Here is a 57,330-nt window from a genome sequence, read left to right as displayed (position 1 = left end):
TCGTCGAGCGCGCGGTCCCGCTCCTCGTTCCGCTCGTCGTCGCGCCGGGCGAACCAGGCGAAGGTGCACATGGGAATGACGTTCGCGGCGATGACGGCGCCGTAGGTGACCAGGCCGGCGACCGTGGTCTTGTCGATGCCGTACGCCTGCGCCGTGCCCGCCACCGCGCCCGCCGCGGCGATGCCGACCGGCTGCCACGGCCACGGCAGGACGTGGAAGCCGTAGATGTAGACGGCGGGGGTGAAGAAGCCGAACCACGGCGACCTCACTACGAGGACCGCCCAGAGCACGACCAGCACGGCGAAGAAGACCGCCATCACCCGCACCCGCTGGCGCCAGGCCGGGCGGAGCGTGTAGACCCCCAGCATCCACGCCGCCAGCAGCGCGGGCAGGACGAGGTCGGTGAGCCTGGACGCGTCGGACGCCGGCCGGCCGGCCACGGTGACCGCGGTCAGGAACGCCAGCAGCGCGTACGGCCCGACGGCCGTCAGCACGGGCCACCGTGCCACGGGGTCGTTCATCCGCCTCCTCCTCCCGCGCGGCTCGCTCCCAGCCGACAATCTAGCTCCAGCACCTCTTCAACCGGTCACCCGGCCCGGGGAGGCTCGACGGCCAGGGCGTGCCTGAAGACGTTGCGCGGGTCCCACCTGGCCTTCACCCGCTGCAGGCGCGGGTAGTTGTCCTTGTAGTAGAGCGTCTGCGCGGGCACGCCCGAGGTGTTCCACTTCGGGTCGGCCAGGTCGGCGTCGGCGTAGTTGATGTAGGAGCCGTCGTTGACCGCGCCGGGCACGGGCACGCCGCCGGTGCCGGCGTACACGTCGCGGTAGAAGCGGCGCACCCAGGCGAGGTTGGCCGCGTCGTCCTTCTCGTCGCTCCAGATGGTCTGGTAGACCGCCTTCATGACCACGTCGCGCTGGGCGATGGCCGTGTCCCCTGGCGCGACCGTGCCGACCTCGCCGCCGTAACCGATGAGCAGAATGCCGGACTCCGGCCCGCCGGTGGTGTTCGCCAGGTTGCGGTGCACGGCTGCGAGCTGGGCCTCGGTGAATCGGCGTCGCAGATATCCGGCCTTGATCTTGTACCGGCGGGTGAGCAGGTCGCCGGCCTCGCCGGTGCCCGGCCAGGTCATCGGGTGCAACCACGGCAGCGTACGCCGGAGGTCGAGCACCGGCGTCAGCCCGACGCCCGCGGTCACCGCGGACACGAACTCGCTCACCAGGTCGTCGGCCTCGGGGAGGTCCGCGTCGATCTGAACGTTCAGCATGGCGGTGCCACCGGCGCGGTGCGAGACATGGAGGATGCCGTACAACCCGGCGTGCGGGGAGCCGGGTGCGCTGTTGCGCTCATGCCAGGCCCCGAAGTTGCGCAGCAGACCGGTGAGCGCCCGTTCCGTCATGTGCTCCCAGGACCAGATGACCGTCTGCTGCAGCATCCGCTGCGGCGACGGCGGCAGCAGTTTCGCCGGATCGGCACCGGTCGCGCCGGGCGAGCGCAGCCAGTAACGGGTGACCACGCCGAAGTTGCCGCCGCCACCGCCGGTGTGCGCCCACCACAGGTCACGGTTCGGGTCGCCGGGCTCGCGGGTGGCGACCACGGCGCGGGCGGTGCCGTCGCGGTCGGCCACCACGACCTCCACGCCGTATAGGTGATCCACCACCGAGCCGTACCGCCGGGACAAGGCGCCGTAGCCGCCGCCCGAGAAGTGCCCGCCGGCACCCACCCCCGGGCAGCTGCCCGCGGGGATCGTCACGCCCCAGCCCTTGAACAGCGTCCGGTACACGTGGCCGAGCGTCGCTCCAGGCTGCACGGCGAACGCCCGCCGTCGGGCGTCGTAGGCGACCTCGTCCATCGGTGCCAGGTCCAGCAGCATGCGCACCGCCGGGTCGCCGGTGAGGTTCTCGAAGCAGTGCCCACCGCTGCGCACCGCGACCCGCCTGCCGGACCGCACCGCGTCCGACACGGCACGCACCACCTGGTCGGTCGAGCCGCACACGCGGATCTCGTCCGGCCGGCCCGCGAACCGGAAGTTGTTACCCCGCAACAAGGTGTCGTAACGGGGGTCACCAGGACGTATCGTCACCGGCCCGAACGCCGCCGCGCCCGTTTCCGCCGACGCGACCTCGGCACCCCACGTGCCGGCCACCCCCGCGACCGCGCCGGCACCCGCGCCGGCGAGCAGTCCACGACGACTCATCGCCCTGCGGCCGGGCGCATTCGTGTTCCCACCGCTCGTCTGCGACATGTGTCTCGTTCCTTCCGACCTGCTGGAGTTGAGGTCGTCAGCCTCCCAATCCGGCAGCGAGGCGCACATCCACCCATGCCATGAACCGGCGGCTGAACCCGCCGCCCCACCGGACGGCTGACCCGCTCCACCGGACGGCTGACCCGCTCCACCGGACGGCTGACCGGTCCGTGTTGAGCGGGCTCCCGCGAGTGGCGATGATCGAGTGCCGGATTCGACGAAAGGACCGTCATGGGGCATGTGCTGGTGACCGGGGCCACCGGGGGGATCGGCAGGGCGGTGGTCGGCGCGCTGGCGGAGGCGGGGCATCGGGTGACCGCCGTGGGGCGCGACGTCGGGCGGCTCGACGTCCCCGGGGTGGAGGCGGACCTGGCCGATCCCACAACGCTGGCCGCCGCCGTCGGCGCGCTGGAGGGCGGGCTGGATGACGTGCGGGCGCTGGTGCACTGCGCCGGGATCTCTCCCGTGGAGGCCGTCGCGGACGCGGATCCCGAGACCTGGCGGCGGACGCTGGCGGTGAACGTGGCCTCGGCGGCCGAGCTGGTACGCCTGACGTTGCCCGCCCTACGGCGGTCGAGAGGTCATGTGATCTTCGTCAACGCCTCACCGGGGTTGACCGGCGTTCCCCGCTGGTCGGGGTTCGCCGGCAGCAAGGCGGCGCTGCGGGAACTGGCCGACTCCTTGCGCGAGGAGGAGGCCGCCCATGGGGTGCGCGTCACCACGGTCTATCCCGCGGCGACGGCGACCGACCTGCTGGGGGAGGTCAGGCGGGCCTTCGGGCGCGCGTATGATCCGGCGTCGTGCATCCGGCCGCAGACGCTGGCAACGATGATCGTCTGGGTGCTCAGCGCGCCGGCGGACGCCTATCCCAGCGAGCTGTCCGTCCTGCCGTCGCCGCGCTGAGCAGGGCCGGCCCCTTGAGTTCACGGGCCGCGAGGCGGCGAAACACCCGACCGGGACGATGCTCGGCCGGATGCCTCTGAATCCGATGGTCAGCTCACCGGCGGCGCCGACGGCGCCGGCGCGCACTCGCGCCGGAGCGGTCCGGATAGAGATCCGGAGGGGGCGCTGGCTGACGTGCAATCCCGAAGTAGTGCAGAAGAGACATGGCATCCTCCGTCGTGCTCGTGCCGTCCACGGGACAGTGATGTGCCCGCTCCACAGCGACAACACCCCCCGTGTCCCGGGTCTGCCCTTTCGGACAGCTTCTGACCTGGTTTTTACCCCTGAGCTGGGCACGAACACCGCCACGCCTCTCACCCTTGATCGGCTGAGGATCCCCGCATACCCTGCCCGTGCGGATCACCCCCTGCCCGGCCCTCCACGGACGGAGTCGCACGTGATGCTGATCAGGACGAAGGCTGCGTTCGTGACCTCGCTGGCCTCGATCGCCGTGGCGGTCACGCCGCCCGTGGCGCACTCCCAGGCGACGACGGCCCGCGCGGCCTCGTGCCCGCTCGTCTTCGGGCACGGCGGCTATCCTTCAGGGCCGAACCCCTGGGAACGCGACCAGATCCGCCAGCCCAACAACGTCCGCGGCGTGAACGACCAGAAAGCCTGGGGCGCCGACGGGGTCGAAGGCGACCTCCAGCTCACCCGGCACGGCACCAAGGCCGTCATGTGGCACAACACCTCCACCAACGGGCTGACGGGCACGAGGAAGAACATCACCGACCTCTGGTGGGCGGCAGGAAGCGACAACCTGCGCGACCGCCGCGTCGCACGCGGCCCGTACGCGGGAGAGCAGGTCTACACGCTGCGGCAGTGGCTCGACCACGTGCGCGGAACCGGCCTGATCGCTCTGCTGGAGGTCAAGCCCGAGGCCAGAGCCGTCCTGTCCGACCCCGCCTACGCCGCGACCGCCTGGAAGGAGATCTCCGACCCGATCAACGAACGCCAGGCCTCTCAACGCATCCTGGTCTACTCCCAGGACTCCTGGGTCCAGGCCGAGCTCGCCAAGCGCCACCCCGGCCTCCTCAAGGGCTCCGAGGCCCGCTGGACCGACAGCGTGAGCTGGACGGAGCCGCCACCCGCCTGGAACGGCAACGTGAGCCGCTGGCAGGAGGTGCTGGCCCAGGCGCCGAAGAGTGTGATGACGAACTTCACCAGGGAATATCGCGCCTGGCTCACCGGCGCCTGCGGGTAGGCCGGCCGCCCTCGCGTCCGGTGGCCGCGCCCGGATCTCTCAGTCGTAGAGACGCCAGGGCATTCCGTTCGTGGCGTGCACCAGTTCGAGCATCCCCCGCGCGGAGCATTTCGGTGGACCCTCCTCGAACAACTCCACCCCGCTCACGATTTTGTCGAAATGGTCGTGCTGGGTGAAGCCCCACAGGTAGAGCCTCTTCTTCCGTGTGTCAAGATAGAGCAACGCCGCCCTGTTCCGATCGGCTCGGATATCCTGGACATGCACCAGGGCCGGGTTTTCGGCCGTGAGCTCGTCGACGAAGTCGGGGTCCGATTTCATGCCATGGACAAGCGCCAGGGAGAGCGCGCCGCCGTCCGCGAAGTGCTTTTTCGCCAGGTCGAGTGCGCCCTGGGTGGCCTCGATCAGATAGTTCTTCTTTCTCGCCTGCCGCTTGTCCTCATTATCCGCGGCTCCCCGCCCGATCCTGTGTCCGAGCTGGGAGACGTGAGAGACCAGGGCCCCTCTGCCCTCCTTCGAGGTGATGATCACACCGGTGCATCCCGCGAATCCTGTGGTGTAGATATCTATGGCGCCGGTCCGGGAGACGCCGACTCCGCCCTGACCGACGGTGAAAACCTTCACGTCGTCACGCTGAAAATCATCGTTTTCAACCGGATATCGGATCTCCATGATCGCATGGTAGGGCGCGCCCCGAACACGGTCAACCCCTGCAATCGCGCCCGAACAATGACGCACACTTACTTGACGTGTGCCATGACGAGCCCATCACCCGTACAACGATAGAATTCAGCACGCCGCACCGTGCCGAAATGGCGCGGAAATGTTGAAATGAACGACCGGTTTCCGAACGTGGTCAGACCTGTGCCTGCCAATCCGGGCGGCATTCCGCACATCGGCATTTCACGCATGCGCGCGTCAGGCGCCTTGGGCGCCCGCGTGCGGCTGGAGTATCGCTGGAGCGGGCCGGCGGACCCGGTCCAGCGACGCTCGACGGGCCGTCGTCCGGCCGGCGCGAGCGTCAGGCCATGGGTACTTTCAACGAAGGTTCTGTGACCGGACGCGTGGCGGTGCTGGGCGCGAGCGGCTGCGTGGGGCGGCAGGTGTGCGCCGCCCTCGCCCGCCGGGGACGGCCGCCGGTGGCGGTGGCCCGCCGCCGCGCCGCCCACCTGGGCGCGTACCGGTTCCTGCCGCTGGACGTCGCCGCGCTCTCCGGCGGGGAGCTGGCCAAGGTGCTGGCCGATGAGGGCGTGGAGGCGGTCGTCAACGCCACAGGCGGCTGGGTCGCGGGCGACGAGGAGATGCACCGCACCTACGTCCGGCTCGTCGACCAGCTCATCGAGGCCATGACGATGCTGCCGGGCCCGGCCCGTCTGGTGCACGTGGGCAGCGTGCACGAGTACGGCCCGACTCCGCACGGGCTGACCATCACGGAGCAGCTGCGCCCCGCGCCGCAGAGCGTCTACGCGCGCACGAAGCTGGCCGGCTCGCGCCGCATCCTCGACGCGGTCCGCGCCGGGGAGCTCGACGCCGTGGTGCTGCGGGTGGCCAACGTCTACGGCCCGCACCCAGCCGAGGCCAGCTTCCTCGGCGGCCTCGTCGGCAAGCTGCGCGACGGCGCGGAGCTCGACCTGACGATCGTGGACGCATGGCGCGACTTCGTCGACGTCAGGGACGTCGCCGACCTCGTGGTGGCGGTGACGGCCGACCGCGCCGCCGACCCGCTCGTCAACGTCGGCAGCGGCCAGGCGATCAACATCCGCACCGTCGTCGAGGACCTCCTGGCCGCGGCGGGACGGTCACCGGAGTCGGTACGCGAGCGCGCGGGCGCCGTCCAGGCCAGGGGAGGCGACTGGACCCAGGTGGACATCACGCATGCGACACGCCTGCTCGGCTGGCGGCCACGCCGCACCCACCTGGAGTCGGTACGGGCCATGTGGGAGGCCGCGGGCGCGCCCGCCGGCGTGCTGTCGTCGCACTCGACCGCCTGAGCACCGGGCCCCACGGGCTCTCCTCGCGGCACCCACGGGCTTCACGGGTTCCCCACGGGTGCTCGATCGGTTCTCCACCGGGCCTCCACCGCGTCTCCATCGGGCCTCCACCGGCCCTGCGCACGGTCGCTCCCATGCGCATACTCTTCACCACCATCGCAGCGGCGGCCCACTTCCACCCGACCGTCCCCCTCGCCTGGGCGCTCCGCGCCGCGGGACACGAGGTACGGGTGGCCTGCGAGCCCGGTTTCACCGCCACCGTGACCCAGTCGGGGCTGCCGGCGCTCGCCGTGGGACAGGACGTCGACCTGCGTACCTTCTGGCAGGGCCACGACCTCGGCCCGCGGGAGGACATGACCGCCGAGGAGCACCAGCGGCTGCGCCTGACCCGCGCCATCGGGATGTTCTCCGGCATCGCGGCCGCGGCCGCCGACGACGTCATCGCCTTCGCCGCGAGCTGGCGTCCGGACCTGGTCGTCTTCGAGGCACGCGCCTACGCGGGGCTCATCGCCGCCCGGCGCCTGGGCGTGCCCGCCGTACGGCACCTGTGGGGTCTGGACACCACCTACGGGCGCCGCGACTTCGACGCGCCGGCCCTGGAGGAGCTGTGGTCGCGGTACGGCCTGGAGGGCGTGGACCCGCTCGGCGACCTCACGGTGGCCCCGTGCCCGCCCAGCCTGGCGGAGCCCGGCGAGCTCCCCAGGAAACACATCCGGTACGTGCCCTACAACGGGCCGGGCGTCATGCCGTCGTGGCTGCTCCGGCCCGTCGAGCGTCCCCGGGTGTGCGTCACGTGGGGGCACATGTTCGCCCAGCGCACCGGCACCCTGCACGGCCTGGAGCTGGCCGTCGCGGCCCTGCGGCACCTGCCCGTCGAGGTGGTGGCCGCGATCACGCCCGGCCAGCGGGCCCTGCTGGGCGAGGTCCCGCCCGAGGTGCGGATCGTCGAGTCGATGCCGCTGAACCTGCTCCTGCCCACCTGCGACGCCGTGGTCAACGGAGGTGGCGCGGGCACGATGATGACGGCGCTGGCGTCGTCCGTACCCATGATCATGGTGCCGTCGCACGCCGACGAGTACCACTACGCCGAACGGCTGGGCGGCGCGGGCGCCGCGGTGAGCGTGGACTACCGCCAGGCCGACGCGGCCGCCATCGAGCGCGCCGCCGCCACCGTGCTCGGCGACCCCGCGTACGGCACGGCCGCCACCCGGCTCCGCGACGAGAACGCCCTGCTGCCCACACCCGGCGACCTCGTCGCCGACCTGGAGAAGCTGGCCGTCGCCTAGCCGGACGAGCCCGCTCGACCTGCTGGTCGGGAACGGGTCCTGGGACGCCTGAGCGCGTTGCGCCGCGACGAGTTGCGGCGCATGGACGCCGCCCGCGCCCCGGCGACGCCCGGGGGCCGGGCTCACTTCTGCGGGCTGATCCCCCGCACGGCCAGGTCGAGCAGCCGATCCGCCTCGGCGGGGGGATCCGGCCGGCGCTCCGTGGCCAGGACGATGCCGGTGACCAGCGCGAGGAGGTCGGCGACGGTCACGCCGGGACTGACCGCACCGGCGCGTACCGCGCGTCGCAGCAGCGGCTCGCCCGCCTCGGTGAGTGTCACCGCGCAGGCGTTCACCTGCCCGGGTCCCATCAGCCCGTCCTCCACCAGCGCGGCGGCCATCCCCTGCGCGCCGGCGGCGTACGCGGTGACCGCGCCCAGCCACTCCAGCAGCGCGGCCCGCGCGTCCGCCGATCCGGCCAGCTCGTGGGCGCGGGCGCTCAGGGCGTCGATGCGCTCGCGGAAGACCGCCTCCAGCAGCGCGCGCCGGCTGGGGAAGTGCCGCCGCACGGTGGCCGAGCCGACGCCCGCCGTGCGGGCGATCTGCTCCAGGGAGGCGTCGGCGCCGTGCGCGGCGACCTCCGCCTCCGCCACGGCGAGGATGCGCGCGTAGTTGCGCCGGGCGTCCGCACGCAGGCCGGACATGGGCGTCACCTCCGGGAACGTCAAGTGGCGGGGCCCTCCGTACCGTAGCGGAAACACACGGCGCCCGCGGGGACGCGGCAACCGCGGGCCGTCAGAGACGGCCCGCGGTACCCGTGTCAGGCGCAGGCGATGGAGCCGGTGAACGGGCAGGGGTCGCCGGGGGCGGTGTAGGCGACCCGGTCCACCTGGAACGTGAGCGTCCTGCCCGGGTCCTCGAACGGCCCCATGTGCTCGGTCAGCGTGTCGCTCCCCCACACGTTGAGGAACAGGTTGGCGTCGAGCTCGGGCAGCCGCGCGGCGTCCGTGATGGAGTGGACCTTCGTGCCGTTGACGTAGTAGTCGATCTTGCTCTCCGACCACACCATGCCCACGTCCACGAACCCCTCGGGGATCGGCACCAGCGTCTCGCCCAGCGGCGTCCTGTCGTCCCAGGCCACGAGCTTGACCTTGCCGGGGTCGCGGCCCATGACCTTGATGTCGATGGCCTCGCCGGTGACGTAGGTGAACATCGCCGACATCAGACCGGACCCGGCGACGCCTTTCAGCCGGGCCTCGTAGGTGCCGTGCCCCAGCCGCTGGCGGGTCTGGACCTCGGCGCAGGCGTACTGCCGGTCGCCGGCCGCCTTCTTGGTGAACGACAGGTTGAGCATGCCTCCGGCGGCGGAGACCTGGTCGCGGGCCCAGGTGCAGTTCTGCTGGGCGCCGTTGTTCCAGCCGTCGGAGACGTACCAGCGGGAGGTGTCGAGGGTGTCGAAGTCGTCCACGAACGACGTGGTGACCGAGCAGGCGACCGAGCCGGTGAACTGGCACGGGTCACCGAGCTTGGTGTAGGCGATGTGGTCGTAGGACGCCTCGACGGGGTGGCCGGGGTAGGTGAAGGGGCCCATCCAGCCGGTCAGGGTGTCGCTGCCCCAGATCTGGGCGAACAGGATCTGCTCGTGGGTGGGCACCTGGCCACCGGTCAGGGTCTTGACCAGCGTGCCGTTGACGAAGAAGCGCAGCCGGCCGGGCTCCCACACGTACGCGAAGTCGACGTAGGTGGACGCCGAGTCGGCGGGCAGCGCGACGGGGAATCCGCCGGAGGACGTGCCGTTGACCCAGGAGTTCACCTCGACCTTGGTGGTGTCCTTGCCGAGCACCTCGAAGTCGATCTCGTCCCACGGCTGGTCGTGCACCGGGCCGATGTAGGAGAAGAAGGCGGAGTTCAGGCCGCTGCCCTTGCCCGCCTTCATCCGGGTCTCGAACGTGCCGTAGCCGAGCCGGGCCCGCGACTGCACCTCGGCGCAGGAGTAGTCGCGCTCCCCGTACGCCTTGTCGTCGAAGGTGATGGTGAGCGCTCCGCCCTCCACCCGTACGTTGTTCCTGTTGAACTGGCAGTTCTGGTGGTCGCCGTTGTTCCAGCCGTCGGAGACGTACCAGCGGCCGGTGTCGAGGGCGCCGTCGAAGCGGTCGATGAACGACTCCCCCGCGGCGGCGGTGGCGGGCTGGACGGGGATCAGGGCCAGCAGGCCGAGGATGAGGGCGGTCACGGTGGCGCTCAAGCGGGACATGGGCTCCTACTCTCGATGGGTGCGGATCTCTTCCGGCCAGGCGAGCGTGATGCCGAGCGTGTCGCTCAGCAGGTGCTGGTAGTCCGACAGTTGCGCGGCGTCGGAGCGGACCTTGCGCGGCGGCAGGTCGCGGTCCAGGCAGAAGGCCGCGAGCGCGCCCACGGCCTCGCCGATGGCCCACTCGACGGGATGCAGCCGGTAGCAGCCGTTGGTGATGTGGGTGGTGCCGATGTTCTTGTTGGCGGGCAGCAGGTTGTCCACGCGCACGGGGACGAGCGCCCCGAGCGGGATCTGGAAGGGGTACGCCTCGATGTCGACGTAGGTGCGTCCCGCGGTGCTGGGATGCAGGTCGATGCGGTAGCGGCCGAGGCCCACGCTGTCGTGGAAGACCTCGCTGCCCGCGCCGTCCGGCCTGGCCTGCACGCCGACGTGCTGCTCCAGGACGGTGAACTCGGCGACGATGCGGCGCGACTCGCGGATGTAGGGGGTCTTGGCCAGCCCGTCGCGGGTGCCGGTCACGTCGGGCCGCAGCCGCAGGCCGGGGTAGCCGCCCTCGGTCTGCATCCAGTACAGGAACGACAACGACAACTCCCGGCTGCCCGCCAGGGTGACGGCGGGGTCGGCGCCGAGCAGCGGGCTCTCCCAGTAGTCGATCTGCGGCCAGTTCACCATGGTCAGGTCGGGCAGGCCGGTGAACTGCTCGCCGGCCAGGATGCGGCGGAACTGCCACAGGTCGAAGTGCCCGGTCCCGTCGCCGAACAGCCGCCACTCGCGCCGCTCCAGCGTGATGGGCACGACGTCCGTCCACGACAGCTGCGGCCCCGGCCAGAACGGCGCGACGGTGTCGCGCCAGTGCTCGTAGCCGGCGGGCCGGTCGATGACGTGCTCCTCCCCCGGCCGGTGCTCCAGGGCGAAGCACCACGAGATGGCCTGCTGGTCGAGGGGGTCGGCGGTGTCGGGGGCGTGCGGCTCGCCGGTCGTGTCGCGCCCTTCCGCCCCGACGACGTGCTCGACGTCCGCGAGCTCCAGCAGGTCGCCCAGCTCGGTGGCGTCGATCACGTACGGCGCCGCGACGGTCAGCTCCCCGCCCGTCTCCAGGTCGCGCAGCGTGACGGCGTCGACCCTGTCGCCGCTCGTCCACGCGGCGACCGGCTCGTGGCGGAGCAGGACGGTGATCAAACCCGACGCCCGCCAGGGGGCGAGCATCTCGTCGAGGACGGCGACGGCCACGCGCGGCTCGTGGTTCATCCTGCTGACGATGCCGAGCCCGGGGTCCGTCAGCGGGCCGGCGCCCGGGCGCACCGGGTAGTTGCGCCGGTAGTAGCCGCGCACCCGGCGCCGCAGGTCGGCGTAGCCCGGCGGGGCGAACTCCCGCTCGATCCAGGGGTGCTCGTCCGGCGGCACGGCCTGCGCGGTCAGCTGGCCGCCCAGCCAGTCGGTGTGCTCGGTGACGATCACTTTCCGGCCGAGTTTCGCGGCCGTGAGCGCGGCCGCGACGCCGCCCAGGCCGCCGCCGACGATGAGCACGTCAGTTCGGAGTTCCGTCATTCCCCGTGGGCTCCTTCGTGTGTGTAGAGGGCCGCGTCGATGAGGACAGGGGCCATCGCCGGGTCGCGGCGCGGCCCGGGGTGAGCTGGTCGCCAGGGCCTAGAGCCGCTCGTCGCGGGCGGTGGCGATGGTGGTGCCGGGGACGATCGGGCAGGGGACGAGCAGGCTCTCGGGTGGCCGGTCGGGGTGGTCGAGCATGTCGATGACCCGGTCGACGGCGATGCGGCCGATGGCGACGCGCGGGATCTCCAGGGAGTCCCACCGGGCGGAGGTGCCCTCCCAGGTGGCTTCGAGCACGGCGACGGAGACGTCCTCGGGCACGCGTACGCCACGTTCCCTGAGCCCGCCCAGCAGCTGCTCGGCCAGCCGGACGCTCTCGGCGACCACGGCCGTCTCGCCGCCGCGGACCAGCTCGTCGATCCAGTCGCCGGTCAGTCCGCTCTCGCCGCGGAAGCCGGGCGACCTGTCGGTCAGGCCGAGCCGCTCCACCGCCTCGCGGTAGCCGTCGCGCCGGTCGGCGTACGGCTCCATCTCCATGGGCTCGCGCAGGTAGGCGAAGCGGCGGTGGCCGTGCCCGGCCAGCTTGTCGACGATGCCGATGGCGGCGCCGCGGTAGTCGGGGATCACGCACGGGATCTCCGCGCCGGGCACCTCCCTGCGGCCGATGTGCACGAACGGGTAGCCGTCGGCCCACAGCCTGGCCAGCTCCGCCCGGTCGGTGGAGACGCCCAGCAACACGCTGCCGTCGGCCAGGTTGAGCCGGTTGGTGCCGTCGCGGTAGACCCTGCGCCGCCCGTCGCCCGCTCCCGTCGAGGTGAACATCACCAGGTCGAAGCCGGTCTGCTCGGCCCGCTCCTCGATGCCGAGCAGGAACTCGAAGTAGAAGTCGTCGCGGGCGTGCGGGAAGACCGCCTCGAAGGTGTGCACGCCGATCAGGCGGTTGCGCTTGTTGCGCAGGTTGCGCGCGGACGCGTTGGGGACGTACCCGAGCTCCTTGATCGCCGCGAGCACCCGCTGGCGGGTCTCCTCGGGGATGCGCGCGGAGTCCACGTCCCCGCTGATCACGCGGGACACGGCCGACTGGGACACCCCGGCCAGCCGGGCCACGTCGGACTGGCGCGGGGCCTGCCCGCGGCGCTTGGGCGTCATGGCCCTTCCTCCTCTCCCGAGCCGCCGGCGCCGGCGGCTCGCAGGGCCAGAGCGGCCGCGTGGGTGGTGGCATCGAGCTCGCCGGCCCGGCCCTTCTGGTGCAGCCAGCAGTGCGCCCAGTGCCCGCCGCCGAGGTCGGTGCGCGGCGGCGCGCTCTGCCCGCACTCGGGCATCGCGAACGGGCAGCGCGGGTGGAAGCGGCACCCGGCGGGCGGGTTCAGCAGGCTCGGCGGCTCCCCCAGCTCGTCGGCGCCGTCGAACAGCGCGGCGCGGTCGTCCTCGCCGCGGCCGGGGTCGGGCGAGGACTCGACGAGCAGCTTGGTGTACGGGTGCCGGGGCCGGGCGATCACGTCTTCCTTGGGGCCGCCCTCGATCATGCGCCCGGCGTACATGACGACGATGTCGTCGCAGAGGTAGCGGGCGCTGGCGATGTCGTGCGTGATGTAGAGCAGCGCCAGCCCGTCCTCGTCGCGCAGCCGGGCGAGCAGGTTGAGCATGTCGAGCCGGATGGACACGTCCAGCATCGAGATGGGCTCGTCGCCGAGCAGCACCTTCGGCCGTACGGCGAGCGCGCGGGCGATGACGACCCGCTGGCGCTGGCCGCCGGACAGCTCGTGGGGGAACTTGTCGACGAAGTCGGCCGCGGGGCGGAGGCTGACCCGTTCGAGCAGCTCCAGCACCTGCCGCTCCAGCTCCCGCCGGTCGCGGGTGCGGTGGTGCAGGCGCAGGGCGCGTTCGAGGTTGTAGCGGACGCGGTGCAGCGGGTTGAGCGACCCGAACGGGTCCTGGAAGATCAGCTGCACGTCGCCGTGGTAGCCGCGGCGGCCGGTGTCCGCGCGGCCGTGCAGCAGCACCTCGCCGCTGGTGGGCGGGTAGAAGCGGGCGAGCACGCGGGCCAGCGTGGTCTTGCCGCTGCCGCTCTCCCCCACCAGGGCCACGATCCGGCCGGGCAGCAGCGCCAGGGTGGCGTCCTCCACGGCCCGCACGACGCCGCGCCTGCCGGCGGGGAAGTGCTTGGCGACCTCACGCGCCTCGAGCACGGGCTCGCTCATCAGTGATCACCTCCAGCAGGGTAGAGCAGGCAGGCGACCTCGTGCCCGGCGGCCGGGACGAGCGCGGGCAGGGTGGCGTCGCAGCCGTCGAAGCGCTCGGGGCAGCGGGGGTGGAACGCGCACCCTGGCGGTGGCCTGCGCAGGTCGGGCGGGCTGCCGGGGATGCCGGTCAGCGGCCGCAGCGGGGCGTGCAGCGGCGGGAACGAGTCGCGCAGGCCCTGCGTGTACGGGTGTTTCGGGTCGGTGTAGAGGGCCCGGGCGGTGCCGATCTCGACGATGCGGCCCGCGTACATGATGGCGATCCGGTCGGCCACCTCCAGCAGCAGCGACAGGTCGTGGGTGACGAACACGACGGCGAAGCCCAGCTCGTCGCGCAGGCGCAGCACCTGGGAGAGGATCTGGCGCTGCATGACCACGTCCACGGCGGTGGTCGGCTCGTCCATGACGACCAGGTCGGGCCGGCAGGCCAGGGCGAGCGCGATGGCCGCGCGCTGCCGCATGCCGCCGGAGAGCTGGTGGGGGTAGCCGCGCACCCGGTCGGCCGAGATGCCGACCATGGACAGCAGCTCGGCGGCCCGCCGCCAGGCCTCCTTCTTGTTCATCCGCCGGTCGTGGGCGCGCAGCGCGTCGGCGAACTGGGCGCCGAGCCGCATCACCGGGTTGAGCGCGTCCATCGCGCTCTGGAGGACGATGGACAGGCTCGTCCAGCGCAGCTCCCGCAGGGCCCTGTCGTCCAGCGTGACGAGGTCGACCGGCGGGCCGCCGTCGCGGCCGTGGTAGAGGATGCGGCCCGCGGTGGTCACGGCGGGCGGGCGCTGGAGCCGGGTCAGCGCCGTGATCAGGGTGGACTTGCCCGACCCCGACTCTCCGGCCACGCCCAGGATCTCGCCGCGGCGCAGCGTGAACGACACGTCCGCGCACGCCCGCACCTCCCCGGCGTACTCGACGCTGAGCCCGTCCACCTGCAGCACCGCGCAGTGGGCGGCCGGGGTGGCCGGCGCGTGTTCCTGTGTCTGGGAGGTCATGCCGCCTCGCTCCTCGCGATCCGTGCCCGGCGGGTCCTGACGACCCGGAGTTTGGGGTTGGCCACCTCGTCCACGCCGAAGTTGACCAGCGCCGCCGCCGTGCCGATGAGCGCGATGCACAACCCCGGCGGCACGAACCACCACCACAGCCCGCGCAGCACCGCGCTCTGCTGCTGCGCCGCCTGGATCATGGTGCCCCAGCTGATGGCCCCGGAGTCGGAGATCCCCAGAAAGGCCAGCCCCGCCTCGGCCAGCACCGCGCCGATCAGCGCGTGCAGGAACATCGAGGCGATCAGCCCGGTCAGGTGCGGCAGCACCTCGAAGAAGACGAGCCGGCGGTTGCTCTCACCGAGCAGCCGCATGGCACGGACGAAGTCGCGTCCCGCCACGCTCATGGCCTGGGCGCGCAGCGTGCGGGCGCCGCCCGCCCAGCCGAACAGCCCGATGATGAGCGCGATCGTCCACAGGCCCGTGCCCTGCAGGTAGCCGGCCACGACGAAGATGAGCGGCAGCACCGGCATGACGAGGAAGAGGTTCGTCAGGAAGTTCAGCAGGCCGTCCACGCCGCCGCCGAAGTAGCCGGCGGTCACGCCGACCAGCACCGCCAGCGCCGTGCCGATCCCGGCGGCCAGGAACCCGACGAACATCGAGCCGCTCGCCCCCGCGATCACCTGGGCCAGCACGTCCTGCCCGAACTGGGTGGTGCCGAGCAGGTGCTCCGCCGACGGCGGCTGGGCGATGGCCTGGATGTCGTTGGCCCGGGGGTCGAGCCCCAGCACGGTCTCGCTGAACCAGCCGCCGAAGATCGCGACCAACGCGAAGAAGGCGATGATGGCCGTGCCTGCGCGTACCTTCATGCGCGCTCCCTGATGCGCGGGTCGAGCAGCGCGTACACCGAGTCGGCCGCCAGGTTGGCGAGGAGCACGGTGAGCGTGATGAGGAAGAAGACGCCCTGCATCACCGGGTAGTCGCGCTGCTGGAGGGAGATGAACAGCAGGTAGCCGATGCCGGGGTAGCTGAAGACGATCTCGGTCAGCAGCGCGCCGCCGACGACGCCGCCGAGCGCGAGGGCGAAGCCGGTGAAGTTCGGCAACATGGCGTTGCGGGCGGCGTACCGGAGCATGACCCGGCGCGGTGACAGGCCCTTGGCCAGGGCGAGCAGCACGTAGTCCTCGCGGACCGTGGTGACGGTCATGTTGCGCATGCCGAGCAGCCAGCCGCCGAACGCCGAGAACACGATCGTCGCGGCGGGCAGGGCGCCGTAGTGCAGCACGCTCAGCATGAACGGCACGTTGAACCCGACGGGCAGGTCAGGGTCGTAGCCGCCGGCCAGCGGGAACCAGCCGAGCAGGAACCCGAACGCCCACAACGCCAGCAGCGCCACCCAGAAGTACGGCACCGACGACACGAACGTGGTCAGCGGGCTGACGATCGAGTCGAACCGGCCGCCGGCCCGCCACCCGGCGATCACGCCGAGCCCGGTGCCGACCAGGAACGCCACCACGGTGGTGCCGCCGACGAGCAGCAGCGTCCACGGCAGGCCCTGCCAGACCAGGTCGCTGACCGGGATGGGGAAGTTCCTGATCGACACGCCCAGGTCGAGCCGGGCGAGCTGGGCCAGGTAGTCGAGGTACTGCGAGCCGAGGTTGGCGCTCGGGTCGCCGAACAGGCGCTGGATGGACTCCAGCGTGCGCGGCGGCAACGACTGGCCGCTGACCCGCTCCAGCTCCTCGATGATCGCCAGCGACGGGTCACCGGGCATGAGGCGCGGGATGAGGAAGTTCAGGGTGACGGCCGACCACACGGCCGCGGCGTAGAACCCGAGCCGCCTGGCCAGGAAGCGCCCGCCGGTCATGGGGCGGCACGCTTGAGGTTCATCAGCGTCATCGTGGTGTCGGGGCCGAGGTTGGGGAACGGCACGTACGTGAACTTCTCGGGGGTGGGCCAGCCCGTCCACCGCCCGGCGTTGATCGCCACGAACCAGTACGAGTTGTAGATCGGGCTGAAGGGCACCTGGTCCACGACGATGGTCTGCATGTCCTGGGCGAGCTGCTTGAGCCGCCCTACGTCGGAGGTGCCCATCAGGTCGGACAGCACGGCGTCGGTCTTCGCGTCCTTCCAGCGGCCCAGGTTGGTGGCGGCCTTCTTGCCGACGGGCTTGACGGCGCGGCCGGCCAGCATGCTGTAGACGCCGCTCACGCCGGCGCCGCCGGTGGTGGCGATCGTCAGGTCGAACGTGCCGAGCTGCTGGCTCTCGTACAGGTTGGCGCCGGGCGCTCCGGCGGACTTGACCTTGAGGCCGAGCGCCGACTTCCAGCTGTTGATCATGATGTCGGCGTAGGGGGCCCAGCCGAAGTCCTGGTTGAAGGAGAGGCTGGGCGCGTACGCCTTGCCGTCCTTGACGAGCTTGCCGTCGTCGACCGTCCAGCCGCCCTCCGCCAGCTCGCGCCTGGCACCCTCGGCGTCGACCTGCTGCACCTTGCCGCGGTACTCCGGCTTGATCCAGTCCCGGTAGACGAGGTCGACGAGGCCGGTGGGGCCCGCCTCGGTGCCGGGCCGGTTGAGCGTGGTGACGATGTCGCCGCGCGGGATCGTCATCGCCAGCGCGCGGCGCACGTGCACGTCGTCGAAGGGCGGCTTGGCGGTGTTGTAGAGCATCGAGTACGCGCCGCCGGTGGCGTACAGCTGGTAGAGGTGCTTCTGCGGGTCCTTGGCGACGTACTCCTGCTCGGCCCCCGGCCACGACTGGATCGCCCAGTCGACCTCGCCGCGCAGCAGCTGCGCCTTCACCGCGTCCTGGTTGGTGGGGATGATCTTCAGGTATTTCATGGGCAGCTTGCCGCCCCAGTAGTCGTCGCGGGCGCGCAGCGTGATCTGCTGGGCGGCGAACGACTCCAGCACGAACGGGCCGGTGCCCACGGGGTCGGGGTTGGTCCAGGCGTTGAGGTCCTGTTTCTCCCAGATCTTCTTCGGCACCATCGGCAGCGACGACGAGGCGAACTGGTTGATCTCGCTGAAGCCGGGTTCACCGAACGTGACCGCGACCGTCGACCCGTCCACCTTCTCCACGTCTTCGTACGTGGTGCCGGCGAGGTTGAAGTCCGGGTTCTCCAGGGGCAGGCGCAGGGAGAACACGACGTCGTCGACGGTCAGCGGCGCGCCGTCGGAGAACGTCACCCCCTGGCGCACCTTGATCGTGAGCCGGGTGCCCTTCTCGTCGAACTCGAAGCTCTCGGCCAGCCACGGCTTGACCGTGCCGCCGTCGCTGTAGTCGATGCGGAGCAGCGGCTCGTAGATCATCTCCGCGTTGGTGGTCTTCTGCGTCGCGGGGCCGACGACGTTGTAGTTGCGGACGTACGTCGTGCCGGCGTCGGTCTTGCCGAAGACGATGGTGTCCGCGCGGGCGCCGCCGGCCGGCTGGTTCTGGACGCCCGCCGTGCACGCGGTGGCGAGCACCATCACGACGGCGGCCAGGAGTCCTCTTGTTCGCATGTGTGTCTCCAGGGGGTGCGCATACGTATGCGCAAGTCGGCCGGACGGGGAGGGCCGGTTGCTTCTACGTATGAACAGGGACGGTATGGACGTTACGGCGAGGCGTCAAGGGTGTGACCGGAACTTTTCGTCCCCCCCTTGACGGGCGAGCGTTCTGTGCTTAGCGTCCCGGATCAACCCATTCGGCAGATGTGCTCATACGTATGAGCAGTGGCGGGAGGCATCCGTGCACCAGATCGACCGGCTCCTGGACAAGCTCACCCTGGAGCGCAAGGTCCGCCTGCTGACCGGCGCGGACGAGTGGAGCACCCACGCCGACCCCGACATCGGGTTGCGCGCCATGGTGCTGTCCGACGGGCCGTCCGGCATCCGCGGCGTCACCTGGGACGAGCGCGACCCCGCGGTGAACCTGCCGTCCGCCACCGCGCTCGCCGCCACCTGGGACGTCACCACCGCCCACGCGTACGGGGCGGCGCTGGCGGCCGAGGCGCGGCGCAAGGGCGCCCACGTGGTGCTCGGGCCGACGATCAACCTGCACCGCAGCCCGCTCGGAGGGCGGCACTTCGAGGCGTACTCCGAGGACCCGCTGCTGACGGCCGACCTGGCGGCGGCGTACGTGCGCGGAGTCCAGAGCCTCGGCGTCGCCGCGACCCCCAAGCACTACGTGGGCAACGACTTCGAGACCGAGCGCTTCACGGCGAACGTCGTGGTGAGCGAGCGGGCGCTGCGGGAGCTGTACCTGGCGGCGTTCGAGAAGACCGTGGTGGAGGCGGGGGCCTGGGTGGTGATGTCGGCGTACAACGCGGTCAACGGCGCCACCATGACGGAGAACCCGCTGCTGGCGGAGCCGTTGTGCGGCGAGTGGGGGTTCGACGGCGTGGTGGTGTCCGACTGGTGGGCCGCGCGGTCGACCGTACCGGCCGCGCTGGCCAGGCAGGACCTGGCGATGCCCGGTCCGGACGGGCCGTGGGGGGACGCGCTGGTCGCGGCGGTGCGCGACGGGCTCGTCCCGGAGGCCGCGGTCGACGAGAAGGTACGGCGCCTGCTGCGGCTGGCCGCCCGCGTCGGCGCCCTGGACGGCCTCACCCCCTCCCCCGGCCCGGCGGCGGTTTCCGCCGAGGAGGGCGCCGTGCTGGCGCGGCGGGTGGCGGCCGACGGGATGGTGCTGGTGCGCAACGAGGGCGAACTGCCGTGGCCCTCCCCCGGCCCCCGGTCGGTCGCGGTGATCGGGCACAACGCCCTCCAGTTCCGCAGCCAGGGCGGCGGCAGCGCCACCGTGACGCCGCCGTACGTCATCTCCCCGCTGGACGGGCTGCGCGCCGCGCTGCCGGACGCCGAGATCACGTGGACCCTCGGCGCCGTCACCCAGGAGGGCCTCGCGGCGCTGCCGATCGCGCGGCTGACCGACCCCGTCTCGGGCGAACCCGGGGTGCGCGCCCGCTTCCTCGACTCCGGCGGCCGGGAACTGCTGAGCGAGAACCGCCGCTCGTCCGACCTGGCCAGGCTGAGCGGATCCCGCCCCGCGGGCACGACGTCGGTGGAGGTCACCACCCGCTACCTGGTACGGGAGCAGGGCACCGCGCGGCTCGGCATCGCGGGAGCCGGATTCGCCACGCTGGCCGTCGACGGTGTGCGGGTGCTGGAGCGGGAGCTGGTGCACGAGGGCGAGGACTTCGGCGGCGGCCTGGTCTCGCCGCCGCACGCCTCGGTCACGGTCGAGCTCGCCGCCGGAGAGGCCGAGCTGACGGCCAGGCTGGACGGCGTACCGCAGGGCAACGGCCTGACCCTCACGCTGGGCGAGGACCTGGCCCCCGCCGGCACGGCACGCGCCGGCGAGGTGGAGGCGATCGGGGCGGCGGTCGAGGCGGCGCGGCGGGCGGAGGTGGCCGTGGTCGTGGTCGGCACGAGCCCGGAGATCGAACGGGAGGCGGCCGATCGGGCCACGCTGGCGCTTCCCGGCGCGCAGGACAGGCTCGTGCGCGCGGTCGCCGCCGCCAACCCGCGCACGGTCGTCGTCGTCAACGCGGGCGCGCCCGTGCTCATGCCGTGGCGGAACGAGGTGGCCGCCGTGCTGCTGGGCTGGTTCGGCGGGCAGGAGTTCGGCAACGCCCTGGCCGACGTGCTGCTCGGAACGGCCGAGCCGGGCGGCCGGCTGCCCACCACCTGGCCCGGTGAGGAAACGGACGTGCCGGTCCTGCGGACCGCTCCTGTGGACGGGGTGGTGGCCTACGAGGAGGGCGTGCACGTCGGCTACCGCGCATGGCTGCGCGCCGGGACCGAGCCCGCCTACCCGTTCGGGCACGGGCTCGGCTACACGAGCTGGGAGCTGACCGACCTGGCCGCCTCGCCCAGTGAGGTGAGCCTGACCGTGCGCAACACCGGCGGGCGCGCGGGCAAGCACGTGGTGCAGGTGTACCTGTCACGGGAGTCGGGCGCGGTGGACCGGCCGGTGCGCTGGCTCGCCGGTTACGCGGTGGTGCGCGCCGGCGCGGGGCAGGCCGATCGGGTCACGATCCCGCTCCCGCGCCGCGCGTTCCAGCATTGGGACGGCGGCTGGCGGACCGAGCCGGGCGAGTTCACCGTCCACGCCGGCTCCAGCGTCGCCGACCTCCCCCTCACCGCCCGGATCGGCGCGCCGTAGGGCGACCGGCCCTGCACTCACCGCCCCGATCCGCGCGCCGGAGGGCGACCGGCGGGTAGGCGCGCTCCCGATCCCGCCGGCGGGTGTGGGGGCGCGCTAGCGCGGGAAGTCGTCGAGTTCGCGGACGGCCTGGTCGAGGTCGTCGGCGACCCCGCGGCGCAGCAGCCTGGCGTAGAGCCCGTCGCCGGTGACGCCCAGGCGGCGGATCAGGGCCGCACGAGCGCGCATCTGCGCCTGGGCGTCCTCGATGATGGTCTCCGTCCGGCCCTCCCATCCGTACGCGTCCAGGAACCGGCGCAACCGCGCGGGCCGCGTGCCGAACTGGGTGAAGCCCTCCGCGGCGGCCACGTGACGGGCATGCAGCGGCACCCAGCACAGCGCCAGCGCCGCCACGTCGGAGTTCACCGTGGTGGGGCCGGCGAAGTCCCAGTCGAAGAAGCCGACCAGCCGCCCGGCGTGGTAGGCGGCGTTGAACGGGCTGGCGTCGTTGTGCGCGATGACCAGCCCGGGCTCCCACGGCCGGCCGGTGCGCCAGTGAGCGTCCGCGGGCGGCACGAAGTCGGCCACCGTCTTGTGGTACGACCTCAGCCATGACGCCACCTGCACGAGCGTGTCCTCGGTGCGGGTCCACGACGGCCATACCAGGGCGTCGCCGACGGTGTCGCCTTCGAGATAGGTGAGGATCTCGCATCCGTCCGCGTCGATGCCGAGCACGCGGGGAGCCCCGTCGAATCCTCTGTTCTCCAGGTGCCGCAGCAACTGGTGAACGGACGCCGTCCACGCCCGCACCGGCCGCCGGACCTGGGATCCCACGCGCACGGCGCCCCCGTCGTTTCCGCCTCCGAGCCGACTCCCGGTCACGAGCGCCTCCCAACGGGCTCGGGCCGGGCGGCTCACGTCGATCGATGGTTCCCTGCTCCGCCCTTGCGCCCCATGAAATTTCGCACGGGACCGCTTCCTCAGCAAGGCCGCGGACGACCGTTCACCGGAGGCCCGGGAGGTGGACCGTGCTCACGACGCCGGCGCCGGAAGACGGTGGTTCGCGAACAGAGACAGAAAGGAAACAGAAAGGAAACAACGACCGTCCTAGAAAGATCGTGTTCCGCCATGCACCGATCGAGGAGGTTTCCTGGTGAGGCATGCTCCCCGTCACCGCCGGACGGCCACGGGCGTGGTCGTCTTAGGGCTGGTCGCCGCCGTTGTGCCGCTGGCCGCCACCCCTGTGTCTGCGCACAGAAAGGACTACGGGCAGAAGTGGTCGAACTTCAGCTACCACCACGTGACCGGCTACAACGATCAGTGGAAACCACCCATGACCAAGGCGCCACAACGCTGGTCGAATCACGCCAGGGTGGCCCTGCGCAACGATTCGGGCGCCAACTGCAACGTCAAGGTAGGACGCTACAGCTCATCAGGCTTCGGGCACTACTACAGCTACCACGTCAACGGCGGATCCACGGGCTGCTACATCACGCTCAACGCCCGCACGATCGCCAACAAGGCCAGCCGGTTCCAGAACTACGTGCACAGCGTCTTCACGCACGAGCTCGGCCATGCGCTGAGTCTGGGACACAACGAGCGCAACGACTCGATCATGTGTAAGTGCCGCAATCGGAACACCATGACGCGCCGCCAGTCGCACGACAACAGCGACGTGACGGATTACTACACCACCGGCTACACGAGGAAGTTCTGATGGCGAAGCGACACCTTGCCACGCTCGCCTTAAGCGCGGGCCTCGTCTTTTCTGTGGCGGGATGCGGAGGTGGAGCCGCCACGACGACGGCGGTTTCCATGGACGAGGCCGGCGCGCGGGAGGCGGTCGTGTCGGCCGACTATCCGGCTTTCGCCTCCGTGAAGGAGATGTGGGACGACGCGGACCTCGTGGTGCAGGCCAACGTCACCGGCATGCGAACCGCGAGGGACAAGCCCTCGAAGATCCTCGAACCCGGCGACGAGGGGTACGACGACCCCAAGGCCAACCCCCTGTACGGGCTCACCCCCGACGAGCTGGCCGAGGCCAGGAAGGTGGCCGAACAGGAGGTCGGCGACATCGTCACCATCGCCACGGCGGAGATCACCCACGTGTTCAAGGGCGATCCGGCCGACGTGCGCTCCGTCGAGGTCCGGCAGCTCGGCGGAGAGCTCGACGGCGAGAAGCTGACCGCGCTCGACGAGGTCAAGCTCGACCAGGACAAGAGCTACCTGCTGTTCCTGCACGCCTGGGACGACACCGGGGACCACACCATGGTGAGTCCGGAACAGGGGCAGTACGTCGCGACGGGCCCGGACGGCACGGCGGCCACGTCCGCGAAGGCGGGCGACACGTACACCCCGCTTCCCGGCAACGGGCTCCATGTCACCCGCGCCGCCCTTGACGAGCTCGCGAAGACGGACTGATCGGCGCCCCGGTCCGGCCGGCGATCCCAAGCCTCTATAAAGTGTAGTACTACATTTTGTAGAGCTTGGGAGGCCGCCGGTGCGGGTGCTTGTAGCGGGAGCGGGGATCAGCGGGCTGGCGGCGGCGCGGGGACTGATCGCCGCCGGGCACGAGGTGGTGGTGCTGGAGCAGGCGCCGGGGCTGCGGCTGGGGGGCGGGGCCATCACCCTGTGGTGCAACGGCACGGCCATCCTCGGGGACGTCGGCGTCGACCTGGAAGGCACGGGGCAGCGGCTGACGGCGATGCGCCTGCGGACCGCGGGCGGCCACCCGGTGCTGGAGCTCGACCTGGAGGCGCTGGCGAAGCGGTTCGGGTCGGCGGCCCGGGTGCTTCCGCGCGGCTCGTTGATCACCCTTCTGGCCGGCGGGCTGCCGGAGGACACCGTACGTTTCGGCGCGCGGGTCACGGAGGTGCGGGCCGACCGCGACGGTGTACGGGTGCGGACGCGGACGGGCGAGGAGTACGGAGGCGACTTCCTGGTGGGCGCCGACGGCGTGCACTCGCGGGTGCGGGCCCACGTCCTGGGCGACGCCCCGGCGGCGCTGACCGGCGCGGCGATCTGGCAGGGTCTGACGCCGGCCCCCTTCGACCTGGGGCCGGTCACGACGCTGATGATCGGCAGGCAGGGGGACTTCGGGTACGCGAGCGCGGGCGACGGGCTCATGCAGTGGTTCTTCGACGTGCCGTGGTCGCCTGACGCGCCGAGGGAGGACAAGCCGCTGGAGATGTTGCGCCGGCGGTTCGCGGGGTGGGCCTCCCCGGTCGAGCAGGTGCTGGATTCGCTGCGCGACGGCGACGCCGAGTTGTTCCCGCACACCCGGCACAAGGTGCCGTGCCGCTGGGGTGAGGGGCGCTGCGTGCTGCTCGGGGATGCGGCGCACGGCATGCCACCCGTCGGGGCGCAGGGCACCAACCAGGCGCTGGAGGACGTGGCGACGCTGGTGGACTGCCTGGCCACGGTGGCCGATCCGGCCGACGTCGTCGGCGTGTACTCCGCCAGGCGCAGGCGGCGGGCGGCCCTGGCCTCCACCGTCGCCTCGAACACCCTCGCCGTGTCAGGCCCGCGGACGCTGATGCAGAGCGAGCGCCTCATGCGCATGAACGGAGCCGCGCCGCCGCGGCTGGCCACCCGGGGGTTCGGCCGCCTGCTGAGCGCTCTCAGCGACCGGATCTGACACCTTCTCTCCCTCTCGCGGGGGACGTTCCTCCCCGGCCGAGGGGAAGAAGACCCCGGCGAGCGGCGTCTACGGTGACGGCCATGATGCGTTCTGATCGGCCACGACGCTGGCCCGCGTACGCGGTGGCGGGCCTGTTCCTCGGTTACGCCGCCGGGAAGGCCGCCTTCGCCACGCAGGCCCGGCTCGGGTTTCCCGGCGGCCCGCCGGTTCCGGCCTCCGAGGCCGCGAGCTACTTCATGGACGCGGCCACGGCGCAGTGGCTCGCGACCGCGTCCGGGGTGGCGGGGGCGGGGATCGTCCTCCTCACGGTCCTGCCGCCGGGCCGCCGGGTGCCCAGATGGCTGATGCTGCTCGTGCTCACCGGGATGGCCGCGGCCGTCTGCGGCGGCGCCGGCATCATGGCCGTGGACGGGTTCGTCGGCATCGGCGTGGGCTGGCAGTGGTACCACGGGCTGCTCGGGATCACCGTGATCGTGTTGTTCCTGGAGACGATCCGGTCCTACGCCGCGTCGACCGGCGGGCGGCGATTTGTCGGCGGCCGGACCGGGCCCTAAAGTCACGCCACGTGAGACTTTTCATGATCACGGCGCTGGCGGGCACCCTCGCCGCGCCGCTGACCGGGCCGGCGACGAGCGTGGCCGCCGCGGGGACGACGGTCCATCCCGTCGACCGCTCCGAGCTGACCGCCAACCCGCTCTACCAGGCGGGTCCGCTGCCCAGGACGACCTGCGGGGAGCCCTCGGTCAGGCGTGGCGACCGCAAGCTGGCGCGCGCCTACGTCAACGCGGTCGTCGCCTGCCTGGAGCGCACCTGGAAACGGCACCTCACCGGCGCCGGCCTGCCGTACGAACCGGTCCGGGTGCGGCACATGAACCGGATCCCCAGGAACCACTGCGACCTGGAGGTGGACGGCGCCGACTCCCAGGCGTGGTACTGCGAGAGGTCCCGCACGCTGATCTTCCAGATCGGCGAGGAGTGGGCCGCCGACCCCTCCGACCTGTGGCTGTTCCACACCGCCGCCTCCATGTACGCCTACCACGTCCAGTACCTGACCGGCATCTCGGCCGCCCTCGGCGAGCTGTCCGCCGGCGGAAGGGCGGAGTACCGCGAGCAGTCCCGGCGCTACTTCCTCCAGTCCGCCTGCCTGGGTGGCGCCTTCATGAAGAGTGTCTGGCCGATGACGGGGCGCTCCGCGAAAGACTGGCACCGCTTCAAGTCCCTTCCCGTCGGCGACCAGGACGGCAGGAACAGCTGGTACGGCACGACCGCCACGGTCCGCTCCTGGGTGGCGCGCGGTTTCGCCACCGGCGACCCGGGTTCGTGCAACACCTGGGCCGCCGCGTCCGCCAAGGTGGCCTGACCTCCTCCGCCTCCCCCCTCGCAAGGCCCCCGGCGGCCCGCGCGGGTCAGCCGGGGATGCGCAGGGCGAGCATGGCGACGTCGTCGTCGTTGTCGGAGGGCCGCACGCCGGCGAGGAGCGCGTCGCAGATCGGGCCGAGCGGCTGGTCGACCAGGGGCGAGGCGTACCTGGCGAGCCTGGCCAGCCCGTCGTCGAGGGAGTGGGCGGGAGACTCGATCAGCCCGTCCGTGTAGAGCAGCAGGACCGAGCCCGGCGGCAGCTCGACGGCGGCGTCCCCGCGCGCGGCAGGCAGCCCGGTGCCCAGCATCATGCCGTTGCCGTCCTCCAGGAAGCGGGCCCGCCCGTCGCGTTCGACCAGGAGGGGCGGCAGGTGGCCCGCGTTGGTCCAGCGCAGCCGCCAGGTGTCGTCCGGCTGCTCCAGCCGGGCGAAGATGACGGTGGCCATCGTCGTCTCGGCCATCCGCACCATCGCCTCGTCGAGCCGGTTCAGGATCATGCTGGGTGGCTTCTCCACCTCCCCGGCGTACGCGCGCAGCATGTTGCAGACCTGGGCCATGCCCGCGGCGGCGTCGAGGTCGTGGCCGACGACGTCGCCGATCACCAGGCCCGTCGCCCCGTCGGACAGGACGAAGGCGTCGTACCAGTCGCCGCCGACCTGGGAGGCGTCCGGCGCGGGCAGGTAGCGTGCGCTCATCAGCACCCCCGGCACGCGGGGCAGCGTCGGCAGCAGGTGGCGCTGCATGGTCTCGGCGACCCGCCGCTGCCGCTCGTAGAGGCGGGCGTTGTCGAGCGCGAGCCCGGCACGGCGGGCGATGTCCTCGACCAGCAGGAGGTCGTCCGGGGTGAACGCACCGGCCCGCTCGGAGCGCCCCAGGGTCAGGGCGCCCACCACCTCCCGCACGCCGCGGATCGGCACGATGCTCGCGGAGTGCATGCCGGTCCCCTCGAACAGCTCCCGCTGCTTCACCGCGATGTCCGAGTCGGGAACCCCCTGGTAGTCCTGCGGCCCCACCAGCGCGGGGGTGACTCCGCGCAGCGCCCGCGACAGGGGCATCATCGACTCCTGCGGCACCGGAGGCATCAGCCCTTCCAGCTCCCGCCGGTGCACCCGTACGCCGCTCTCGTAGTGCACCACGGATACGCGGGACACCCCGCCCTCCTCGGTGAGCAGGTCCACCACCGCCCAGTCCGCCAGCAGGGGCACCACCAGGCGGATGAGCTGGCGCACGGTCTCGTCGACGTCCAGGCTCGAGGTGAGCGTCGCGGTCGTCTCCGCCAGCAGGGCCAGCCGGTCCAGCTCCGGCATCGACGACGCGGACGGTCTCCGTTCCCCCTCTGCGGGCGCGGGCGAGGATGCCCCGTGGAAGAGCACCAGCGCCCCCTGGCCCCCCTCGGCGATCCGGCAGGGGGTCACCATCCAGGAGACCGCGATCAGCGAGCCGTCCCCGCGCTCCATCCATTCCTGGTGGCCCTGCCTGGTCTCGCTGGAGATGAGGGCCTGCCGCATCACGCACCGGCTCCGCGGCAGGGGTTCGCCGTATTTCCCGCGGTGCAGCAGGTCGTGGGCGTCCATGCCCAGCACGGTCGAGGCGGCGCGGTTGAGCATCTGCTCCGCCCGGGGGCTGACGCCGACGATGCGCCCCGCGTCGTCCACCACGTACGTCCCGGCGTCGGAGAGTTGGAAGGGGCACCCGTCCTCTGCCGCCAAGGACTGTCCGGCGTCCTCTGCTGGAACGTTCATGGCCGGCTCCTTTCCCTAGGCTGCGCTCTCTACCCAGCGACCTCCCACATCACCATTTACCTATTACGGACATTTCATGACAGCCTTCCCGTGGAGGGCGCCGCCGGCCCACCAGTCCTCTCGACCTGGTACGGCCCTCTCCCCCCGCCGGGGTCCAACCACCGTCCGGCCGGGCGCTAGCCGCCCGTGATGAGCCGGCGTTCCAGATGGAGGATGGGCTTGGTGGCCGTGCTGTCGTAGTTGCCGAGGGTCACCGACACCCAGTCCAGGTCCGGATAGACGTTGTACGTGTCGCCCACGCCCGGCCCGCCGCCGGTGTGGCCGAAGAGGCGCCGGCCGCCGAAGATGTTCGCCGCGAACCCGTACCCGTAGTGGGAGCACAGCAGCAGCGGGTCCTGGCCCTCCTCGGGAGGCACGACGGTCTTGCCGCTGGTCGCCAGCTCGACGGTCGCGTGATCGAGCAGCTTGCCGTCCTCCCGCAGAGCCTGCACGAACGTCAGCAGCTCTCCCGCGGTCGAGTAGGAGCCGCCGGCGGGCAGGCCGACGAACGGGGCCCTCTCGCTCGCCGTGAAGTCATAGCGCTCACCGGTCTTGCGGTCGGTCGTGTAGGAGTGCGCGATGTCGTCCGCGGCCAGGATCTGCGGCCTGGTGTAGAAGTCCGTACGCTTCATGCCGGCCGGAGCGAACACGTGCTTGCGTACGTAGTCGTAGTAGTCCTGCCCCGACACCTCGGCCACGATGGCCCCGAGCACGACGAACCCGTCGTTGCTGTACTTGTACCGGGTGCCCGGCGTGAACTGCGTCGGCAGGGGGCGGATGGCCTTCAGCGTGCCCTCCCACACCTCCTCGACCGAGTCCCACGCCTGCTCCTCCTGGTTCGGCGGTCCGCTCGTCTGCGGCGGCCTGCCCACACCGGAGGTGTGCGTCAGCAGCTGGTGGACGGTCACGTTCGCGGCCACCTCGGCGGGGAACCCGTCCAGGTAGGTGCCCAGCTTCTCGTGGAGTGCCACCTTGCGCCGCTGCACCAGCTGCAGCAGGGCCGTGGCGGTGAAGCACTTGCCGATCGAGCCGAGGTTGAAAAGGGTGTCCATCCGATTGGGCGTCTTCCGCGCCTTGTCGGCCATGCCGTAGGCGCGCTCCAGCACGGGTTTGCCGCGGTGGGCCAGCAGGACCGTGCCGGAGAACTCGCCGGCCTTGGCCCGGGCGGCGATGTACCGGTCGTACTGTCCGCCGGGGCGCAACTCCTTCGGTATCCGGCCGCGGCGGGACGCGGCGGCCGACGCGGGCCCCGCCACCACGCCACCGGCGACCGCGAACGGCGCGGCTCCCATCACTCCCAGCAAGGACCGCCGCGATGCCACAGGTGATCGACGTTCCATGATCATGCCTCCTCCAAAAACGACCGGCGCGGTTTCCCGCTATGGCCCGCGATCCAACACAGGGAGGCGTTTCCTGCGCGTTACCGCCGCCGCCGGGTGAGGGGCGCGCCGCCGGCCGGAAGGACACCCGCCGGAATCCGGCCGGCGACGGGCTGGCACGCTATGCCTGACGCCCAGCCGCCGGAGGGAGACGCGTATGAAGATCGTTGTCGACGACCTGTCCAGCCCGGAGATCGCCACGTTCCTTGACGAACACGTCCAGCAGATGCGATCCATCACGCCCTTGGAGAGCAAGCACGCACTCGACCTCGACGGGCTGCGCGAGCCCGGGGTCACGTTCTGGTCGGTCATGGACGGTGACACGGTCGTCGGTTGCGGCGCGATCAAACGGCTGGACGACGGCCACGCCGAGGTGAAGTCGATGCGCACCTCGCAGGCGCGACGGCAGAGCGGGATCGCGTCCCTGCTGCTGGACCACATCATCGCCGAGGCCCGCCGCATGGGTTTCACCCGGTTGAGCCTGGAGACAGGCTCGGCCGAGTTCTTCCTTCCCGCCCGGCGGTTGTACGAGAAGTTCGGCTTCGCGTACTGCGAGCCGTTCGCGGACTACAGGCCCGACCCGCACAGCGCGTTCATGACGAGAACCCTCTGACGCGCGATCGATGCACGGCACGGGCCCGCCAGGGACGCCGGCCCCTTCTCCCGGCGTCTCCTCCTGCGTGATCGTCACGTCCGCGGGGGGAGCCCGCCGGAGTCGCAGCAGGGTCCGGAGCGGACGTACAGCGCCTTGCCGGTGATGGCGGACGCGGCGTCCGAGCACAACCACAGAACGGTATGAGCGACACCCTCGGCGCCGCCCGAGCCGGCCTCCGCGCCGCCCGAACCGGCGACCGGGCCGGCGAGCGGGCCGGCGAGCGGGCCGGCGAGCGGGCCGGCGAGCGGGCCGGTTGCCACGGCGTTGACCCGGACGCCTGAGCCGGCCAGGTCCAGCGAGGCCTCGCGGGTCAACTCGACCACGGCGGCCTGCGGGCCATCGGACGGCACCAGGTTGACGATGCAGCCGCCGGTCCGGCGCATCGCCTGGATCTCGTACTTCAACGCCAGGGACAGCCCCCGCACCTGAGCGGCACAGTCACATCCGGGGTCGCAGCCTGCCGCGCCACACGAAGCGGCGCCCTCGCATCCGGCGGCGTCAGAGGCGGCAGGGCGGCAGGCGACGTCGTTGCAGGCGGCGTCGAGGCGGCCGAACGCGCCGAGCGTCTGCTCGACCAGCCGCCGCACCGACACCGGGCTGGCCAGGTCCGTCGGGACGGCGACCGCCTGGCCGCCCGCCGCGCCGAGGTCGGCGGCCAGTGCCGCGAGGGCCTGGCCGTCGCGGGCGGCGAGCACCACGCTGGCGCCCGCCCTGCTCAGTGCGCAGGACGTGGCGGCGGCCCCGTGACCGATGCCGTGCCCGGCGCTGGCGACGATGGCGGTACGGCCGCTCAAGGCTCCGCGCGTCATGGTGGCCTCGCCCCCGGTTCGTCTCGCAGGTCCGGTACGCGACCGACGCTAGGAGCCCGCCGCCTCACCCCGCATCGGCGAAATCGCCGGTCTCGTCACCCCGCCGTTGCGGGCATCCCCGCGCCCGCACAGAACAGCCGCGTCGAAGCGTCCACGCCACGAACGCTTAAGAAGGCCCTGGCTTGGGATGATTGTCATGGGTAGCCGGTGCTTTCTATGCTCGGCGTGTGCTGGGGCGAGCCGACGAGACCGAGTTGCTGGACTCGTTGTTGCGGCGCGCCGCGGACGGGCACGGCGGCGGGGTCGTGCTGCACGGCGAGCCGGGCATCGGCAAGACGGCACTGCTGTCGTACGCGGAGGAGCGGGCGGCCGGTTTCCAGGTGCTCCGCGCGGTCGGCGTCGAGCCCGAGGCGGATCTCGCGTACGCGACCCTGCACCAGCTCCTCATGCCCGTGCTCGGTTCGGTCGGCGAGTTGCCGGGGCCGCAGGCTCAGGCGCTGAACATCCTGTTCGGGCGGGCGCACGGCGGCCCGCCCGATCCGTTCCTGGTGGGCCTGGCGAGCCTGTCGCTGCTGTCCCTGCTGGCCGGGGAGCGGCCGGTGTTGTGCGTCGTCGACGACGCGCACTGGGCGGACCAGCCGACGCTGAAGACGCTGGCGTTCGTCGCTCGCCGGCTGGACGACGAGCCCGTCGCGCTGATGCTGGCCGCGCGGGCCGACGAGGGCCACGGCACCGACCTGCCTCACCTGCGCAGGGTCCCGCTCATGGGCCTCGGCGGTGAGGCGGCCACGGCGCTGCTGGCCGGGCGCGCGGGCGGGCGGCGGCTGACCGACGGCGAGCGCCGCCACCTGCTGGCCGCCACCGGCGGCAACCCGCTGGCCCTGCTGGAGCTGGCGGGCAAGGAGCTCCCGCCGGAAGGAGCGCAGGAGCCGCCGGCGTTGACCGACGAGTTGCGGCGCTCGTTCCTGAACCGGGTCCGTGCCCGGCACGCGGCGGCGTTGCCGCTGCTGCAGCTGGTCGCCGCCGACGGTTCCGGCAGCGTGGAGACGATCGAGAAGGCGGCCGTCGAGCTGCGCCTCGACGCCGGGCCGCTGCACCGGGCGGAGCTCGACGAGCTGCTGACGTACGACGGGCCGAGGCTGGTGTTCCGGCATCCGCTGATGCGGTCGGCGATCTATCACAGCGCCACGCCGGGACGGCGCGCGGCGATCCATCGCTCCCTCGCGTCGGCCCTCGACGCTCCGGCCGACCAGCACCGGCGGGCCTGGCACCGCGGTCAGGCCGCGACCGGCCACGACGAGGAGGCCGCGGAGCTGCTCGAACGCTCGGCCGAGCAGGCCGCGCTGCGCGGTGGCCCGGCGGCGGCCATGGCGGCGCTGTCGCGGGCCGCCGAGCTCACGGCGGCCGGCCCGCACCGGGGGCGGCGGTTGTGGAGCGCGGCGCGCGCCGCCGTTCGCGGGGGGTTCACCGCCACGGCCGGGGAGTTGCTCGACCGGGCCGAGCGCGAGCCCCATCTGGACGAGGTGGACCGGATCTCCGTGGCCGCGATGCGGGCCGTGGTGACCGAGTTCACCGGCTCTCCCGAGGACGCGATGGACCTGGTCAGGCCGTGGATCCCGCGGGCGCTGCGGGTCGACCGGCGCCGCTTCACCCCGACCATCGCGATGTACGGCGACCTCGGAACCCGTACCAACCGGCCGGGGACCTGGGCCGAGCTCGCCCGCTGGCTCGACGAGGGCACACCGGAGCGGGACGGCCGGGACGCTCGGGACGGAGGGGGCGATCCTGAGGAGGCGGTGCTGCGGCTGCTGCGCGCCGCCTGCCTGGCCCGCGCCGGCCACGACCCGGGACCCGCCGTACGGGACGGCGCCGGCGTGGACGGGCTCACCGACCCGATCACGATGACTCTGGCCGGGGCCATCGCCCGGGGGCTCGGCGACCGCGAGCTGAGCCGGCGCCTGTACCAGAACGCCGGGCGGCTGGCCCGCGCCGGCGGCTCGCTGGGCGCGCTCGCGTGGAACCTCGAATACCAGGCGGCCGACGAGCTCGCCCGCGGCAGGCTCGGGCTGGCGGAGGCCCACGCCGAGGAGGGCTGCGCGTTCGCCGCCGAGGTCGGCCAGCCGAACACGGCCTGCCGCAACCGGGGGCTGCTGGCCTTGTGCGCCGCGATCCGCGGCCGTCCCGACGCCGGTGAGCTGGCCGCGGAGGTGCTGGCCGAGGCGAGCGAGCGCCGGCTGGCGGATGCGACGGCGTACGCCAGGCGGGCCCTCGGGTTGATGGAGCTGGTCGCGGGCAGGCACGGCGAGGCCGCGCGGCATTTCGAGGCGGTCGGCGGGTGGGACGCCGACCAGCCTTCGGACCTGGCGATGGGCCTGGTACCCGATCTCGTCGAGGCTCTGGTCAGGGCCGGCGAGCACGACCGGGCCGCCGTGGCCGCCGCCCGCTACGCGCGGTGGACGGAGCACACCGCGTCGCCGGAGCTGGGCGCGCTCACGGCGCGCTGCCGGGCGCTGGTCCGCGAGGACGGCGCGGCCCACTACGCGGAGAGCCTGCGCCTGCACGCGCTGGCCGACGCCCCGCTGGAGCAGGCCCGTACCGAGTTGCTGCTGGGCGAGCAGTTGCGGCGCGACCGGCGGCGTTCCCAGGCGCAGCAGCACCTGCGCGGCGCTGCGGAGACCTTCCGCCGCATCGGCGCGATCGCCTGGGCCGATCGCGCGCTGGGCGAGTTGCGCGCCACCGGCGAGTCGGCGCGCACCCCCGAGGCGGGGGCGCTGACCACGCTCACCCCTCAGGAGCTGCGCATCGCGCTGGCCGTCGGCGAAGGGCTGACCAACCGGGAGATCGCCGCGCAACTGTTCCTCAGCCCGCGCACCGTGGACTACCACCTGCGCAAGGTCTTCCAGAAGGCCGGCCTCACGTCGCGGGCCGAGCTCATGCGCATGGTGCTCGCCGAACGCCCGGCGTAGGGCCGGGCGCAGGACCAGCACGAAGGCCGGCGCGAGGACCGGTGCGAGGACCGGCGACTTCACTGATTCGGCGGCGCGCCGGCCCTCCTAGCGTGAGGGGCCTCAACGTCCTTCACGTCAGGAGTCCGGCATGACGAACCACGAACGCCTTCCCGGCGGGGCGCGCACCGCCGCCCGCCTCGTCTGGCACTACCTCGAACTGGTCATCGCGGCGGCCCTCGGGATGATGCTGCTCGACCCCCTGTGGATCTCGGTGCTGGAGGTCGGCCGGTTCGACGTCTACCTCCTGCTCATGGCGGCCGGCATGGCCGCCGGTGTGGTGATCTGGATGCTGGTGCGCCGGCACGCCCGGCCGCGGATCGCCGAGATGGGGCTGTCGGTGTTCCTGCCGTTCCCCGTGCTGCTCGTCCCTTACTGGTTCGGTGCCTTACCGGCCGCTTCGGTGTCGCTCATCGGGCATGTGATCCCGCTCGTGCTCATGGCGGCGGCCATGGTGTGGCGGCGCGCGGAGTACGCGGATCCCCGGCACCGGTTCAGGTTCCGGGGCAGGTGGTTCCGCGGGACGGCCGTCGTCCTGGCGGCGCTGCTGCTTCCCGGCGCGGTCTCCGCGGTGAACACCGTCGGCAAGTTCGGCGACCTGTACACGGCCCGCGCGGACGCGGTGACCGCCCGGCCGGCGCCGAAGGCGCACGACCCGGCCAAGCCGACGGTGGCCCTGCTGGCCGGCGGCGGCGGCACGAACGTGGCGGACCTGCTCGGGCCGTACGAGGTGCTGGCGGGCACCGGCCGGGTCAACACCTACGTCGTCTCTCCCGGCTCGCGGCCGGCGCCCCTGACCGGCGGCCTGGATCTGGTGCCCGACCTGACCTTCGGCGAGCTCGCACGGCTGCTGAGCGACCGGAACGACAAGCTCGACGCCATGGTGGTCCCCGCCATGGACGACCCCGCCCCCGCCGAGCTCGGCTCGATCACCCGCTGGCTGCGGGAGCAGTCGGCCGCCGGCGCCGTGGCGATGAGCGTCTGCAACGGGGCGCGCACGCTCGCGTCGAGCGGGCTGCTGGACGGCAGGCCCGCGACCTCCCACTGGTTGCGGATGGCCGGGCTGCGCGGCGACTTCCCCGACGTCGGGTGGGTGACCGGCGTGCGCTACGTCGACGACGGGAACCTCATCACCACGGCCGGCGTGTTGTCCGGCATCGACGGCGCCCTGCGCTTGCTCGAACGGCTGGTCGACCCCGGCACCGCGCGGGAGGCGGCGCGCAGGGTGCACTGGCGGCACTACGCCCCCGGCGCTTCCGCGCGGATCCCCGCGTCCGAGCTGGAGCCGCCTGACGTGGTGGTCGCGCTCAACTCCTCCTACCAGCCGGGCCCTTCGTCCATCGGCATCCGGGTCGCCGACGGCATCGGGGAGCTGGAGCTGGCCTCCGCGTTCATCTCGTACACCGAGCACGCCATGGTCGGGCGCACCGTCGCGCTGGGCGACGGGCCGTTCCGCTCCAGGCACGGCCTGACCTTCGTGCCGCGCTCGACGGTCGCGGCCGCCGCGCCCGGGCTCGACCGCCTGCTCGTGCCCGGCCTGGAGGCCGCCCGCGGGCAGGTGGTGGCCCCCGTGGCGGGCCTGCGGCCGGTGTACCTGCACGCCGAGGAGGAGTTCGCGTTCGATCCGGTGCTGCGCGACATCGCCCGTACGTACGACGTGCAGACGGCCCGGTGGACGGCGAAGACGCTGGAGTATCCGGTGACCGACGTCGCGCTGAACGGCAGCGCCTGGCCGTGGCCGGCGACGATCGTGCTCCTGGTGCTGGCGCTGCTGGGGGCCGCCGCGGCCGTCGTCGCCCGGCTGGTGGCCCGCCGGATCCGTACGCGCCACTAATGGGCTTGTCGTTCCGTTAGCTTGTCGGCGCCTGAACGGGAAGTCAGCCCCATCAACGGGAAGCAGGTCCGGAACCCGGCCCGCCCGGCGCGTGCCTTCGCCGTGTCAGGGCATGTGCCGTCCTTGGGGGTTGAGGCCGGTGGACGCCGGCCTGACAGGAAGGAGACGGGGGATGGACCGCGAGAAGGTCAACGAGTTCCTGGGCCGGGTCGTGGCCGACATGGCGGCCACCGAGGCGGCCGGCTCGGTCGTGGTCGGCCAGCGGCTGGGCCTCTACCGCGCGCTCGCGCAGGGCCCTGCGACACCCGAGGAGTTCGCCGAGCGCACCGGGTGCCACCCGCGCTACCTGACCGAGTGGCTACGGGGCCAGGCCGCCGGCGGGTACGTCGGCTACGAGCCGGAGACCGGCCGGTTCTCGCTGAGCGAGGAACAGGCGTTCTGCCTGGCCGACCCGGACGGCCCGAACGTGCCGGCGGCGTTCCTCATCGCTCTGGGGATGCTGCGCTCGGAGCCGCGCATCACGGAGGCGTTCCGCACGGGTGCCGGCGTCGGCTGGCACGAGCACGACGAGGACGTCTTCGTCGGGTGCGACGCGTTCTTCCGCGCGGGGTACGCGGCGGAGCTGATCCCGCACTGGATCCCGGCGCTGGAGGGGGTCGACGAGAAGCTCACCGCCGGGGCCAGGGTCGCCGACGTCGGCTGCGGCCTCGGCTCGTCGTCGCTGCTGCTCGCCAAGGCGTACCCGCGCACCACGGTTCTCGGCTCGGACTACCACACCGAGTCGATCGCGCTGGCGCGCAAGCGGGCCGCGGAGGCCGGCCTGGCCGACCGGGTCGGCTTCGAGATCGCCGGCGCGCAGGACTTCAGCGGCACGGACTTCGACCTGGTGGCGATGTTCGACTGCCTGCACGACATGGGCGACCCGCTCGGCGCGGCCCGGCGGGTGCGGGGGGCGCTGGCTCCTGACGGTACGTGGCTCCTGGTGGAGCCGCTGGCCGCGGACCGGGTCGAGGAGAACCTCCACCCGCTGGGGCGGCTGTACTACAGCGCGTCCACGTTCCTCTGCGTGCCCAGCGCCCTGTCCCAGCCGGGCGGGTACGCGCTGGGCGCGCAGGCCGGGAGCGCCGCGATCCGCGAAGTCGTCACGGAGGCGGGCTTCACCCGGTTCCGTGAGGCGGCGCGGACGCCGTTCAACATGGTCTTCGAGGTGCGCCCGTAGGAAGAGCAGGAGGAGGGGGTGGACCTTGTGGCCCTATGATCGAGGTCAGCCGCAGCCCGCCCCCGCCCAGGAGACTCGTGCCGGACATCCAGCCTCTCAGGCCCGGAGATCCCAGGTCCGTGGACCATTATCGGATCACGGGCCGCATCGGCGAGGGCGGCCAGGGCACGGTCTATCTCGGAGTCGGCGACGACGAGCAGCTCGTGGCGATCAAGACGATGAACTCCGTCGACGCGTCCGACGTCGAGTCCAGATTACGGTTCCAGCGGGAGATCGAGGTCGCGTCCAAGGTCGCCTCGTTCTGCACGGTGCGCGTGCTGGGTCACGGCATCAGCGACGGCCGCCTCTACATGGTCAGCGACTACATCGCCGGAGAGTCGCTGCAGCAGCATGTCCTGGCCAGAGGGCCGCTGGACGCCTCCGCGCTCATGCGGCTGGCCGTCAACACCTCCACGGCGCTGGTCTCCATCCACAACGCCGGCATCGTCCACCGCGACTTCAAGCCCAGCAACGTCCTGCTCGGGCCGGACGGCCCCTACGTGATCGACTTCGGCGTGGCGCGCGCGTTCGGCGACAAGACGGTGACCGTCACGGGGGTCCTGGGCACTCCCGCCTACATGTCCCCCGAGCAGCTGGCGGGCGAGCGCGTCACCCCGGCCTCCGACCTGTTCAGCTGGGGCCTGACGATGGCCTTCGCGGCGCTGGGCCGACCGCTCTTCAGCGGCAGCACGATCGCGGCCATGGCCATCACGCTGCGCCAGAAGGAGATCGACCTCAGCGGGATCGCCGAGCCGCTGCGCTCGGTCATCACCTCCTGCCTGATACGCCCGCCCGAAGCGCGGCCGACCGCCCGCCAGGTGCTCAACGCCCTCATCGTGCCCTCGGCGGGGCCCGGCCAGGGCGGGCAGCCGTGGCCGGACCTCTCGACGACGGAGCCGATGACGGGACCGCAGGCTCCGTCGTGGGGCCCATCGTCGGCACCGCCGGCACCGTCGCCGGCCTCGTCGTCGGGGCCGGTCACGCCGTTCGCGCCGCCCACCCCGGCGCCCGCCACCGCCGGGCCGGTCCAGGCGCAGGGCTCCGGCCCGGTCTCGCAGCCGACCGGCGCCGCGCCGCCGACCCTGCTCTCCCGCCGGGGCGTGGGGCGGCTCGCCGTGGCGGGGGCGGTGCTGGTGGCGCTGATCGGAGCGGGCGCGGTGCTGGTGCCCCGGCTGATCGAGGCCACGGGGACGCCGCCCGGTTCCCCGGCGGCCGCCGCCGGTTTCGGCAGCCCGGTCGGCTGGCGGCCCACCGGCCACTTCGCGGCCGTGACCGCCGTCGGCACGGCCGAGGTCGGCGGCCGCCCGGTCACGGTGACGGCCAGCGAGGACGGCACCCTGCGGCGGTGGGACGGGCGCACGGCGCGGCCGATCGGCGCGCCGATGCCCGGTCACGGCGACTGGGTGCGCGCGGTGGCGACGGCCACGGTCGGCGGCGCACCCGTCGCGGTCAGCGGCAGCGACGACAGGACCGTACGCGTCTGGGACCTCACCACCGGCCACCCCAAGGGCGGCCCCCTCACCGGCCACACCGGCGCCGTGCTCGCCGTCGCCACCACCACGGTCGACGGCAGACCCGTCGCGGTCAGCGGCGGCGACGACAGGACCGTACGCGTCTGGGACCTCACCACCGGCCACCCCATCGGCGGCCCCCTCACCGGCCACACCGGCGCCGTGCTCGCCGTCGCCACCACCACCATGGACGGCGAGCCGGTCGCGGTGAGCGCGGGCAAGGACGGCGTGCTGCGGTTCTGGGATCTTCGCACCGGCGAAGCCGCCGGCCCGGCCCGCACCGGCCACACCGACTGGGTGCGGGCGCTGGCCGCCACGCCGGAGGCGGTCGTCTCCGCCTCCGACGACAAGACGGTCAGGGTGTGGGACCTCGGCTCCGGCTCGGTCCACACGATCGGCGACCTGCCCGAGGTGGTGATCTCGCTCGCGGCGGTCCGGTCGGGCACGTCCTGGACGCTGCTGGGCGCCGGCCGCGACGGAGTGATCCGCGGCTGGGACACCGCGGGCGAGCCGGTCGGCGCCCCGCTCACCGGGCATGCGGGGTCCGTCACCGCGGTGACGGCGGCCGTGGTCGACGGCGCGCCGCGCGCGTTCTCCGGCGGCGCCGACAAATCCATGCGGACGTGGGACCTGACCACGTGGACCGCCTCGGCCGTGGCCGCGGGCAACCCCGGGCATTCCGACGAGGTCAGGGCGGTAGCGCTGGCCACCGTGGGCGGCCGGCCTGTGACGGTCTCCGGCGGGTCCGACACGACCGTCAGGATGTCCGACCCCGCGACGGGCGCGCCCGTCGGCAGCCCGCTGCTCGGCCACACCGACGAGATCAAGGCGCTGGCCACGGGCACGCTCGACGGCAAGCCGGTGGCCGTCAGCGGCGACGCCGGCGGGTCGCTGCGCAGGTGGCGGCTGGACACCGGGGCGGCGCTCGGCAAGCCGCTCACCGGCCACCGGGGCAGCGTCAACGCCGTCACGTTCGCCGGCGACCTGATCGTCTCCGGCGGCGCCGACGGGCGCCTGCACCGGTGGAACGCCGCCACGGGCGCGCCCGCCGGGCCGCCCCTGCCCGGGCACGGCAAGCCGATCAGGGCGCTGGCGTCCGCCGCCGTCGAAGGCAGGACCGTGGTGATCTCCGCGAGCGAGGACCACGAGCTGCGGTTGTGGGACCTCACCGCGGGCGAGCGGATCGGCGACCCGCTGACCGGCCACGACGGCGCCGTCCTCGCGGTGACCGCCACCGTGGTCGGCGGCCGTCCCATCGCGGTGTCGGCCGGCGAGGACCGTACGCTGCGCCGCTGGGACCTGATCACGGGCACCGCCGTGGGCGGGCCGCTCACCGGGCACACCGACTGGGTGCGGGCGCTGGCGGCCGACGGCGAGCGGGTGGTCTCGGCGGGCGACGACCGGTCGCTGCGCGTGTGGGACCTGCGCACCGGCGAGGCGGCGGGCAAGGCGATCCGCGGCCATGCCGGCCCGGTGTACGCGCTGGCCACCGGCCGGGTGGGCGGCCGGGCCGGGGGCGCGGATGGCGGCGGGGCCGGGGGCGTTCCTGTCGCGGTCTCGGCGAGTTCGGACTGGACCGTGCGCGTCTGGAACATCCGCGACGAATGACCGCCCGGCAGCGGCTCAGCGGACCTGCTTGACCTGGTTGCCGTGGCCGTTGCGCTTGACGTAGTCGCGGGCCCGGTCGGCCCTGATCGCGTCGCTCAGCTCGCGGGTCCTGCGATCGTCCAGGTAGACGACGCTCTGCCCGGCCTCCGTGCCGGTGCCGCGGGTGGGCATCGTGAAGAAGGCGGAGTCCTCCAGCCCCGCCAGGTCGCCGAGCCTGCTCCTGAGCATCGACGCCGTCACGCCCTCGTCCACGGTGATCGACCTGGTGATCGCGCGGAGGAGCCCGTCGACCTTGAGCGGGTTGGCCAGGGTGCCGGCGCTCAGCACCCGGTCCGCCAGGGAGTTGAGCACCGCCTGCTGGCGTTTGATCCGGTCGAAGTCGCCGCCGGGCAGGTCGTGGCGCTGCCGGACGAACGCCAGGGCCTGCTCGCCGTCGAGGTGGTGGCGGCCGGCCGTCCAGGTGACGCCGCTGTGCGTGTCGCGCACGGTCTCGGCCACCTTCACGTCGACCCCCTCGACGGCGTCGATGACCTCGGGGAATCCCTTGAAGTCGATCGCGGCGTAGTGGTCGACCCTGACGCCGGTGAGCTTCTCGATGGTCCTGATCAGCAGGGCGGGCCCGCCCCAGGCGAACGCCGCGTTGATCTTGGCTCTGCCGCGGCCGGGGATGGTCACCCAGGAGTCGCGCGGGATCGACACGATGGCGGCGTGCCCGCCGTCCTCGGAAAGGTGGGCCAGCATGATCGTGTCGGCGCGCTGCGAGCCGAGGCGCCGGTCTCCCGCCTTGGCGGCGGCGCCCGTGCTGGGCTCGCCCGACCTGAGGTCGGTGCCCACGAGGAGCCACGTCTCGCCGTGGCCGGGCTTCGCCCGCGGGCGCTGCCTCTCCTCCTCCTTCGAGGTCGGCATGGCCATCGGCTGGCGGGTGATGCCGCTGTCGAGGCTGGCCGTGTAGACGAGGAACCCGCCGGCGCCGAGCGCTCCCAGCACCACCAGCGCGCCCAGGGAGATCCCCAGCACGAGAAGCAAGCGGCGCATCCCTCGAAACCTCCCAGGATCGGTCAGTGGACTGTACAGCTAGTTGCCGGGCAGGGCCTTGCCGTGGAGGTAGCCGAGCCAGCGCTCCTCGATCGCGCTGTAGCGCCCTCCGGTGATCGCGTCCAGCGCCGACAGCTGGGTGACGTGCAGCGCGTGGTAGCTCCACCGGGCGGGGTTGGGCGCCGTCGCCGGGGTCCGCGTGTAGTGGAGCAGGTCGTAGCTCGTCCTGGACGACAGGTCGTAGAGCGGCAGGACCCTGTCCAGGGTTTCGAGGCCCTCCTCGAACATCTCCCGCGCCGCCGCGTCGTCCATGAGCTCGCCGACGTCGTACACGCCGAGCAGGGCGAACAGGTAGCCGTTGAGCACGTGCGTGGGGGTGGGGGTCGGGTATTCCTCGAACCAGTCGTGCCCCTCGAAGTCGCGCCGCACGCCGCCCTTCTCCACCGTGGTCGTCAGGGGGCCGAGCGCCCGCAGCGCGGCGTCGCCGTAGCGTGACTCGCCGGTCTTGGCGTACATCTTGGCCAGGAAGGCGGCCCCGATGCCCTGGGCCATCCCCGAATACCAGCCGGCCCGTAACTCGCCCGCCAGCCCGTCGCGGTAGGAGTACGCGAAGGGCACCGGCCAGCCGCCCTTGCCGTCCTGGTGCTCCAGCAGCCAGCGGGCCACGGTCTCGGCCTTCGGCCGGTACTTCTCGTCGCCGGTGGCGACCCATTTGCTGTAGTTCTCCATGCCGTACTGGACGACCTCGACCGGATACTGGAAGGTGCCGAAGTCGTACGTGCTGACCGGGATGCCGTCCGGCCCGATGGAGATGCGCCGCCAGGTGGTGACGTCCACGTCGGCGAAGTGCAGCCAGGGGCCGCGCGGATCGTGCTTGTCGATCAGCGGGGTCTCGTCCTCGACGTACTCGGCCTTGACGACTCCGTCGGCGCCGGTCGAGACGGCGAGTTCGAGCCGCCTGGCCAGCGCGTCGAGCGGCACGTAGAGCTGGTCGCCGGCCCGCAGGCCGGACACGGTCTCCCGCAGGAGGCTGACCGGGGCCTGCGTCGCCGCGACCGAGGACGGCCTGCGCGCCGCGGGGGGCTCCGAGGTGGTGCACCCGCTCAGACAGCTCAGGGCGACCATCGCGACGATGAGCTTACGCACCACAGGCACCATGCATACCGCCCTTAACGGCTGTTTCATGAAAATGGTAATGTCGGGCCCTCACTGATCATCCTTCAGGGGTCCCAGCCCACATGAACCACGATCGCGTCCATTTTGCCTACAACGGGATAGATGTCGACCCCGAGACCCAGGAGCTGACCAGGAACCGGCTGCACTGGCTGCTCGATCGCCTTCCCTCGGGGCGGATTATCGACCTGGGCTGCTCCCAGGGGACCCTGACCATCCTCGCCGCCCGCCGCGGCGACCACGTGGTCGGCGTCGACATCGAGGAGGAGGCCGTCGCCTTCGCCGCCGGGCTGGCCGCCGAACCGCCCGTCGACACGGCCAGTGGGGCGACCGGTGACACGACCGGCGACACGGCCAGTGGCGCGACCGGCGGCACGGCCGGGCGGCTCGCCTTCGTGCGCGGCGACGGCGAGCGCCTCGCCTTCCCCGACGGCTGCTTCGACGCGGCCGTCGCCGGAGAGCTGCTGGAGCACGTGGCGGACCCGAGGGCGGTGCTGACCGAGCTGCACCGGGTGCTCGCCCCCGGCGGGACGCTGTTGGTGTCCGTACCTCATGGGCTGATGCCGCACCACGACCACCGCCGCACCTTCTACCGCGCCGGCCTGCGCCGCCTGATCAACCCCCTGTTCAAGGTCGGCGAGCTGACCGTGCTGGCGCGGCACATCGCCGTGGTGGCCGTACGGCGGGAGGACCCGCGCGCCGTCCCCGCCTTCCGGCTCAGCCAAGAGGAGGCCGACTTCCTCCAGCGGGAGGAGCGGCTGGAGGAGCAGGCGCGCGACCTGCGCGACAAGTTGGCGCGGGCCAACCGCCTCTACCGTGACGTCACCGCGGCCAACGCCGAGCTGAGGGAGCGGCTCGGCGAGAGCGGGGCGGGGCAGCAGGTCCTCGACCAGCTGTCGTCGCTCCAGGACACCGTCACCCGGCTCTCCACCGAGCTCGCCGGCAGCGCGGCCGCGGAACGGAACGAGCTGCAGGAGCGGCTCGTCGCTCTTGCGGACGACCGCGACCGCCTGCGTGCCGGCCTGCGCGCGGCGGAGACCGAGCTCGGCCTGCTGCGCGAGGCGGCCGGCGCCGCGGAGGAGGAGCGCGACCGGCTGCTGGAGTCGATCAACGGGCTGAGCGCCGGTATGGAGTCGCTCCGCGAGACGGCCGACGCCGTCGCAGCCCAGCGCGACGAGCTGCGCGCTCTCGTCCGCGCTCAGGCCGAGGACCTGCAGGCGGCGGAGGCGGCCCACAGCGAGGCCACGCGGACCGCCGATGACACGCACGCGCGCACGCTCGACGGCCTGCGCGCGCGCATCGCCGGGCTCGAGGAGGATCAGCGGACGCACCAGGCGGAGCTGTCCAGGCTCCGTACGGTCTACAACGGCGAGCGGCACCGCCACTCCCTCACCCAGCACCGCCTGGACAAGCTCGTCACGGCCGAGGCGAAGCTGCGCCAGGAGAACGTGCGATTACGCGACAAGCTGGAGACCGTGACCGGCCGGCTGGCGGACTACCGCGAGCAGGTCAGCAGGATCCGCTCGTCGCGAGCCTGGCGCATGCTCTCCGTCTACCGGCAGCTGCGCCGCCCGGGACGGCCCGATCCGGGGCAGCCGGGCAGGACGGCGCCGGCCTCGGCCTCCCCTGCCACGCCGACCCGCACGATCGTCACGCTGCCGCCCGCTCGTGACCTGGCGTCCCCCGCCTCGGAGCCGCCGCCCGCCGCGGCCGCGCCGCCCCGGCAGGAGCAGGAGGTACGGATCGCGCTGCGCGAGTGGATCGACCGTGCCAGGGCGGCCGCGGGCGACGAGGTGGTGCTCATGTTCTCGGGCACCACGTTCGTGCAGGAGGCCCGGGGCAACCGGCCCATCCGCCTGACCCGCGTCTACCTCGGCCGCGACTGCCCGGTCTTCTTCAACTACTACCGCTGGCGCGACAGCGATCCGCTGCCGTCGCACCCCGATCCGCTGCTGTTCCAGAGCCCGATCGACCTCACGCCCCAGCTGCTCGACGAGGTGCTGGGCGCGGACTTCGGCGGCAAGCGCAAGGTGCTGTTCGCGTCGTTCCCGCACGAGACGATGGTGCGGACGCTGACCCACGCCGCCTCGCACGGCTGGGTGACGATCTACGACGCGCGCGACGACTGGGAGGAGTTCGCCAAGGTCGGCATGGCGAAGTGGTACCATCCTGGCTTCGAGCGTTACCTCGTCGCGCACGCCGACGTGGTCACCGCGGTCTCCGAGCCGCTGGCCAGGAAGATGGAGACGCTGGGCGGCCGCCCGGTGAGCGTCAACGCCAACGCGCTCGACCCGGCCTTCCCCGCGCCGCCCTCGCCGCGCCGGCCCGACGCCACCAGGATCGGCTACTTCGGGCACCTGACGGACAAGTGGTTCGACTGGGACCTGGTGCTCCGCGCCGCCAGGGCCCACCCCCAGTACACCTTCGAGCTGGCCGGCCACCAGCACCCCGACCTGCGGCTGCCGGAGAACGTACGCCTGCTCGGGCTGCTCGGCCACCAGGAACTGGCCGAGCTCAGCACCGGGTGGGCGCTGGCGCTGATCCCGTTCAAGAACGGCGCGCTGGCCGACGCCGTCGACCCGATCAAGGTGTACGAGTACCTGCATCTCGGCCTGCCGGTGCTGACGACCTACTTCCCGCAGTGCGCCGGCTACCCGGGCGTCCACGTGACGGAGTCCGCGGCGGAGTTCGTCGCCGCGCTGCCGCAGGTCGCCGGCACGGCGCCCGACGCCGCCGAGGTCCGGGCCTGGCTCGCGGTCAACACCTGGGAGTGCCGGGTGGACGCGTACTCCGAGATGGCCGAACAGGTCGCGCGCAAGGGCCGCGAGGGGCTGCTGACGCTGCTGGAGTGCCGGTGAAAGTGCTGTTCTGCTACCGCTACGGCGTGCTCGGCGGTGTGTCGACCCAGTTGCTCAACCGCTACACGCACTTCTCGGCCGAGTTCGAGATCGGCGTGCTCTACGAGGCCGACCACGGCATGGTCGGCCACTTCCCGCCGGGCGTGGCCAGGGTGGCGGCCACCGACGAGGCTCGCGAGGCCGCCATCAGGCAGGCCGCGCCCGACGTGCTCGTCGTGATCGACAGCCCCGGCTTCCTGTCGGCGTGGCAGCGCGCGGGCTCCCCCGGGTCGCTGATCCTCGAGGTGCACACCACCACGGCGAACCTGTCCTATCTGGGCGAGCTCTCCGTCAGCCCCGGCCACATCGTGACCGTGAGCGAGTACATGCGCGCCAAGCTGGGGGCGCTGGGGCTGTCGCCGATCAGCGTGGTGCCCAACTGCCTGGACGAGCGCTGGTACGCCGAGACCGTCCCGCCCGCGCTCGACACCACCCCGGTCGCCTGGATCGGCAAGCTGGACGGGCACAAGCGCTGGCGGGCCGCCGCCGACCTGCTCGACCGGATCGCCTCCGCGCGTCCCAGGGTCACGCCGCTGCTCGTCGGCGGGTACACCGCCCCGGCGAGCGAGGTGTCCGCGCTGACCACCAAGCTCGCCACCTCGCCCGCCCTCGGCTCGGCCCGCTGGCTGCCGCGCGTCGACTACGACCAGATGCCCGCCCTCTACTCCGCCATCGGGGCGAACGGCGGCCTGACCGTCTCGACGACGACCGACGAGTCGTTCGGCATGTCGGTCGCCGAGGCGCTGGTGCGGGGCTGCCCGGTGATCGCGCCGTCGGTCGGGGCGCTGCCCGAGATCCTCCCCGAGGAGGCCCTCTACCCGCCGGGCGACTGGGCGGCCGCGGCGGCCAAGGCGCTCAAGGCGCTGTCGGACCGCGACTTCCGCGCCGCGCTGCTGAGCACGGCCTCGCTGGTGCGCGAGCGCACGCATCCGGAGTACGCGCTGGCCGCCTTCGCGAACGTGCTTCAGCGCAGCGCGAAGTCGTCGAAGGTGGCCTGACCCGGCGCCGCCAGCACCAGGCCGAAGCTGATCCCGGCGGCGTCCGGCAGCCGGGGCTTCCAGGTGGCCTGCCGCCAGGTGCGCGCGGCGGGAAACTCGGGGCCGGCGGTCCAGCCCGACCACACCCCGTCGCCCGACCGGGTGCTGACCGCGAACCGTACAGGTGCGGTCGACGTGTACCAGACCGACACCGTCGGGGTCTCGCCCGGCCTGGGCGCGCACGCGCCGCCGTCCTGCTTGATCGCCAGCCTGAGCCGTGCCGGGTCGCTCCCGCTCGCCTCGATGCGGCCGGCCCAGCGCCCGCTGCGCGCGCCCGCCACCCGGCCGAACGCGGCCGTCGCGGATCTCCCGTCGAGCTGCCAGCAGTCGGGGAGCCCCTCCTTGCCGAAATAGTTCTCCAGCGAGGCGTTCAGCACGATCGACGGCGCCCTGACCGGCGGCACGGGCCGCGCGTCGCCGCCGATGACGTCGCCGACGGTGCGCACGGCGACCGCGCGGCCCCGCAGCCAGTCGAGGAGCCCGGTGAACAGCTCGGGGTCGACCCCCAGCGGGCCGCAGCCGGCGCAGTAGTCGTGGAAGACGAGGATCGCCCAGCCCTTGCGCCGCTCGGCCGCGAGAACGTACTGCTGGGCCTGCGCGAGCGTGGTGCGCGCACCGACCGACAGCGGCGTCCTCAGGTTGTACGGGTCCGCCGGAGCGGTCCGCTCCCCTGCGGCGCCCGCCCGGCCCCTGCCGCTGCTGTAGCCGCACTCCTTCACCACGGCCTCGGCCGCCGCGTCGACGGCGTGGAACGGGTAGGCGAACGATCTCGCGGTGAAGCCCAGGGAGGCCAGCCCCGCCCGGTCGCCGCACACCTCTCTGCGCTGCTCGTCGGGGTGGAGCTCGGGCAGCCGGGCGTGGGTGCGGGTGTGCCCGCCGATCTCGTGCCCCGCCCGCGCCATGCGCGCCAGCTGGGCCCGGTCGAGGTGGCCGGCGGCCTGGACGCGGGTGCTGTGGACGTAGAAGGTGCCGGCCATGCCGCGCTCGGTCAGCTCCCGCGCCATCCGCTCCTGGCGCCGCAGGCCGTCGTCGAAGGTGAGCGAGACCACCGCGCCGCCGGTCGGCTCCGCACTCGCCGGCCCGGCGCCCGTGGGCCCGGTGCTCCTGGGCCCGGCGCCCGGCTGCGGCGCGGCCCCGGGGCCGCCGCATCCCGCGGCCAGGGCGATCGCCACGACCGCCGCCACCACACGACGCACCTGTCCTCCCCTCCCCGGCCGCACAATCCTGCCATGCGCGCCGGCGCCTACCGCATGGGATCCCGCCGCCACATCAATACATTTGTCGCGGTGAGACCGGTTCCGATGTTGTGACCGTCGAGGCCCTGGCCACCCACCCGCAGGAGCAGCAGAAGGAGTCTCGCGGCTCAGGAAAGTGACACGAGTCATCCTGCTCCTGGCATAGAGCACCCGGGCCGTCCGCCGGACCGGCCAAGTGTTGGCCAAGCCCTATCGGGAGCGTGCCGACCTGCGGGACTTCTCCCCCATGGGCGGTCACAGTGGGTGAGTTCACGCCTTTCTTCTCGGAGCGGAACCAACACCCACGACACGGCGAGCGCTCCGGGCTCTTGCGGACAAGGGAGTCAGACATGCTCGAGCGCGTCCTCACCGCGACCGTGGCGACCGTGGCGACACTCGCTCTGGCCGCCGCCCCCGCCCTGGCGGGCGACGGGCCCCGGGTGGCCACCTACGACGCGCGCGAAGGCTCCGTCCTCGTGGACGCCGACCGCAAGCGGATCACCGTGTGCGACAAGGTCCGCGACGACACCTCCATCAGGGCCGAGTACACCACCACCCGCGACCAGGAGTGGACCGCCCAGGCGCCCCAGGGCGGCTGCCGCACCCGCCGCACGTGGCTCAGCAGGATCACCGGCTTCCGGCTCTGCACCGGCCACATCAACCTGGGCCGCATCGCGTGGGACGGCTGCCGCCACCGCGTCAGGATCCCCGAACCCAGATGGGGCAGGCACTACTAAGCCCTCGAGGGCTCGACGCGGGCAGGTAGGAGCACGGTCCTTGGTCCGGGCCCCACGGTGCCGGCGGCGCCACCGCAAGTCCTGCCTCCCGCTTCGGCGAGCCGGCCAGGACGATCCCCGGCATCACCGGCGGGTCTCCGCACCGCCCGCCTGCGCGAGACGGTGGCGGCGCGGAGTGCTGACGTGTTTCTCGTAGCCGGCCACGAGAAACACCGTGCCATCAGGTCGGGAAGTCCTTCGGGTTGACCGAGCGCGTCGTGGCGTTGCCGCCCCTGACCTGGTTGAGCGTCAGGCTCCAGCCGCTGGTGGAGGTGAACCTCAGCCGCTGGTCGAACCGCTGGTAGGAGGCGTTCCTGGTGAACTTGCGCTTCTTGGTGTCGAACCGGTAGCCGGTGGTGAAGTAGACCCGGTAGGTGCCGCTCCTGATGTCGTTGATGCTCGCGGACGACCGCGCGCGGACGTAGATGCTCACCGCCTTGGTCCTGCCCTTGACCAGGGTGACCACGCCGTCCTTCGAGGTGCCGTTCCTGATCTTCAGCCTTCCGCCGCCACCGGTGTAGCGGTCATAAATGATCTTTCCGTTACGCGGGCGCGCGGCGGCGGTCGAGGCGGCCGCCTGCGACACCGAGACGACCGCCTGCCCGCCGGTCGCCGCCGCCCCTGCGGTGGGCGCGGCCAGCATGCCGCCGGCCAGAGCGACGGCGACAACACCGGCGCGCAAAGGGGTTCCTTCGAGAAGTCGCTTCACGGTGAACATCTCCCTGGGGGTTTGTGATCATGCCAAATGTAGAGAAATCAAACATGATCGGCCACCTAGTAGATACCAGGATCGACAGGGCGGCCATCGCCGAACCGCAGGAGTCTTCGGCTGTTCACCCGTACGCCACCCGAAAGTCTGTCGCATTTGTTAGGCGTCGTCCGGAATGCCCAAGTTTCTGCAAGCTTGTCATCAGAACCCGGTAATGCGGGTTCTTGATCTGAAGGAGGGGCACTTACCGTTGGCCTATGGCTGGTCATGGGAGCGCAGCACCGTCGTCGCCACGAGCAGGAGCGAGGTAGGCCGTGCAGGACGGCGTCGTGAGCGCTGCCGCGCACCATGCCTTCGAAGTGGACGAAGTGCTGGCCCAGGCCGTGCGCGACACGGGGGCGCACATCGGCGCGATCTACCTGCTGGCCGACGACGGCCAGGTGCTGCTCATGGAGACGGAGACCGGGCTGCCCGCCCAGATCGTCAAGCCATGGACGCGGGTACGGGTGGGCGCGGGCGTCCCGGTGTCGGCCTCCGTACGCGAGCGCCGGCTCGTCTGGGTGCCGGGCTACCAGGAACTCGCCCACCGTTACCCGGCGACGGCGATCGCGCTGCCGTACCCGTTCGCCGCGGTCGCCACCCCGATCCAGTCGAACGGGGACGTGTGGGGCTCCCTGGTCCTGATGTGGCCGCCGTCGCACCCGCCGGACCTCGCCCCTCATGAGCGGGACAGCATCGACGACGCCACCCGCAGGCTCGGCGACCTCATGGGGCAGGCGGTGCGCGGCGGGCGCCCGCCGCACGCCGGGGACGAGCCGCGCGTCCTCACCCCCGCGTGGGCCGGGGTGCCGGACGTGCACCATGCCCTGGCCTCGGCCGGCTACCTGGACCGGCTCCGCGACGGCTGCGTGGGCCTTGACCTGGAGGGCCGGCTCACCTTCGTCGGCGCGGGGGCGGCCGACCTGCTCGGCGGAGACCTGACGGGCAAGGTGGGCGAGCGGCTCTGGGAGGCGGCGGCGTGGCTGAAGGACCCGCTGTTCGAGGACCGCTGCCGCGCGGCGGCCGTCAGCCAGGAGGCCACGTCCTGCCTCGTCCGGGGCCCGGCCGGCCGTCCCCTGCACATCAGCCTGCATCCGGACCCGTCCGGCCTCAGCCTGTACATCACCGAGGCGGCGGCCGACCGATCGGCCCGGCGGCAGGACGCGCCCGGCGCCGGCGGCGTCAGCCTGCCCCGCGCGGACGTCTTCTACAACCTGCTCCACCTCGCGGCGGCGCTGAGCCGGACCCTCGACGTGCAGGAGATCGTCGACATGGTCGCCGACCACGTCATGCCGGTGTTCGACGCGCGGGCGCTGGCGATCATGGTGGCCGAGGGCGGGAGGCTGAAGGTCGTCGGCTCGCACGGCTACGATCCCGGCGTCCCCGAACGTTTCAGCCGCCGGCCGCTGACCTCGGCCACCCCTTCGCAGCACGTCCTGCGCACCGGCGAGCCCGCCTTCTTCTCCGATGTGGACGAGCTGCGCCGGAAATATCCGCGAGCCGAGGTCAGTGACGGGATGGCCGCCTGGGCGTTCCTGCCGCTGCGCACCTCCGAGACCGTCGCCGGCGTGTGCCTGCTCTCGTTCGACGGGCCCTACCCGTTCACCGACGAGACGCGGGCCAGCCTCACCGCGATGGCCGGGCTCATCGCCCAGGCCCTGGACCGGGCCCTGCTCTACGACGCCAAGGACCGGCTCGCCCACACCCTCCAGACCTCGCTCCTCCCCCGCAGGCTGCCCAAGATCGACGGGCTGGACGTGGCCGCCCGCTACGTGCCCGCCACCCGCGGCGTGGAGATCGGCGGCGACTTCTACGACCTGATCCGTCTGGGCGACACCAAGGCTGCGGCGATCATCGGGGACGTCCAGGGCCACAACGTGACGGCCGCCGCGCTCATGGGGCAGGTCAGGACCGCCATCCACGCCTACGCGGCCGCGGGAGCGAGCCCGGGCGACGTGCTCAAGCTCACCAACCGCCTGCTCATGGACCTGGACCCCGACCTGTTCACCAGCTGCCTGCTCATCTACTTCGACCTGCGGCTGCGCACGCTGTGGGCCGCCAGCGCGGGGCACCCGCCGCCCCTGCTGCGCCCGCCGGGCCAGCCCGCCGAGGTCGTCGACGTGCCTGCCGGCATCCTGCTCGGCGTCCAGGCCGACGCCGAATATCCCACCGTCCAGGTGCCGTTTCCGCCGGGCGCCGTCCTCGCCCTCTATACCGACGGCCTCGTCGAAATCCCCGGCGTCGACCTGGGCCAGGCCATCAGCGAGCTCGCGGAACACTTCGGCCGCGCCGCGGGCGAGCCCGTCCACGAGCTCAGCGACACGCTGCTCAACCACGCCCCGCACACCAGCCAGCGCGCGGACGACATCGCGCTCCTCCTCGTGGAGCACCGCGCGCCCCCTGGCTGACCCCGTTTCGCTCCCGCCGTACGGGGCAGGGGCGAGGCCGCCTGAGGCGGACCGAGGAGGTGTGACCCATGGCGAAGATCTGGCGAGGACGCCCCGCGGCCGGCGGGGACCGCGGCCGGCCGGGCGTCCACGGCGCACCGCATACGGCCGGCAGCCGGTCCCCGGGCATTCCCAAGCCGGACGAGGGGCCCACGTACGGGCGGGGAACCGGCGGCCGGCCCCTGTGGAGCGAACGCGACCGCGACGCCGAACGCATCCGCGCGCTCCTGCGCCGGTCAGGATGCGCCGCGACGGGCGGCGCCGACGGGTTCGCCGTCGAGGGCGGGCACGACGGCGTCTTCCTGGTCACCTTCGCCGAGCGGCACCAGCCTGCCGGGGGCGGGCTGGGCGCCTGCGTGCGCGCGCTGGCCCGGGCCGGCATGTCGGTGGAGCGGCAGCCGGGCGACGGGCGCGCGCTCCGCGTGAGAACCCGCGGTGCGCTCCCGACCGCGATGAGGGCCCGCCGCCCGCGCTCCTGACGGCGGGCCCGAGAGGCAGGCGGTCAGTCCAGCAGCTGGGGCGTGTGGTCCTGCAGCACCTGCAGGAACGCCGCCGCCGGCCGGCTCTGGTAGCCGCGCCGCCTGCGGATGACGACCACGGGCAGTGCGGCGTCCAGGCCCGCCACCTCGACCGCCCGCAGGCTGCCGATCCGCAGCTCCTCCCGGACGCTGCTGATGGGCATGAGGGCGACGCCGAGACCGGCCTGCACCAGGCGCTTCTGCGCGGTGAGGCTGTCGACCCTGGTGATCGGGGCGCCCACCAGCCCCGACGCGGGCAGGAGGTGGCCGAGGAGGTGGCCGAAGGAGTCGGGCTGGCCCCGCTCGGGCGGGAAGCCCAGCCAGCGGTCGCCCTCGAACGCCCGCAGGTCCGGCAGGCGGCGGGCGGTGACCGGATGCGCGGCGGGCACGACGACCAGGAGGTTCTCGACGCCGAGCGGGATCGACTCCAGCGTGGGGTCGGCGTCGGGGAAATAGCGCAGGCCGAGAGACGCCTCGCCGCCGCGGACGAGCGCGCTCACCTCGCGGCTCGTCGCGGTGCGCAACTCGACCGAGGCCTCGGGGAACCTCGACTCGAACGTGCGCAGCGCGTCGACGATGTGCGAGTCGGCCAGGGTGCCGACGATGGCCAGGCTGAGCGTCTGGGCGCCGCCGGGCCGCTCGGCCGCGTCGCGTACGGCCCGCTTTCCGTCGCGCATCGCCGCCAGGGCGGCCTCCGCGTACGGCAGGAGCGCCCGGCCCGCGTCGGTGAGCGCCACCCGGCGGCCGGTCCGCTCGAACAGGGCGGTGCCCAGCGACTGCTCCAGCTCGCGGATGCGGCGGCTGATGGCGGGCTGCGACCGGTTGAGCTTCCTGGACGCCTCCGTGAACCCGCCCAGCTCGGCGATGGCGGCGAACGCCTCGATCTCCTCGACTGTCACATTCATCAGTATTCCTGATGGACTGCATCCTTATCATGCATTTGACTGATCTATCGACGAGAGGCCAGAGTGAACGCGTAACCGCAGATGGGAGAGCATCATGACCGACCAGACGGCCCGCGCGACACGATTCCGGGCCCTCCACGAAGGCCCCGGGCCGCTCCTGCTCCCCAACCCGTGGGACGCCGGCACGGCCCGGCTGCTGGCCTCCCTGGGCTTCGACGCCCTCGCCACCACCAGCCTCGGCGTGGCCAACCAGGCCGGCCGCACCCGGGCCACCCGGCAGGACGTCCTCGACAACTGCCGCGTCCTCAGCGAGGCGACCCCGCTGCCCGTCAACGCCGACCTGGAGAACGGCTTCGCCGACGACCCCGCCGAAGCGGCCCAGATGATCGCGGACGCGTGGGCGTGCGGCGTGGCCGGCGCGTCCATCGAGGACGCCACCGGTGACCGCCGGACACCGATCTACGACTTCGGGCTCGCCGTCGAGCGCGTGCGGGCGGCCGTCGAGGTCACGCGCGGGCTGCCCGTCCCGCTCGTCCTGACCGCCAGGGCGGAAGGCCTGCTGTACGACGCCGGCGACCTCGACGACGCCATCAGGCGCCTCCAGGCGTTCGAGGAGGCGGGCGCCGACGTCCTCTACGCGCCGGGGTTGCGCACGCTCGACGAGATGCGGGCGGTCGTCTCCTCCGTCGGCAGGCCGGTGAACGTGGTGATGGGCTTCGCCGACCCGGCGATCACGCTGGAGCAGCTCGCCGAGATCGGGGTGCGGAGGGTGAGCATCGGGGGCGCGCTCTCCCGGTTCGCGCTCGGCTCGTTCCTCGACGCCGCCGAGCAGATGCGCGACGGCCGGTTCGGGTTCGTCGCCGACGTGCCCCCGATGTCCGAGCTGTACCGCGCGTTCACGCCGTACTCCACCCCCTGAAGGCCGCCTCGACGGCCCATGGCATGATCGGCGGCAGGACCTTCGCCGAGCGCGTGACAAGGAGCGGGACATGACGGATCAGCAGGGCCGCCGGGTGCCCGGCCTCGACGGGCCCCTCCAGCCGCTGACCGTCGGCACGTCGGCGCTCGGCGCGAACCCCGGCGACGAGGCGCTGGCCGAGAAGATGGTGTCGGGCCGCTTCCGCCAGCTGGACACCTCCAACAACTACGCCGGCGGGCGCTCGGAGGCCCTGATCGGCGCCGCGCTCAAGCAGGCGCCCGACGGCGTGACGGTCTTCTCCAAGGCCGACCGCGACACCGGCACCGGCGTGTTCGACGGTGACCGGGTCATGCGGTCCTGGGAGGAGACGATCTCCCGCCTCGGCGTCGAGACGTTGCCGATCTACCACCTGCACGACCCGATGACCATCACGGTCAGCGAGGCGATGGCCCGCGGCGGCGCCGTGCCCGCCCTGGTGGCGCTGCGCGAGCAGGGGCTCGTCGGCGCGATCGGCATCGCCGTCGGCGGCGGCACCATGGTGGAGGACTACATCCGCACCGACGCGTTCGACGCGGTGCTCACCCACAACCGCTACACCCTGGTCGACCGGCGCGCGGAGGAGATCCTGCGGCTCGCCACGGAAAGGGACATGACGGTCTTCAACGCCGCTCCCTTCGGCGGCGGCATCCTGGGCGGCTCGCCACGGCACGCCACACGGTACGGTTACCGGCGGGTCTCTCCTGAGTTCGCGGCGCACGTCGAGCGGCTCAAGGCGCTGTGCGAGCGGTGGGGCATCACGCTCGCGGCGGCGGCCCTGCACTTCTCCCTCGCCGAGCCGCGCATCCACTCCACCGTCGTCGGCGTCACCTCGGCCGAACGGCTGGCCCAGCTGGAGAGCCTCGCCGGCACCGTGATCCCCGACGGGTTCTGGGCGGACCTGGCGGCGCTCGGCTCCCCGCCTCCCTCGCCGATCGACTGACCCCCGCCCCGCGTCCCTCGCCGCCTCTCCCCCGCCCGCCTGGCTACCCGCAGCCGAATGGCGGAGAATCTTCCGGCATGACCCACCAGTCACGCGAACAAGGAGCTGGGGCAGGTATGGCGGTTGACATCGTGGACTACGACGCGGGGTGGCCCTCGCTGGCGGAGCAGGCGTGCGAGGAGCTGGTCGCGGCGCTGCCGGGTGTGTTCCTGGAGATCGAGCACGTGGGGAGCACGTCCGTGCCCGGCCTCGCGGCCAAGCCGATCATCGACCTGATGGCCTCCGTGGCAGCCCTGGAAGCGGTGGCTGATCATGAGCGGGCGCTGGCGGGCCTCGGCTACCGGAGCGAGGAGACGGGCATGCGGGAGCGGCTGTTCTACTTCCGTGCCGACGCCTCGGGCCGGCGCAGCCACCACCTGCACGTGGTGACGGCCGGCACGTGGGACACCCGTAACGAACGGCTGCTGCGCGACCATCTCAGGGCCGACCCGCGGGCGGCCGCCGAGTACGCCGCGCTCAAGCGCCACCTGGCCGGCGGCGACGTGGACGCCGCGGCCTACACCCGGGGCAAGACCGACCTGATCCAGCGGCTCGTCGACGAGGCCCGCCAGGCGCGCGGCCTGCCCCGCGTCCCGGTGTGGGAGGAGTGAACGTCAGCCGCCGCGCGGCCCCGTGACCCGCGCGCGGGCCCGTACCGGCGCCGCCTGCCGTTCCAGGGCCAGCCGCACGGCCAGCGGCGCGATCAGGTAGACGGCCCCGGCCGAGGACGCCGGCGGTCCCGGCGACCGTGGTGCGTGGGCCCACATGGTCCCACAGCGGACGACCCGTGACCATGCTGGCGGCAACGCACATTCGAGGTACGCACGGTCCCGGCAGGGCGGTTCAGCGCCATCCTCACCAAAGGCGGCAAATAGTCACTTATGACCTAGAATCCGTCAGATGTTCGCGGCCCCCCACCGGCTGGCCTGGCTGGACGCCCTGCGGGGGCCGGCAGCGCTGGCCGTCACCATGCACCACGCCGGCTGGACCTACATCCCCGCCGCCTGGGCGGAAGTGGACCGCCTGATCGATTTCGGCACGTGGGGCGTGTTCGTGTTCTTCCTGGTCAGCGGGTACATCATCCCCGCCTCCCTGGAGCGGCGCGGGGACCTGCGCGCCTTCTGGGCCGGCCGGGCCTTCCGCCTCCTCCCGCTGCTGCTGGCCGCGTGCGGCCTCGTGCTCCTGCTCGCCTGCGCCGGCCTGCTCGCCCCCGAACCGGAACTCGGCCGGCGGCCTCTGGCGTTGGTCCTGCTGGGCAACCTGACGATGCTGCAGGAGCTGCTCAACCTGCCCGCCGTCATCGGCGTGATGTGGACGCTCTCGTACGAGATGGCGTTCTACCTGATGTGCGTCGCGCTGTTCACGGTCCGGCAGGCGCACCGGTCGGCCGGGCTCGCCGCCGGCCTGGCGCTGCTGGCCGTACCCCTGGGACTGCTGCTGCCGAAAGCCTCGATCAACGGCGCCGCCGACCTGGCGGCAGCGCTGCTCGGCCTCGCGGTCGTCGCCGCCATCGCGGCGACCGCCTTCTGCCGGGGCCGGGCCCGGGCCGTCGCCGCGGGCGCCGGCGGCCTGCTCGGGCTGGCGCTCGTGATCCTCGGCAGCCGGGGCGGCACCTGGCAGGGCGTGATCATCCTGGCGTCGATGTTCGCGGGCACGGCGGTGTACCGGGCCGAGCGCGGCACGATCTCCTGGCGTGCCGCCGCCCTCGCCACGGCGGCGGTGCTGACCTGCGGGATCCCCGCCAAGGACGATCCCGCCTGGGCGACGGCGCTCGTGCTGGCCTTCGGCACCTTCGCGCTCGGGCTCGCGCTGCGCGGGCGGGCGTTCCCCCGCTGGCTGCCGCAGCTCGGCGTGATCAGCTTCTCCCTCTACCTGCTGCACCCGATCCTGCTGCACGTGATCCCGGACCTGGCGCTGTACTTCCTCGTCCTGATCCCGCTCAGCCTCCTGACCCACCGCCTCATCGAGGCCCCCGCCCAGCGCCTCGGCTGACACCTGACCGCCGCCCGCCCGTGACCGCGAGGGCACACGGACACCTGGGAATTGACCTGGAGTGCACTCCAGCCGACAAGGTGTACTCATGCGCAATTCCCGCACAACACGCGCCATCGGCCAGCGCCACGTCTCAGCCGTCGGGCTCGGCGCCATGCCCATGTCGGTGGCCGGGCACATGCCCGACGAGGCCCAGTCGATCCGTACCATCCTCGCGGCCCTGGACGCCGGCGTCACGCTGATCGACACGGCGGACGCCTACACCCCTTCGCACGACGACGTCGGCCACAACGAACGCCTGGTCGCCAAGGCCCTGGGCCTGTGGGCGGGCGACGCCGGCACCGTGCTCGTCGCCACCAAGGGCGGGTGCACCCGCACGCCGGACGGCGGCTGGGACAGGGACGGCCGCCCGTCGCACCTCAAGCAGGCCTGCGACCGCTCGCTCAAGGCCCTCGGCGTCGACAGCATCGGCCTCTACCAGCACCACCGGCCCGACACCACGGTCCCGTACGAGGAGACCATGGGCGCGCTGAAGGACCTGCTCGACGCCGGCAAGATCCAGATGGCGGGCATCTCGAACGCCGATCCGCAGCAGATCAGGCTCGCCCACGACATCCTGGGCGACGGCCTGGTCAGCGTGCAGAACGAGTATTCGCCGCGGTTCCGCTCCAGCGAGCCCGAGATCGGCGTCTGCGCCGAGCTGGGCCTGGCCTTCCTGCCCTGGTCTCCGCTGGGCGGCATCGGGCGCACCGGCGAGCTGAGCGAGCGGTACGCCGCCTTCTCCGAGATCGCGAAGGACCACGGCGTCTCCCCGCACCAGGTCTGCCTGGCCTGGGAACTCGCCCGCAGCCCCGTGGTCATCCCCATTCCCGGTGCCAGCCGCCCGGAGAGCATTCTCGACTCGATCGCGGCCGTGGATCTGGAGCTCAGCGCGGAGGAGCTGGCCCGCCTCGGCTGAGGCACCCGGCGGGCGCTCGCCGTGAACCGGGGCGGCGCCCGCCCCCGTTCAC

Annotated in this window: 47 protein-coding genes (1 of these 47 only partly in view); 25 read left to right on the top strand and 22 right to left on the bottom strand. The window is 72.6% G+C overall.

The genetic code is table 11. The annotated features are described in order from the left end of the window. Nucleotides 1–521: the start of a sensor histidine kinase gene (locus ABGA98_RS23395; protein WP_347620518.1), read on the bottom strand. 739 nt of this gene lie to the left of the window's left edge; 521 of the gene's 1,260 nt are visible here — the first part of the coding sequence; it begins with the start codon at nt 519–521; its stop codon lies beyond the left edge, outside the window. 65 nt (nt 522–586) lie between these two features. Further along, the gene (locus ABGA98_RS23390) at nt 587–2,242 is read right to left on the bottom strand and encodes an FAD-binding oxidoreductase (RefSeq protein WP_347620517.1); all 1,656 of its coding nucleotides are present in this window, start codon (nt 2,240–2,242) and stop codon (nt 587–589) included. Nucleotides 2,243–2,473: 231 nt separating this feature from the next. Here ABGA98_RS23390 and ABGA98_RS23385 point away from each other — a divergent pair, with 231 nt between their 5' ends. Beyond that, nucleotides 2,474–3,145, top strand: coding sequence for an SDR family NAD(P)-dependent oxidoreductase (locus tag ABGA98_RS23385; RefSeq protein WP_347620516.1), 672 nt, complete (start codon nt 2,474–2,476; stop codon nt 3,143–3,145). A 439-nt stretch (nt 3,146–3,584) separates the two neighbouring features. Beyond that, nucleotides 3,585–4,388 carry a glycerophosphodiester phosphodiesterase family protein gene (locus tag ABGA98_RS23380; protein WP_347620880.1) on the top strand — a complete coding sequence of 268 codons (804 nt, stop codon included), beginning with the start codon at nt 3,585–3,587 and terminating at the stop codon, nt 4,386–4,388. A 39-nt stretch (nt 4,389–4,427) separates the two neighbouring features. Here ABGA98_RS23380 and ABGA98_RS23375 read toward each other — a convergent pair whose 3' ends face one another. Beyond that, entirely contained in the window at nt 4,428–5,057 is a 630-nt protein-coding gene (locus ABGA98_RS23375) for a hypothetical protein (RefSeq protein ID WP_347620515.1), read from the bottom strand. Nucleotides 5,058–5,437: 380 nt separating this feature from the next. Between ABGA98_RS23375 and ABGA98_RS23370 the strand changes: the two genes are divergently transcribed. Together ABGA98_RS23370 and ABGA98_RS23365 are read left to right on the top strand one after the other, a co-directional pair. Then, nucleotides 5,438–6,376 (top strand): NAD(P)-dependent oxidoreductase, encoded by a 939-nt coding sequence (locus ABGA98_RS23370; RefSeq protein ID WP_347620514.1) that lies wholly within the window; start codon nt 5,438–5,440, stop codon nt 6,374–6,376. 134 nt (nt 6,377–6,510) lie between these two features. Continuing rightward, nucleotides 6,511–7,662 carry a nucleotide disphospho-sugar-binding domain-containing protein gene (locus tag ABGA98_RS23365; protein WP_347620513.1) on the top strand — a complete coding sequence of 384 codons (1,152 nt, stop codon included), beginning with the start codon at nt 6,511–6,513 and terminating at the stop codon, nt 7,660–7,662. 122 nt (nt 7,663–7,784) lie between these two features. Here ABGA98_RS23365 and ABGA98_RS23360 read toward each other — a convergent pair whose 3' ends face one another. From ABGA98_RS23360 to ABGA98_RS23320, 9 genes are all read right to left on the bottom strand, one after another. Further along, the gene (locus ABGA98_RS23360) at nt 7,785–8,345 is read right to left on the bottom strand and encodes a TetR/AcrR family transcriptional regulator (RefSeq protein ID WP_347620512.1); all 561 of its coding nucleotides are present in this window, start codon (nt 8,343–8,345) and stop codon (nt 7,785–7,787) included. Between the two features lie 116 nt (nt 8,346–8,461). Beyond that, a complete protein-coding gene (locus ABGA98_RS23355) occupies nt 8,462–9,895 on the bottom strand; it encodes a family 16 glycosylhydrolase (protein ID WP_347620511.1) in 1,434 nt (477 codons plus the stop codon). Nucleotides 9,896–9,901: 6 nt separating this feature from the next. Continuing rightward, entirely contained in the window at nt 9,902–11,443 is a 1,542-nt protein-coding gene (locus ABGA98_RS23350) for an FAD-dependent oxidoreductase (protein WP_347620510.1), read from the bottom strand. Nucleotides 11,444–11,542: 99 nt separating this feature from the next. Then, nucleotides 11,543–12,592 (bottom strand): LacI family DNA-binding transcriptional regulator, encoded by a 1,050-nt coding sequence (locus tag ABGA98_RS23345; protein ID WP_347620509.1) that lies wholly within the window; start codon nt 12,590–12,592, stop codon nt 11,543–11,545. Then, nucleotides 12,589–13,644 carry an ABC transporter ATP-binding protein gene (locus tag ABGA98_RS23340; RefSeq protein WP_347620508.1) on the bottom strand — a complete coding sequence of 352 codons (1,056 nt, stop codon included), beginning with the start codon at nt 13,642–13,644 and terminating at the stop codon, nt 12,589–12,591. Before ABGA98_RS23340 ends, ABGA98_RS23345 begins: the two co-directional genes overlap by 4 nt. Continuing rightward, nucleotides 13,644–14,669 carry an ABC transporter ATP-binding protein gene (locus ABGA98_RS23335; protein WP_347620507.1) on the bottom strand — a complete coding sequence of 342 codons (1,026 nt, stop codon included), beginning with the start codon at nt 14,667–14,669 and terminating at the stop codon, nt 13,644–13,646. The genes ABGA98_RS23340 and ABGA98_RS23335 overlap by 1 nt, the downstream gene beginning before the upstream one ends. After that, nucleotides 14,666–15,526 (bottom strand): ABC transporter permease, encoded by an 861-nt coding sequence (locus ABGA98_RS23330; protein ID WP_347620506.1) that lies wholly within the window; start codon nt 15,524–15,526, stop codon nt 14,666–14,668. The genes ABGA98_RS23335 and ABGA98_RS23330 overlap by 4 nt, the downstream gene beginning before the upstream one ends. After that, complete coding sequence (locus ABGA98_RS23325; RefSeq protein ID WP_347620505.1) at nt 15,523–16,524, bottom strand: ABC transporter permease; 1,002 nt, start codon at nt 16,522–16,524, stop codon at nt 15,523–15,525. Before ABGA98_RS23325 ends, ABGA98_RS23330 begins: the two co-directional genes overlap by 4 nt. Continuing rightward, complete coding sequence (locus tag ABGA98_RS23320) at nt 16,521–18,161, bottom strand: ABC transporter substrate-binding protein (protein ID WP_347620504.1); 1,641 nt, start codon at nt 18,159–18,161, stop codon at nt 16,521–16,523. The genes ABGA98_RS23325 and ABGA98_RS23320 overlap by 4 nt, the downstream gene beginning before the upstream one ends. Before the next feature lie 226 nt (nt 18,162–18,387). Here ABGA98_RS23320 and ABGA98_RS23315 point away from each other — a divergent pair, with 226 nt between their 5' ends. After that, complete coding sequence (locus ABGA98_RS23315; protein ID WP_347620503.1) at nt 18,388–20,802, top strand: glycoside hydrolase family 3 C-terminal domain-containing protein; 2,415 nt, start codon at nt 18,388–18,390, stop codon at nt 20,800–20,802. 96 nt (nt 20,803–20,898) lie between these two features. Here the strand turns inward: ABGA98_RS23315 and ABGA98_RS23310 are convergent, their stop codons facing one another. Continuing rightward, nucleotides 20,899–21,621, bottom strand: a complete 723-nt coding sequence (locus tag ABGA98_RS23310; protein WP_347620502.1) for a phosphotransferase — start codon at nt 21,619–21,621, stop codon at nt 20,899–20,901. Between the two features lie 313 nt (nt 21,622–21,934). Between ABGA98_RS23310 and ABGA98_RS23305 the strand changes: the two genes are divergently transcribed. The 5 genes from ABGA98_RS23305 to ABGA98_RS23285 all read left to right on the top strand — a co-directional run bounded on the left by ABGA98_RS23305 (nt 21,935) and on the right by ABGA98_RS23285 (nt 25,781). Beyond that, entirely contained in the window at nt 21,935–22,498 is a 564-nt protein-coding gene (locus ABGA98_RS23305; RefSeq protein WP_347620501.1) for a matrixin family metalloprotease, read from the top strand. Nucleotides 22,499–22,596: 98 nt separating this feature from the next. Then, a complete protein-coding gene (locus ABGA98_RS23300; protein ID WP_347620500.1) occupies nt 22,597–23,202 on the top strand; it encodes a hypothetical protein in 606 nt (201 codons plus the stop codon). Between the two features lie 79 nt (nt 23,203–23,281). Beyond that, nucleotides 23,282–24,418, top strand: a complete 1,137-nt coding sequence (locus ABGA98_RS23295) for an NAD(P)/FAD-dependent oxidoreductase (protein WP_347620499.1) — start codon at nt 23,282–23,284, stop codon at nt 24,416–24,418. A gap of 83 nt (nt 24,419–24,501) precedes the next feature. Then, the gene (locus ABGA98_RS23290; RefSeq protein ID WP_347620498.1) at nt 24,502–24,975 is read left to right on the top strand and encodes a hypothetical protein; all 474 of its coding nucleotides are present in this window, start codon (nt 24,502–24,504) and stop codon (nt 24,973–24,975) included. Nucleotides 24,976–24,986: 11 nt separating this feature from the next. Beyond that, nucleotides 24,987–25,781 carry a hypothetical protein gene (locus ABGA98_RS23285; protein WP_347620497.1) on the top strand — a complete coding sequence of 265 codons (795 nt, stop codon included), beginning with the start codon at nt 24,987–24,989 and terminating at the stop codon, nt 25,779–25,781. Between the two features lie 46 nt (nt 25,782–25,827). Here the strand turns inward: ABGA98_RS23285 and ABGA98_RS23280 are convergent, their stop codons facing one another. Together ABGA98_RS23280 and ABGA98_RS23275 are read right to left on the bottom strand one after the other, a co-directional pair. Next, on the bottom strand, nt 25,828–27,522 hold the full coding sequence (locus tag ABGA98_RS23280; protein ID WP_347620496.1) for a SpoIIE family protein phosphatase: 1,695 nt from the start codon (nt 27,520–27,522) through the stop codon (nt 25,828–25,830). A 176-nt stretch (nt 27,523–27,698) separates the two neighbouring features. Beyond that, complete coding sequence (locus ABGA98_RS23275; protein WP_347620495.1) at nt 27,699–28,901, bottom strand: serine hydrolase domain-containing protein; 1,203 nt, start codon at nt 28,899–28,901, stop codon at nt 27,699–27,701. Between the two features lie 196 nt (nt 28,902–29,097). On the opposite strand from ABGA98_RS23275, the gene ABGA98_RS23270 reads away from it, so the two are divergent. After that, nucleotides 29,098–29,553, top strand: a complete 456-nt coding sequence (locus ABGA98_RS23270; RefSeq protein WP_347620494.1) for a GNAT family N-acetyltransferase — start codon at nt 29,098–29,100, stop codon at nt 29,551–29,553. A 74-nt stretch (nt 29,554–29,627) separates the two neighbouring features. Here ABGA98_RS23270 and ABGA98_RS23265 read toward each other — a convergent pair whose 3' ends face one another. Next, complete coding sequence (locus ABGA98_RS23265; RefSeq protein WP_347620493.1) at nt 29,628–30,404, bottom strand: SDR family oxidoreductase; 777 nt, start codon at nt 30,402–30,404, stop codon at nt 29,628–29,630. 227 nt (nt 30,405–30,631) lie between these two features. Between ABGA98_RS23265 and ABGA98_RS23260 the strand changes: the two genes are divergently transcribed. The 4 genes from ABGA98_RS23260 to ABGA98_RS23245 all read left to right on the top strand — a co-directional run bounded on the left by ABGA98_RS23260 (nt 30,632) and on the right by ABGA98_RS23245 (nt 39,620). Next, on the top strand, nt 30,632–33,370 hold the full coding sequence (locus tag ABGA98_RS23260; protein WP_347620492.1) for an AAA family ATPase: 2,739 nt from the start codon (nt 30,632–30,634) through the stop codon (nt 33,368–33,370). A 130-nt stretch (nt 33,371–33,500) separates the two neighbouring features. Further along, complete coding sequence (locus ABGA98_RS23255; RefSeq protein ID WP_347620491.1) at nt 33,501–35,243, top strand: DJ-1/PfpI family protein; 1,743 nt, start codon at nt 33,501–33,503, stop codon at nt 35,241–35,243. Nucleotides 35,244–35,415: 172 nt separating this feature from the next. Further along, nucleotides 35,416–36,462 (top strand): class I SAM-dependent methyltransferase, encoded by a 1,047-nt coding sequence (locus tag ABGA98_RS23250; RefSeq protein ID WP_347620490.1) that lies wholly within the window; start codon nt 35,416–35,418, stop codon nt 36,460–36,462. Between the two features lie 119 nt (nt 36,463–36,581). Further along, on the top strand, nt 36,582–39,620 hold the full coding sequence (locus ABGA98_RS23245; RefSeq protein WP_347620489.1) for a serine/threonine-protein kinase: 3,039 nt from the start codon (nt 36,582–36,584) through the stop codon (nt 39,618–39,620). Nucleotides 39,621–39,635: 15 nt separating this feature from the next. On the opposite strand, the gene ABGA98_RS23240 is transcribed toward ABGA98_RS23245, so the two are convergent. Both ABGA98_RS23240 and ABGA98_RS23235 read right to left on the bottom strand, forming a co-directional pair. Continuing rightward, nucleotides 39,636–40,655 carry an LCP family protein gene (locus tag ABGA98_RS23240; protein ID WP_347620488.1) on the bottom strand — a complete coding sequence of 340 codons (1,020 nt, stop codon included), beginning with the start codon at nt 40,653–40,655 and terminating at the stop codon, nt 39,636–39,638. Between the two features lie 39 nt (nt 40,656–40,694). Beyond that, nucleotides 40,695–41,801, bottom strand: coding sequence for a D-glucuronyl C5-epimerase family protein (locus tag ABGA98_RS23235; RefSeq protein WP_347620487.1), 1,107 nt, complete (start codon nt 41,799–41,801; stop codon nt 40,695–40,697). 92 nt (nt 41,802–41,893) lie between these two features. On the opposite strand from ABGA98_RS23235, the gene ABGA98_RS23230 reads away from it, so the two are divergent. Then, entirely contained in the window at nt 41,894–44,686 is a 2,793-nt protein-coding gene (locus ABGA98_RS23230) for a methyltransferase domain-containing protein (RefSeq protein WP_347620486.1), read from the top strand. Further along, nucleotides 44,683–45,723 (top strand): glycosyltransferase family 4 protein, encoded by a 1,041-nt coding sequence (locus tag ABGA98_RS23225; protein WP_347620485.1) that lies wholly within the window; start codon nt 44,683–44,685, stop codon nt 45,721–45,723. Before ABGA98_RS23230 ends, ABGA98_RS23225 begins: the two co-directional genes overlap by 4 nt. Here ABGA98_RS23225 and ABGA98_RS23220 read toward each other — a convergent pair. Further along, a complete protein-coding gene (locus ABGA98_RS23220; protein WP_347620484.1) occupies nt 45,690–46,958 on the bottom strand; it encodes a polysaccharide deacetylase family protein in 1,269 nt (422 codons plus the stop codon). The two genes, ABGA98_RS23225 and ABGA98_RS23220, sit on opposite strands and share 34 nt — an antisense overlap. Before the next feature lie 389 nt (nt 46,959–47,347). On the opposite strand from ABGA98_RS23220, the gene ABGA98_RS23215 reads away from it, so the two are divergent. Further along, on the top strand, nt 47,348–47,734 hold the full coding sequence (locus ABGA98_RS23215; RefSeq protein ID WP_347620483.1) for a hypothetical protein: 387 nt from the start codon (nt 47,348–47,350) through the stop codon (nt 47,732–47,734). A gap of 220 nt (nt 47,735–47,954) precedes the next feature. Here ABGA98_RS23215 and ABGA98_RS23210 read toward each other — a convergent pair whose 3' ends face one another. Beyond that, on the bottom strand, nt 47,955–48,482 hold the full coding sequence (locus ABGA98_RS23210; RefSeq protein ID WP_347620482.1) for a hypothetical protein: 528 nt from the start codon (nt 48,480–48,482) through the stop codon (nt 47,955–47,957). Nucleotides 48,483–48,811: 329 nt separating this feature from the next. On the opposite strand from ABGA98_RS23210, the gene ABGA98_RS23205 reads away from it, so the two are divergent. Together ABGA98_RS23205 and ABGA98_RS23200 are read left to right on the top strand one after the other, a co-directional pair. Further along, nucleotides 48,812–50,929: a SpoIIE family protein phosphatase gene (locus ABGA98_RS23205; RefSeq protein WP_347620481.1), complete on the top strand. Its 2,118-nt coding sequence runs from the start codon at nt 48,812–48,814 to the stop codon at nt 50,927–50,929. 68 nt (nt 50,930–50,997) lie between these two features. Beyond that, nucleotides 50,998–51,447 (top strand): hypothetical protein, encoded by a 450-nt coding sequence (locus ABGA98_RS23200; protein ID WP_347620480.1) that lies wholly within the window; start codon nt 50,998–51,000, stop codon nt 51,445–51,447. A 23-nt stretch (nt 51,448–51,470) separates the two neighbouring features. Here the strand turns inward: ABGA98_RS23200 and ABGA98_RS23195 are convergent, their stop codons facing one another. Then, nucleotides 51,471–52,391: a LysR family transcriptional regulator gene (locus ABGA98_RS23195; protein ID WP_347620479.1), complete on the bottom strand. Its 921-nt coding sequence runs from the start codon at nt 52,389–52,391 to the stop codon at nt 51,471–51,473. 94 nt (nt 52,392–52,485) lie between these two features. On the opposite strand from ABGA98_RS23195, the gene ABGA98_RS23190 reads away from it, so the two are divergent. From ABGA98_RS23190 to ABGA98_RS23180, 3 genes are all read left to right on the top strand, one after another. Further along, complete coding sequence (locus ABGA98_RS23190; protein WP_347620478.1) at nt 52,486–53,310, top strand: isocitrate lyase/phosphoenolpyruvate mutase family protein; 825 nt, start codon at nt 52,486–52,488, stop codon at nt 53,308–53,310. Nucleotides 53,311–53,380: 70 nt separating this feature from the next. Further along, entirely contained in the window at nt 53,381–54,289 is a 909-nt protein-coding gene (locus ABGA98_RS23185) for an aldo/keto reductase (protein ID WP_347620477.1), read from the top strand. A 116-nt stretch (nt 54,290–54,405) separates the two neighbouring features. Beyond that, nucleotides 54,406–54,939: a GrpB family protein gene (locus tag ABGA98_RS23180; RefSeq protein ID WP_347620476.1), complete on the top strand. Its 534-nt coding sequence runs from the start codon at nt 54,406–54,408 to the stop codon at nt 54,937–54,939. A 3-nt stretch (nt 54,940–54,942) separates the two neighbouring features. Here the strand turns inward: ABGA98_RS23180 and ABGA98_RS23175 are convergent, their stop codons facing one another. Next, nucleotides 54,943–55,095, bottom strand: a complete 153-nt coding sequence (locus ABGA98_RS23175; RefSeq protein WP_347620475.1) for a hypothetical protein — start codon at nt 55,093–55,095, stop codon at nt 54,943–54,945. A gap of 133 nt (nt 55,096–55,228) precedes the next feature. Here ABGA98_RS23175 and ABGA98_RS23170 point away from each other — a divergent pair, with 133 nt between their 5' ends. Then, nucleotides 55,229–56,320 carry an acyltransferase gene (locus tag ABGA98_RS23170; protein ID WP_347620474.1) on the top strand — a complete coding sequence of 364 codons (1,092 nt, stop codon included), beginning with the start codon at nt 55,229–55,231 and terminating at the stop codon, nt 56,318–56,320. 88 nt (nt 56,321–56,408) lie between these two features. Beyond that, a complete protein-coding gene (locus ABGA98_RS23165) occupies nt 56,409–57,278 on the top strand; it encodes an aldo/keto reductase (RefSeq protein ID WP_347620473.1) in 870 nt (289 codons plus the stop codon). The last annotated feature ends 52 nt before the right edge of the window (nt 57,279–57,330 follow it).

The organism is Nonomuraea sp. B1E8 (assembly GCF_039871515.1).
GTDB lineage: Bacteria > Actinomycetota > Actinomycetes > Streptosporangiales > Streptosporangiaceae > Nonomuraea.
The sequence above is the reverse complement of the archived record's forward strand: the minus strand, read 5'-3'. Positions and strand labels throughout refer to the sequence as shown.

Excerpts from the sequence above, each read along its gene's own strand:
- ABGA98_RS23390 (WP_347620517.1), bottom strand. The coding sequence starts at position 2,242 with ATGTCGCAGACGAGCGGTGGGAACACGAATGCGCCCGGCCGCAGGGCG.
- ABGA98_RS23385 (WP_347620516.1), top strand. The coding sequence starts at position 2,474 with ATGGGGCATGTGCTGGTGACCGGGGCCACCGGGGGGATCGGCAGGGCG.
- ABGA98_RS23380 (WP_347620880.1), top strand. The coding sequence starts at position 3,585 with ATGCTGATCAGGACGAAGGCTGCGTTCGTGACCTCGCTGGCCTCGATC.
- ABGA98_RS23375 (WP_347620515.1), bottom strand. The coding sequence starts at position 5,057 with ATGGAGATCCGATATCCGGTTGAAAACGATGATTTTCAGCGTGACGAC.
- ABGA98_RS23365 (WP_347620513.1), top strand. The coding sequence starts at position 6,511 with ATGCGCATACTCTTCACCACCATCGCAGCGGCGGCCCACTTCCACCCG.
- ABGA98_RS23360 (WP_347620512.1), bottom strand. The coding sequence starts at position 8,345 with ATGTCCGGCCTGCGTGCGGACGCCCGGCGCAACTACGCGCGCATCCTC.
- ABGA98_RS23355 (WP_347620511.1), bottom strand. The coding sequence starts at position 9,895 with ATGTCCCGCTTGAGCGCCACCGTGACCGCCCTCATCCTCGGCCTGCTG.
- ABGA98_RS23350 (WP_347620510.1), bottom strand. The coding sequence starts at position 11,443 with ATGACGGAACTCCGAACTGACGTGCTCATCGTCGGCGGCGGCCTGGGC.
- ABGA98_RS23345 (WP_347620509.1), bottom strand. The coding sequence starts at position 12,592 with ATGACGCCCAAGCGCCGCGGGCAGGCCCCGCGCCAGTCCGACGTGGCC.
- ABGA98_RS23340 (WP_347620508.1), bottom strand. The coding sequence starts at position 13,644 with ATGAGCGAGCCCGTGCTCGAGGCGCGTGAGGTCGCCAAGCACTTCCCC.
- ABGA98_RS23335 (WP_347620507.1), bottom strand. The coding sequence starts at position 14,669 with ATGACCTCCCAGACACAGGAACACGCGCCGGCCACCCCGGCCGCCCAC.
- ABGA98_RS23330 (WP_347620506.1), bottom strand. The coding sequence starts at position 15,526 with ATGAAGGTACGCGCAGGCACGGCCATCATCGCCTTCTTCGCGTTGGTC.
- ABGA98_RS23325 (WP_347620505.1), bottom strand. The coding sequence starts at position 16,524 with ATGACCGGCGGGCGCTTCCTGGCCAGGCGGCTCGGGTTCTACGCCGCG.
- ABGA98_RS23320 (WP_347620504.1), bottom strand. The coding sequence starts at position 18,161 with ATGCGAACAAGAGGACTCCTGGCCGCCGTCGTGATGGTGCTCGCCACC.
- ABGA98_RS23300 (WP_347620500.1), top strand. The coding sequence starts at position 22,597 with ATGGACGAGGCCGGCGCGCGGGAGGCGGTCGTGTCGGCCGACTATCCG.
- ABGA98_RS23290 (WP_347620498.1), top strand. The coding sequence starts at position 24,502 with ATGATGCGTTCTGATCGGCCACGACGCTGGCCCGCGTACGCGGTGGCG.
- ABGA98_RS23280 (WP_347620496.1), bottom strand. The coding sequence starts at position 27,522 with ATGAACGTTCCAGCAGAGGACGCCGGACAGTCCTTGGCGGCAGAGGAC.
- ABGA98_RS23275 (WP_347620495.1), bottom strand. The coding sequence starts at position 28,901 with ATGGAACGTCGATCACCTGTGGCATCGCGGCGGTCCTTGCTGGGAGTG.
- ABGA98_RS23270 (WP_347620494.1), top strand. The coding sequence starts at position 29,098 with ATGAAGATCGTTGTCGACGACCTGTCCAGCCCGGAGATCGCCACGTTC.
- ABGA98_RS23265 (WP_347620493.1), bottom strand. The coding sequence starts at position 30,404 with ATGACGCGCGGAGCCTTGAGCGGCCGTACCGCCATCGTCGCCAGCGCC.
- ABGA98_RS23255 (WP_347620491.1), top strand. The coding sequence starts at position 33,501 with ATGACGAACCACGAACGCCTTCCCGGCGGGGCGCGCACCGCCGCCCGC.
- ABGA98_RS23250 (WP_347620490.1), top strand. The coding sequence starts at position 35,416 with ATGGACCGCGAGAAGGTCAACGAGTTCCTGGGCCGGGTCGTGGCCGAC.
- ABGA98_RS23240 (WP_347620488.1), bottom strand. The coding sequence starts at position 40,655 with ATGCGCCGCTTGCTTCTCGTGCTGGGGATCTCCCTGGGCGCGCTGGTG.
- ABGA98_RS23230 (WP_347620486.1), top strand. The coding sequence starts at position 41,894 with ATGAACCACGATCGCGTCCATTTTGCCTACAACGGGATAGATGTCGAC.
- ABGA98_RS23215 (WP_347620483.1), top strand. The coding sequence starts at position 47,348 with ATGCTCGAGCGCGTCCTCACCGCGACCGTGGCGACCGTGGCGACACTC.
- ABGA98_RS23200 (WP_347620480.1), top strand. The coding sequence starts at position 50,998 with ATGGCGAAGATCTGGCGAGGACGCCCCGCGGCCGGCGGGGACCGCGGC.
- ABGA98_RS23195 (WP_347620479.1), bottom strand. The coding sequence starts at position 52,391 with ATGAATGTGACAGTCGAGGAGATCGAGGCGTTCGCCGCCATCGCCGAG.
- ABGA98_RS23190 (WP_347620478.1), top strand. The coding sequence starts at position 52,486 with ATGACCGACCAGACGGCCCGCGCGACACGATTCCGGGCCCTCCACGAA.
- ABGA98_RS23185 (WP_347620477.1), top strand. The coding sequence starts at position 53,381 with ATGACGGATCAGCAGGGCCGCCGGGTGCCCGGCCTCGACGGGCCCCTC.
- ABGA98_RS23180 (WP_347620476.1), top strand. The coding sequence starts at position 54,406 with ATGGCGGTTGACATCGTGGACTACGACGCGGGGTGGCCCTCGCTGGCG.
- ABGA98_RS23175 (WP_347620475.1), bottom strand. The coding sequence starts at position 55,095 with ATGTGGGCCCACGCACCACGGTCGCCGGGACCGCCGGCGTCCTCGGCC.
- ABGA98_RS23170 (WP_347620474.1), top strand. The coding sequence starts at position 55,229 with ATGTTCGCGGCCCCCCACCGGCTGGCCTGGCTGGACGCCCTGCGGGGG.
- ABGA98_RS23165 (WP_347620473.1), top strand. The coding sequence starts at position 56,409 with ATGCGCAATTCCCGCACAACACGCGCCATCGGCCAGCGCCACGTCTCA.